This window comes from Paraburkholderia unamae (genome assembly GCF_003268775.1).
GTDB lineage: Bacteria > Pseudomonadota > Gammaproteobacteria > Burkholderiales > Burkholderiaceae > Paraburkholderia > Paraburkholderia unamae.
In genome coordinates, this window is record NZ_QLSU01000040.1 from 1 (window position 1) to 56,288 (window position 56,288).

Sequence of the window (56,288 nt, forward strand, 5' to 3'; positions counted from 1 at the left end):
TTATGTCGGCGTGGAAGCGAAGTTCGGCTGGTGATGAAAGGTATCGACAAGGGGAACGTGATGAGCACGCATCTGCATGAACTGGAACTCGCGCGTTTGCGTGCCGCCGTGCGTGCGAATCTCGACGACGCGCGCGTGTGGCGCTGGTACGCGGACCTGATGGAAGACGAGCGTGTGAGCACCACACGCTCGCGCGACGGCTGGCAGATCACCATCGACGGGCGCTGCACCGTGGAAGATGAATCGTTCGATCGCGCGGTGCGGCTTGCGGCGCGTACGTGGCTCGATATTCCGCGCGCGCCGCTCACATTGCGCCGCCGTCGCAAGCGCGCAGTGAAGGCGGCAGTGGCGCTGTTTCCGCAGATTATCTAATACGTCTGCCAGCCACAGACAAAGCATCGACGCCTTGTGCTTCGATCCGCTGCGGCTCGCCTTCGACCGGCGCATCGGAAAAGAGCGTGAGGAGGATCGTGCGCAGCCATGCCGATCCCGTGTCCGACGAAAAACGGCTATGCCAGTAAATCTTCACCGATATCTTCGGCATTTCGATCGGCAGGCTGTATAGCCGGTACTTGCCGCCGCGAGCATGGCGCTCGGCAATGCTGCGCGGAACGATCAGCGCAAGATCGCTCGTGGCGATGATATCCACCGCCACGGTGAAATGCGGCAATCGAAGCGCGATATCCCACGCGATTCCGGCTTTGCGAAACGCGCTGTCCACCAGCCCGTGCCCGGTGGAATTCGTCTGCACGTAGACGTAGCGCAGCGTCTGAAGATCGTCGGTCGTCATGGCGTCCGTGTCGAACGGATGCGCGGCGCGCACCATGCAAACGAATTCATCGGACAGAAAAGGCATGTTTTCGCATTCGTCGCTCAGGCCTGGCAAATAACCGAGCGCGAAATCGATCTCACCGCTGCGCATGGCCGAGTTCAGTTCGTCGATCGACAACTGGCGCACATCCAGATTGATATGGGGCGCACGCGTGGTCAGCGCGCCCATCAGGATCGGCAGCACGTGCTGCTCTGCGATGTCCGACATCGCGAGGCGAAACGTGCGCGAGGCTTCGGCCGGATCGAAGCGCGAATGCCGTTGCAGCGCACCATAAATGATCGCCAGCGCGTCGTCTATTGGTGCATGCAGGCGCGAGGCCGCATCCGTCGGCACCATCACGCCCGCGTTGCGCACGAACAGCGGGTCGTCGAATATTTCGCGCAAACGCCTGAGCGCGTGGCTGACCGCGGGCTGGCTCAGATGCAGCCTGTCGCCCGCCACGGTGAGGCTGCGATGCTCCCAGATCGCCACAAAAGTCTTCAAGAGATTCAGATCGACAGTGGCGAGATTGACGTGCTTCATGCTTCGTAGAGTAGGGGATGGCGGTGCGCGGGCCGCGGCAACGTTGAAGAACCGGCCGGCGGCAAAACATTCAGCGCATTTGGCGTGAAGCAACGACCGTGCCTGACCAAGTGAGCCAGTGCTGCCCGAGCCAGTCCGCTCCATTCTAGAAAGCCTCGCGCGCGTGCGCTATTCGCGTGAGTCCTGATTCCGTTTCTCATTCCTTCTCCTTCGCGCCCCTGAAAGCGATGATCAGCGCGCGCCATGCGCCGTTGTCCACCGGCATTCGAATTACGGATGGAGCGCATCAACGATACGAATTTGACCCGTCAGTTTTGGGCACCTATCGTCATCCGCAGTTTCAGACGACTTTCCGTGCGGGGCGTCCGGCCGGGCCTCACGCTTTCAACTCACTTCACGAATGGTTTCCTCAATGGACGCGAACACCGACACGGCTATGCCGATGGCCATCGAACGGACCGACGCCAAACATGGCGTGCGAAGGGCCGTCATGACATCGCTCATCGGTCAGATTCTCGAGTGGTACGACTTTTTTCTCTACGGTACGGCGGCGGCGCTCGTCTTCGGCACCGTGTTCTTTCCGGTTGGCAAGGACCCGCTCACGGGCACGATCGCGGCGTTCGGCGGCTTCGCGGTGGGCTTCGTCGCGCGTCCGATCGGCGGCGTGCTGTGCGGCCACCTCGGCGATCGATACGGCCGCAAGTTCGTGATGACGCTCACGCTCGGCGCGATGGGCTTCGCCACCTTCGCCATGGGGCTGCTGCCGGGCTATGCGGAGATCGGCATTGCGGCGCCCGTGATGCTCGTGCTGCTGCGCGTGGTCCAGGGGCTCGCGGCCGGTGGGGAGTGGAGCGGCAGCATTCTGTTCATCAGCGAGAACGCGCCGCAGCACAAGCGCGGGCGGCTTTCCGCGTGGAGCCCGTGCGGCGCCACGATCGGCTTCGTCTTGTCGAGCGGCGCCTTCATGCTGATGCAACAGATCTCGGGCGACGCCTTCGCGAACTGGGGCTGGCGCGTGCCTTTCCTCTTCAGCGCGGTGCTGATCGGGCTCGGCCTCTGGCTGCGCACGCATATGGCCGAGAGCCGCGAGTTCACCGAAGCGAGCACGGCCCATGAAGTCTCGCACCGGCCGCTCGTGGAAGTGCTGCGCACGTGTTCGCGGCAGGTCCTCATGGTGTTCGGACTGCGATTGGGCGAAGGCGGCGCGTCGTGGATCTTTTTCGCCTTTTCGATTGCTTATGGAAAATTCCTCGGCCTTTCGAATGCGTTCGTCCTTGGCTCCCTGACTTTCTCCATGATCCTGATGATTCCCGTGTCGCTGCTCTCGGGCTACGTGTGCGACCGGATAGGCCGCAAACCGGTCTATCTCGCGGGTGCATTGGGCATTGTGATCTTTGCCTGGCCGTTCTTTGCGCTGCTCGATACGCGGGATCCCGTGCTCGTGGTCCTCTCGCTCTCGATTGCCAACGGCGTCGTGCTCGGCATGCTCGAAGGCGCGCAGCCCGCGTTCATCAGCGAGTTGCTGCCCGCGCGTCTGCGCTATTCGGGCCTGGGCATTGGCCGCGAAGTCGCCTCGGTGCTGGGCGGCGGTCTCGCGCCGGTCATCGCCACGGCGCTGCTGGCGCATTACCGCAGTGCGGTGCCCATTGCGATCTACCTCGGCTGTCTCGGCATGGTCACGGTGATCACGACGCTGCTGACGCCGGAAACGTATCCCGCGCACGCACGTGCGCGTGACAGGGGCCTTGCGTAAGCAGTCGGATGCGCGCAATCGCCCTGCGTGGATTTACGCAGTGAATACACCGCATCGCAACAACGAATTGGATGGGCCTCGCGGCCCTGTCTAGAATCGCTTTGTGGATGGCGTGGCCCCATCTCCCCATATTGATACGTACTACCTATGAAAAAACAGAGGATCGAGATCGCTCGCGCGAAGCGCGGAGATCGAGAATGAAACTGCCGCACACAGGTGAAGCCGATCGCTATCGCGCGTTTGCCTTGGAGGTAGGGCTTGGCGGGCAAGGCCCCTCGGTTGCCATCAAGGACTGCATCGATATTGCCGGGTTTCCCACCCGCGCGGGCAGCGCAGCGCTTGCAGAAGCCGAACCCGCAAGCGAGCACGCTGACGTGGTCCGGCAACTCCTCGCCGCAGGGTGGCGGGTCGTTGCAAAGGCGAACATGCACGAGCTGGCCTACGGCATGACAGGTATCAACGACTGGGCGGGCACGCCGGTCAACCCGCGCGACGCGCTGCGCATTCCCGGCGGTTCGTCGAGCGGTTCGGCCGTCGCGGTGGGCGCGGGGCTCGTCGATGTCGCCATCGGCAGCGACACGGGCGGATCGATCCGCGTGCCCGCGGCGTGCTGCGGCGTGATCGGCATGAAGCCGACCTTCGGCCGTGTGAGCCGCAAGGGCGCCTGGCCGCGCGCCAGCACGCTCGACTGCATCGGCCCGTTCGCGCGGGACATGGCCTTGCTGAATGCCGCCATGAGCGTGATCGCGGCTGACTTTGACCTGGCGCGTGCGAGCCGCCCGCAAGACGCCGCCCGCGTGCGCGTGCTGGACGTCGAGGCTGAACCCGTTGTGCAAATAGCCATGCGCTCGGCCCTGGACGCCAGCGGCTGGCGCACGATCGAGGGCACCTTGCCGCTCATGCAGGCGGGGTTCGACGCGGGCCTCACGCTGATCAATGCAGAGACCTATACCGCGTTCGCGCATCTGGCCGCTGACGACCGACTAGGCGCGGACGTGGCGCAGCGCCTCGCGCTGGCGAGCACGACGACGGCGGCGGCGCGCGAGGAAGCGGAGCGTGTGCGCATCGCGCTCACGGCGGAAGTGGACCGTCAACTCGAAGACGTCGATGCGCTGGTGCTGCCGACGCTGCCGCACCTGCCGCCAACACTCCAGGCCGTGCGCGAAGGTTTTTCCGTGGTGGGCATGAGCACGTTCGTGCGGCCCTTCAATCTGAGCGGCCATCCGGCGCTCAGTCTTCCGCTGCCGGCCGAGCCGGGGCGGCCCGCCGCCAGCATTCAACTGGTCGGTCGCAAGGGCGACGACGAACGCGTCTGCGCGCTCGCCCTGCACCTGCAACGCGCGCTCGACGGCCGGCGTACCGATTTTCGAAGCAATTGAACACGACAGGGAGCGTTCAATGAGTCAACCCTTGCATTTTCAACCTCGAACGGCGGAGACGGCGTATGCCGATCTCTATCGCAACGCCATGCTCGATCCGTCGCTCTATACGGATCCGGCGATCTTCGAAGCTGAGCTCGAAAAGATTTTCTACAAGACATGGATCTGGGTCGCGCATGAAAGCGAGGTGCGCGAGCCGGGCGACTTCAAGACCGCGATGATCGGACGGCAGCCCGTCATCGTCGTGCGCGATCGCACGGGCACGATACGCGTGCTCGAAAACCGTTGCCGCCATCGCGGCGCGACGGTGTGCGACAAGCGCCAGGGCAACGCCAACGGTTTCACCTGCCCGTACCATAGCTGGTCGTACGGCCTGGACGGAAAACTGCGCGGACTGCCTTACTCCGACGGTTATGAGGACGTGCTGGAAAAGGGCGATCTGCCGCTGCGCTCGCTGCGTGTCGGCGTGTATGCGGGGATGATCTTCGCGAGCTTCAACCAGGACATCGGTTCGCTCGACGATTTCCTCGGCAACGCGCGGCCGTGGATCGACCTGTTCATGAAGCAGGGCGCGGGCTATCCGATCAAGACGCAGGGCGAGCACAAATTCCGCTTCAAGGGGAACTGGAAGATTCAACTGGAAAACACCACGGACGGCTATCACTTTCCCGTGGTCCACAAGAGCTTCCTGGAGTCGGTGGACAATGAAACGTCGGAGATGCTTTCGTTCATGACCGACGAAGCCTCCGTCACGCGCGCGCTCGGCAACGGGCATAGCGTGATGGTGATGGTTCCGGAGCACGTCGATCTCGAAGCGGACGACGGCACCGAGGTCCTGCAAGCGCGTTTCAATCATGTGATCGAGGCACTCTCCGCCGAAATGCCGATGCAGAAGGTGCGCCGCATCGTGCGCTCGCTGCACGGCGCGGGCTTCAACCTCAACCTCTTTCCCAACGTTTCGATGTCGATGTCGTTCTTCCGGGTGCTGCACCCGGTGTCGGTGAGCGAGACGCAGATTCGCCACGTCGCGCTCGGCATGGACGGCGGCCCCGAGATCGCCAACCTCGAACGCCTGCGTATTCACGAGCACTTTCAAGGCCCGTTCGGATTTGGCAGTCCTGACGATGCCGAAGCGTGGGAGCGGGTGCAGGCGGGCGCGTATACGGGTGTCGATGCGCCGCTGCTGGTCAATCGCGGCCTCAACCGTGAAAAGGTGGGCGCCGACGGCGTGCGGATCTCGCACTCGACCGACGAAACCGGCATGCGCGAAGCGTATGACATGTGGAAACGAATGATGGAGCAACAATGAACGTGACGGATCATCTCGGCGGCGACCTGGGCGAGGCAATCGTATTCATCTGGAAAGAGGCGGAACTGCTCGACCGCAAGCGCTACGAAGCATGGGCGGCGCTGTGGACCGAAGAAGGCATTTACGTGGTGCCGACCGACGCTGAAGCGACCGACTTCACCCGCACGCTGAACTACGCCTTCGACGACGCGCGCATGCGCAAGATGCGCCTCGCACGCATGACGTCGGGCGCCGCGATTTCGGCGGACAGCGCGGCGGCGACGGTGCGAACGGTCTCGCGCTTCACGTTGGGCGCCGTGCAGGACGACAGCTTCGAGGTCGATGCCGCGCAGATCGTCACGGCCTACAAGCGCGAGTCGTACACGACGTTCATCGCCAACGTGACCTATCGGCTGTGTCGCCGCGATGGCGCGCTGAAGCTCGAACGCAAGATCGTTCGCCTGATCAACGCCGCCGACAGCCTCGACGCGCTGGGTTTCCTGCTTTGATGCGGAGGTGACGATGAAACTGATCGTCGAGCGGGTGGACAATGCAACGCCCGAGATCCGCGTGTTCCGGCTCGTGCGCGCCGACGGCGCGCCGCTGCCGCCGTACGAACCCGGCGCCCATGTCGACGTGACCGGTCCCACCGGCGTCACGCGGCAATATTCCCTGTGCGGCGCGCCCGACGACGCGTCTGGCTATACCATCGCAGTCAAGCGCGAGAGCGCCTCGCGTGGAGGATCGGCCGCGCTGCACGAGCGCGTGGCGCCGGGCGCCGAGCTTGAAGTCGGCGCGCCGCGCAACCTGTTCCGGCTCGTGGAAGCCGCGAGCGAACACATACTCGTGGGCGCGGGCATTGGCATTACGCCGCTGATGAGCTTCGCTTATCGTCTGTGCGCGCAGCGTGCGCCGTTCACGCTGCATTACTTCGCGCGCTCGCGCGAGGCAGCCGCCTTCGTGCCGCTGCTGGAGTCCGGCGACTTCGCCGCCAACGTGCGCTTTCACTACGGCGTGGCGCCGGATTGCATGGCGGACGTCTTGTCTGGATGCATCGCGCACGCAAGGCAGGCGGCGCAGGTCTACACCTGCGGCCCCGCCCCGTTCATGCAGGCCGTGGTGGATCAGGTGGAGGCTACGCGGGCCGACTGCGCCGTGCATCTGGAGCATTTCGGCGCGACGCAAGCCGCCGCGCAGGATGGCGACGATCGACCCTTCACGGTCGAGATCGCGAGTTCGGGTGACGTGCTTTGCGTGCCCGCGAACGAGCGGCTGGTCGATGTTCTGCTGCGTGCGGGCATAGCCGTCGATACGTCGTGCAGGGAGGGCATTTGCGGCACCTGTGTCGTCCCGGTGCTGGACGGCGTGCCGGATCATCGCGATCATTGCCTTTCGAAGAAGGAAAAAGCCGCCAACGACCAGATCTGCGCCTGTGTGTCCCGTGCGAGATCAGAAAGGTTGTTGCTGGACCTCTAACCCATCGCACGCCCCTTGCGGGCGTGCATCGTCACTCGAATCCTGTCGCCCTCGCAAGCCGGTCAAGCAACCCGCTTGCGATTTTTTGCGTGCAGCGATAGGGGAAAATCGCAGAAGAAAGCGAAAACGGCCGACGCCGCGTAGCGCGGCAGTCGGCCTTGTGGGATGTTGAGGGGTGTTGGGGGTTACGCGGCTTGCGAACCGGAGGTTTGCGGGGCACGCCCAATACCGCGCCCCAGCGAAGCGGCGGTGTCGCCGCCAATGCCGAAGTCGGTATTGGGAATGTCCAGGATCATGACGCGCACGTGCTCGCGCGCAATCGCAAGGGCACCGGCCGCCGACGCGGTGAGCCCCTCGATGAGCCGCGCCTTTTGAGCGTCGCTGCGGCCCGCGATCAGAACCGCCTGGACAATCGCACCGGCCGCCGCCTGGGGACGCGCGCCGCCCGCGCACGCCATCCCCCCAACGGCGAAGTCCCGCGCGGCGATCTCGCACAGCCAGATGCGAACGGATTCGCGAGGGGCGTCGAGCGCGGCGACCGTCGCCCCGGTTGCGTCGGCGATCAAACGTGTTTTACACGCGTCGTCGAAGCCTTCGCAAACGGTGACCTGAATATTGGGCATGAATGGTCCTCAGTTAGCCTAAGCATCGATCAAGGGTACGGCATGCCCGGTTCGATGCCCGCAAAGAGCGCGCCTGCGCCGTCGTAAGTCGCTTCGTTGAGCGCGGCGTGCTGCGTGACCACCATCGCGTCGCGCACCAGCCATTGCAGACGGTTTTCCTTGAAGATCGCCGTGGTGCCGCCCAGCTTGTACGCGTCGATGACGACTTCGAGGCCGACGTGCGCGGCATGCGTCGCGCTCAGGCGCAGCAGGTTGGCTTGCTCGGCGGGCACCGGGTCGCCCGCGAGGATCGTCTCCCACGCGGCTTCGGCGGCTTCGTAGTAGAACGCGCGTGCGCTGCGATACGCGGCTTCGGCCTTGGCGATGTCGATGCGGTAGTAGGCGCGGTCGCCCAGCCTCGGCGCACCCATCAACGTTTTGGTGCCGCCCGCCATCTCCGTGACGATATCTAGCGCGGCGCGCGCGAGCCCAAGGTTCACGGCGGCATGGACTTCGGCCTGGTAGGCGACGGTGGGGTAGCGGTACAGCGGCTCGTCGATCGTGGCCGATGCCCCGCGCACGAAGGTCCATTCGTGCGCGATGAACTTGTTGTGCACGCGCAGATCGTGGCTGCCGGTGCCCTGCATGCCGACCACGTTCCAGTTGTCGATGATCTCGATCTGCGCGGCGGGGAACACGGCGCTCAAGGGCTTGCCCGCGGCGGCGCCGCCGCTCGCAGGCGTCCCGCCGATGCCGACGCTCAGCCAGTCGGCCGCCTTGCAGCCGCTCGCGAAACGCCACTGGCCGTTGACTTCCCAGCCGCCGTCCACCGCCTTCGCGGGCTGCAACGGATACAGTCCGCCGCCCGAAACCTGATCGGGGCCGTTCGCGTAGATCAATGCCTGCGTATCGGGCGGCAGCGCCGCGAGATACGTGTTGGCGGAACCGAATGCGGCGACCCAGCCGGCCGAGCCATCGGCCGTCGAAATGCGCTCCACGATACGCAGAAAGTCGGCGGGCGCCATGGGCTCGCCGCCAAACCGTTTCGGCGTGCTGGAGCGGAAGATGCCTACCTGCTTCATCTTCTCCACCACGTCGCGCGGGACGTGCGACAGACGATTGAACTCTTCGCGGCGCGCGGCGATTTCCGCCACGAGCGCATCGACGCTCAGGCGCTCGTGCGGCGCGCCGGCATCCGGGGGCGGTTGAAGGGTGGCAGTGCTTTCGAGTTTCACAAGACGATCTCCATGTTGGCGGACGCGGAGCCAGCAAGCTCCGCACACAGGAGACAAGGATGAGAGAGCGGCGCGAGCGCCGTCAAATTCGCATTTCTAATGTCGCTCATCGGCCGTGCGAATCGGAATGCGCTGCCCCTGCGAGGCGAGGAAAGACGATCGCGCCGATTCTCGTGACGAATGCGCGGGATTATTGATCCGAATTGGCTATGGCCATTTCGCCTGACTATGATCCGTCGAACCCATGATTTGCCTTGGAGGCTCGCAACATGATTCAGGCATGCACTCAGGCCGATTTTCGCGAGGCCATGTCGCGCTTGCTCGCTGCGGTCAATGTCATCACGACCGATGGACCCGCCGGGCGATTCGGCATGACCGCCAGCGCCATTTGTTCCGTGACCGATACGCCGCCCACGGTTCTCGCGTGCGTCAACCAGAAAAGCGGAGCGCACGAAGCGCTCGTGCGCAACGGCATGGTCTGCGTGAACATCCTGCGCAGCGATCACGAAGCGCTGGCGCGCGATTTTGCGGGCATGACCGCGCTCTCGCACGACGATCGATTCCAGAGCGGCGAATGGGAGCAGGGCGAGCAGGGTCTGCCGCGCCTCACGGCCGCGCTCGCCAGCCTTGAGGGGCGTATCGCCGATCTGCAAACGGTTGGATCGCACTCCGTACTGTTTATTGAAGTGCAATCGATCCAGTTGAGCGAGCACGGCGACGGCCTGGCCTGGTTTGGCCGGACGTTTCACCGCCTTGGCCGCGCCAACGGCGAAGCCGCGAAGCACGTCTAGTGCTTGCCGGTTCGACTACTGCTGCGACGTGGCATATCGATTCCCCCTTTGATTTGAGCCATTTTCCGTCTGGAGAGACTTCTCGATGAGTGTGTGCCTTTTTCTGAGCGCAAGCCGGGACCGGGGCTTGAGCGCGGCCGAAGCGGCGGATCTGCTGGCGTGCGTGCAGCAGTTGGCGCGAGGCGTCGTACCGTTGCGCAAGCTCGTCGCGCACGTGCCCGCCGCGCCTGGCGGTCGCGATCCCTTTCTGGAGCCGGAAAGCCCGCCCGTGTGCGTCATGCAGTTCTACTTCGACGACATCGGCCATCTGGAAGCGGCAGCCGGGGAAGGCAGCCCGCTGGCGCGCCTGCTCGACGCCGAGGCATTCCCCATGCTCGCCGGTTGCGACTGGACGCAACAGGCCATGCTGGCTCGTCCGTATGCCGTCGCGCAACCGCTGCAAGCAGAGGGCGCGCAAGACGCGTTCTGCACCTACCTGGTGGCCTACGAGGGACCGGCGGACGATCTGCACGCGTGGCTTGCGCATTACCTGCGCCACCATCCACCGATCATGGCGCGTTTGCCCGATGTGCGCGAAGTCGAAATCTACACGCGCATCGACTATTGCAGCGACCTGCGTGCACGGCGTTCCAACGCCATGCAACGCAACAAGGTGGTGTTCGACAACGCCGCCGCTCTGGCGCGCTCGCTGAACTCGCCGGTCCGGCAGGAATTGCGCGCGGACTTCGAAGCGTTTCCGCCGTTTCGCGGGGCGTCGCCTCACTACCCCATGCAGAGCTTCATCGCCTTCGCATGATCCCAATTCGATTCAGGAGACATTCCCTTGGCTGAACCCATCACGATCATTGCGACCCAGTGCGCGAAGCCGGAGCGGCGCGACGAACTTCAGGCGCAGATCCGCCTGCTCGCCGCCGCCGCGCGGGCCGAAGCGGGTTGCCTCGAATACCGGGTGGCCGTTGCGCAGGACAGCGAGGACACGTTCGTCTTCGTCGAGCGCTGGGCCACGCGCGAAGCCCTGGATGCGCATTTTCACACCGAGGCCTTCCAGGCGTTCTGGAACGCACGCATGCAGTACCTCACGCAAGACGTGGACATCGTCATAGCCTCGGATTTCGTTTAACCCGTACAGGAGCATTCCGGATGGATCTCGAACTGTTGAACAAGGAGTTTGCCTCGATCAAGGCAGAACTGCGCGTGCTGCGCGCGGAGTCGGACATTCGCCGCATCATGGCGCGCTATATGCTGCTTTGCGACGTGCCCTTGCCCGAGCACGGTCTCGACGGCCAGGGCCGCCTGCGCGAAATCGTCAACCTGTTTTCCGCCGACGCGAGTTGGGAAGGCGTGGGGTCCTATTACGACAACCAGTTCGGCGCAAGCGTCGGCCATGAGCAGTTGTACGAGCATTTCGAGCGCTTTTTCAAGCCGAGCTCGCCGCAGATGATCCTGAACTGCCACTACCTCACCTGCGAGCAGATTCACGTGCGCGGCGAGGAGGCCGAGGGCCAGTGGGTCCACTTCCAGCCGTGGATTTTCGACGACGGCTCGTCGGTGCTGCGCTCCAGCCGCCTCAACAACGCGTTTCGTTGTGTGGATGGCGTATGGAAGATGTCGCGCTATCGCACCGAGAACGTATTCATCGCGCCTTTGCCCAATGGTTGGGCCACCAACGTGCCCGACCGTTCGGTGCTCATGACCCCCGGCCTGAAGGTCGCCGCCCGAGCCTGAAGCGTACCGCAAGCCTGCCGCGCCGCCGCCCTCGCGCAGCGCCGCGCGGCGGCGGGAGCCCACGGGCTCGGGCGCACGCGCCCGTTCATGACTTCGCTCGCGGACCACCATCGCCCGTCACGCCGACGGGCATCATTCGTCCGTCGATCACGCTGCGCCGCGCCCCGCGACCGGGGCGGCGCTGTTTCGGCGAGACCTGCCTTTTCCCAACGCAAGGAGATCTCGTGAAGCCGTACTGTGCAATTCTATTAGGATGCCTGATTTTACCCGTTGGTGCGCGCGCGCAAAGCAGCGTCGCACTGTACGGCATACTCGACAATGGCGTGACGTGGTCGAGCAACCAGGGCGGTCATTCTGCGTGGCAGATGCAAGGCAGTATCTCCCAAGGAAACCGCTGGGGCGTGCGCGGCCAGGAAGACCTGGGCGGCGACTGGGCGGCGCTGTTCAGGCTGGAGGGCGGCTTCAACGGCAATACGGGCGCGCTGAGCCAGGGCGGGCGTCTGTTTGGGCGGCTTGCCTTCGTCGGTCTGTCCAGCACGCGTTACGGCACCTTGACGCTCGGGCGTCAGGGCGAAGCGATCGGCGACTATATCGGCTTGCTCTCGGCAAACGGCCAGTTGCCCGGCGGCATTCTGTTTCCGCACCCCGGCGACCTCGACAACAACGGCGTCGACTTCCACCTCAACAACGCTGTGAAATACGTCTCGCCCACGTACGGCGGCCTCACGGGCGTGGCGATCTACAGCTTTGGCGGCGTGGCGGGAGACTTCGCCCGCCAGAGCGCGAAATCGTTCGCCTTGCAGTATGCGTCGGGCGGCCTCCAGGTGGTGGGCGCCTACACCCAGATCGATCACCCGGCCGAAGCGGTTCCCGAAGGCGTATGGACGGCGTCGAACACGGTGGACGGCAATTACGGGCTCGCGGCCGGCAGCTACAAGGTGCTGGGCTTCGGCGCGGGCTACACGTTTGGCGCGGCGCGCATCAGCGCGGACTGGACGCATACGCAGTTCGGCGATCTGGACCCGACCCTCGGCGCGAAGATCGGCGGCCATGTCACGTTCAACATCGGCGAAGTCGTCGCCAGCTATATGGTCAGGCCCACGCTTCAGCTAGGGGTGGCCTTCAGCTACACGGCGGGCAGCGTGTCGGAAACCGGTCAGACGCCGCGCTATCAGGAAACGGATGCCAGCGTCGATTACTACCTGTCGAAGAGCACGGACCTTTACGCGAGCGCGACGTGGATGCATGCGAGCGGCGGCGCGGTTGCCGACCTCGCGCCGGTGCTGGCGGCGTCGAGCGGTTCTGACCAGGTGGCGCTGCGGGTGGGCTTGCGCAAGAAGTTCTGACGCGCGGGCGATTGACGCAATCCAATGACAATCCGATGGAGGGGACATGCGTAACCTGAACGAAGTGACGATAACGCAGGCGGTGACCGCATCGCTCGCGGGCTGCGAGGATGCGCGGCTACGCAGCGTCGTCACGAAGCTCATCGAGCATTTGCACGCATTCGCTCGCGAAACGAAGCTGACCGAGGCGGAATGGGCGAAGGCCATCGCTTTCCTCACCGCCGTCGGCCATATCACCGACGACAAGCGTCAGGAGTTCATTCTCCTTTCCGACGTGCTGGGCTTGTCGACGCTCGTTGTCGCGCAAAGCCACGCGAAGCCCGAGGGATGCACGGAAGCCACCGTGTTCGGGCCGTTTTACGTGGCGGACAGCCCGCAATACGCGCAGTTCGACGATATCGCCAATGGCGCGCGCGGCGAACCGTGCTTTGTCGGTGGGCAGGTGCGCTCGCTGGACGGCGAACCCGTTGCGCACGCATCGATCGAGGTCTGGCAGGCCGACGAGGAAGGGCATTACGACGTGCAGGTGCCCGAGGCGGACGGCACGGTGACGCATCGCGCGCGCGGCCGGCTGCACACCGACGCCGATGGCCGTTTCGCGTTCCGCTCGATCCTCGCCGAGCCGTATCCCATTCCGCACGACGGGCCGGTAGGCAAGCTGCTCGAAGCGCTTGGACGGCACCCGTGGCGGCCCGCGCATCTGCATTTCATGATTGAGGCGCCGGGTTTCGAAACGCTCATCACGCATGTGTTCCGCGACGGCGACCGCTATCTCGACTCCGACGTGGTGTTCGGCGTGCGCTCGACGCTGGTTGCGCAGTGGGTTCGCCACGAGCCGGGCACCGCGCCCGACGGCTCGCCTGTCGATGTGCCGTTCTACACGCTCGACTACGACTTCGTCCTCAATCGGGCGGCAGCGGCGGTACCGGCATGAACGCGTTCATTTACGAGGCGCGGCCGTCGCGCGTGATCTTCGGCGCGGGCAGCCTGTGTCATCTGGAGCGCGAGGTGCTCGCGCTGGGCGCGCGCCGCGCGATCGTGCTCTGCACGCCGGGGCAGCACGCGCTCGCGCAGTCGGCGCTGGAGCGGCTGGGTTCACGCGCGGCGGGACTGTATGACCGCGCCACCATGCACGTGCCGCTGGAAGTCGCGCGCGACGCCCGCGAATTCGCACGCGCCCGCCACGCCGATTGCGCCGTCGCCATGGGCGGCGGCTCGGTGATCGGACTCGGCAAGGCGATCGCGCTCGACAGCGGCCTGCCGATCCTAGCCATTCCCACGACCTACGCGGGCAGCGAGATGACGCCCATCTACGGGTTGACGGAGCGAGGCTACAAGCGCACCGGCACGGATGCGCGCGTTCTGCCGAAGACGGTGATCTACGATCCCGAACTCACGGTGTCCTTGCCGGTCGATCTTTCGGTCACGAGCGGCATCAACGCGATCGCGCATGCGGCGGAGGGGCTCTACGCGCACAACGCGAACCCGGTGATGAGCCTGATGGCCGAGGAGGGCATACGCGCGCTCGCGCAGGCGTTGCCGCGCGTGCGGGCGAACGCGGCCGACGTGGCGGCTCGCGGCGACGCGCTTTACGGCGCGTGGCTATGCGGCTTCGTGCTGGGCAGCGTGGGCATGGCGCTGCATCACAAGCTCTGCCACACGCTGGGCGGCAGTTTCAATCTGCCGCACGCGCCAACGCATACGGCCGTGTTGCCTCACGTGCTGGCCTACAACGCGGCGCATGCGCCGGAGGCGATGCGGCGCATGGCGCGCGCGCTCGGCGCGAGCGACGCCGCAAGCGGTATCCATGCGCTCGCGCGCGATAACGGCGCGCTCACTTCGCTCAAGGCACTCGGGATGCAACACGCGGATCTCGACCGCGCGGCCGATATCGCCGTCGAGAATCCCTACTGGAACCCCCGGCCGGTGGAGCGCGGCGCATTGCGCGCGCTGTTGCAGGACGCGTTCGACGGCACGCCGCCGCGCTCGACGATGTCGTGAGGCGCGGTGAGCGCCCACGCGCTCACCACACCGCCTGGCTCGTGATCGCGAACTGCTTGAATGCCGAATCCACACGCAGGGGCTCGCCGCGCTCCGTCTTCTCGATGTGATCGACGATCGGCAGGCCCACGCCTTCGAGCCAGTCGGAAAGACCCAGATCGTCAGGCGTATCGATGCGCACGAACATGCCCGCGTTGGAGGCGAGCCAATGGCTGATCAGCGCCTTGGCGCGGCACGCGTCGGGCGAATCGGGGGCGATCACGGGGCCGATCACATGCCCGTCGCCAAAGCGGCGAAAGAGCGCGAAGCCGATCAGTTCGCCGTCGCGGTCGAGCGCGATGCCGCTTGCCTGATCGAGCAGTTTCGGCAGCATCTCCGAGCGGTCGAGGCCGCTTGCGCGCGTGGCCAGTTCGATCAGGCGCGGCCGGTCGCTCGCGCCGATCGGGCGCAGCCGCTCGCCCGCGGGCAGCGAGACGAGCGGCGGCTGGAACGCCGCGCCCTGGTGTTGCTGGATGCGCCCGATGCGCGTGAAGCCGAGCCGCTCGACGAGCGGCCAGCCCGTGTCGCTCGCATGCAGCAGCAGCGTGCGCGAGGCGAGCGCTTCCATCCAGTGCTCGATCATGGCGCGGCCAATGCCGCGGCGTTGATGACTGGGCCTGACGATCAGCATGCCGAGCGTCGCCGCGTTGGGGCCGAACAGCCAGGAAAAGGCCGTGCCGACGAGCGTGCCGCTTTCATCCACGGCCACGATGCCCTCGCCGATGCGGGCGGCGAAGCGCCAGTCTTCGGGACGGTGCCGCCAGCGCACCGCCATCGACAATGCGTGGGCGGCGGGCAGGTCATCAGCGGTAAAAGCGCGATAGGTAATGACGCTGTTCAGGTTTGGGTCGGACACGCCGGCCTCCAGATTCTGTATACGCGTACCGTGACTATCGCATCGCCCGCTGTGGCTGACTAGGACGATCTTCCTGTTTGTGCACGCGAGCGGCCCGCGCCCGTGATGCAATGCAAAACGCGGGGTTGGACCGACAATAACGCGTCGATTCTGCTGATTGCGCCTTTTTGTCGGCGAAAAATGCGGTGGCAGTGGACCTACGATATTTCCCATCGAGACCAAGTCGAGGGAAGCCAGTCATGGACCAGTTCGATCCCGCCGCAGCCGCTGCCAGCATCGCTGAAAGAAGCGGCCATTTCATTGGCGGCGAGTATGTTGCCGGGGGCGCGGCGCGCATCGAGGTCGCGCGGCCGTCGGACGGCGTGGTCTATGCCTCGGTGCCGCTCGGCGATGCGCAACTGGTGGAGCGCGCCGTCGAGAACGCAAGGCGCGCGTTTCGCGAGAGCGGCTGGGCGCGCATGGCGCCGCGCGAGCGCGCCCGCATCCTGCGCCGCTTCGCGGACCTGATCGCCGCCGACACCGCCACGCTCGCGCCGCTCGAAGCGCTCGGCTCGACGCGTCCCGTGCGCGACGTGTGCGCGTGGGACGTGCCGTTCACGGCGGAAGGCATCCGCTTCTATGCCGAGTTCGCCGACAAGGTCGGCGGCGAGGTCGTGGCCACCGACCACGATCACCTGGGCATGACGATCGCCGAGCCTTATGGCGTGGTTGGTGCGATCGCGCCGTGGAATTTCCCGCTTGTGATGGCCTCGTGGAAGATCGGCCCGGCGCTCGCGGCGGGCAATGCGGTGGTGCTCAAGCCTTCGGAAATGACGCCGTTCTCCGTGCTGCGCCTGGCCGAACTCGCGATCGAGGCGGGCATTCCGCCTGGCATCTTCAACGTCGTGCAAGGCGACGGCGTGACGACGGGCGATGCGCTCGTGCGCCATCCGGATGTCGCGAAGGTCACGTTCACGGGCTCGACGCGCGCGGGCGCCGCGATCATGGCGGCCTGCGCGCAAAGCGGCACGAAGCCGCTCACGCTGGAGCTGGGCGGCAAGAGCCCGCAACTCGTGTTCGCCGACGCGCCGAAGCTCGATGAAGTCGCTCGCCGCATCGCCGGTGCGATTGCCGGCAACGCGGGGCAAGTGTGCGTGGCCGGCTCGCGGCTGCTGGTCGAGCGCGGCGTCGCGGACCAACTGGTGTCGCGCATCGAGCAGTCGTTCGCGACCCTGCGCGCCGGGGCGACATGGGCTTCGGGCACGACGCTGCCGCCCATCATTTCGCAGGCGCAGGCGGCGCGCATCGAAGCCATTGTCGAGCGCAGCGTGGCAGAAGGCGCCACGCTATCGTGCGGCGGCCGCCGCGCGGACGCGCCCGTGCCCGGCGCGTTCTATCTGCCCACCATCCTCACGGGCGTCACGCCGCACACCGAGGCCGTGCGCGCCGAGGTGTTCGGCCCCGTGCTCACGGTGCAAACCTTCGAGACGGAGGAGGAAGCGCTCGCGCTCGCCTCGCATCCCGAATACGGCCTCGCGGCGGGCGTGCATACGGCGGACATCGGCCGCGCGCTGCGCCTCGTGCGCGCGCTGGAGGCGGGCACCGTGTGGGTGAACCGCTACGGGCGCAGCAACGACTTCATGATCCCCACGGGCGGATACAAGCGCTCGGGCATGGGCAAGGATCTCGGCCGCCAGGGCTATGAAGCGCACCTGCGCTTCAAGAGCGTGCTGATCGATACGCGGACCTGACGACATGCCGACTGCAATGCTGACAAATCGCATGGGAAAACGCACGGCCATGCCGTTATCGCGCGCTCGATGGCGCCGCCGCAGAATCTGCTGCGGCGAGCCCTCCAAACGCGTGATTTATACCGCGCAGGCCCCACGATTCGACGCCAACCCCCAATTTTGTGCTGTTTAAATTTTCCACAGGGACGTACTTCCTCCTGTTTTCGCCACTGAGCCCGCAGCGGGTTCATCACACGAAAGGATTGCCATCATGATCGATTTCGAGCCGAAGTACATCACGTTCGACTGCTACGGCACGCTGACGAAGTTCCGCATGGCCGACATGGCGCGCGAGATGTACGGCGAGCGCCTCAAGGGCGCGGAACTCGAGAAGTTCGTTGCGTTCTTCGCGGGTTATCGCCGCGACGAAGTGCTCGGCGCATGGAAGCCGTACCGCGACGTGGTCGTCAATGCGGTGCGCCGCACCTGCAAGCGCATGAACGTCGAGTTCATCGAGTCGGAAGCCGAAAAGTTCTACACCGCCGTGCCGACCTGGGGCCCGCACCCGGACGTGCCCGAAGGCCTCTCGCGTCTCGCGAAGAAGTACAAGCTCGTGATTCTCTCGAACGCGTCGGACGACCAGATCCAGAGCAACGTGGACAAACTCGGCGCGCCGTTCCACCGCGTGTTCACGGCGCAGCAGGCGCAGTCGTACAAGCCGCGCATGCAGGGCTTCGAGTACATGTTCGACCAGTTGAACTGCAACCCCGGCGACGTGCTGCACGTCTCGTCGAGCCTGCGCTACGACCTCATGACGGCGCACGACCTGGGCATCAAGCACAAGGCGTTCGTCAAGCGCGGCCACGAGCCGGGCACGCCGTACTACGAGTACTACGAAGTCGACACGATCGGCGACCTCGCCACGCAACTGGGTCTCTGATAACCGATCACGCCAAGGCCGCCCGATGAAGCTCGATTCCTACTGGCTGGATACCGCCCCCGGCGGCCTGCTCGCAAGCGAGGGGCCGGTGGAGGGCCGCGTGGACGTCGCCGTGGTCGGCGGCGGTTTCACGGGGCTTTCCGCGGCGCTCGCCTTCGGCCACCGCGGCGCGAGCGTCGCGGTGCTCGACGCGGGCCGCATGGGCGGCGGCGCTTCGGGGCGCAACGGTGGCCAGTGCAACACGGGCGTGGCGCAGGACTATGCGGCGCTGCGCGCGCAACTGGGCGTGGAGCGCGCGCAAGGCTGCTACCGCGCGTATGCGGCGGCGGTCGAGACCGTCGAGCGGTTGATACGCGAAGAGGGCATCGACTGCGACTACCTCGCCTCGGGCAAGCTCAAGCTCGCTGCGAAGCCGCATCACCTGGCGCATATCGAACGCACGGCCGAACTGATTCGCCGCGAGGTCGATCCCGACATCGAGGTCCTGGGCCGCGAGCAGATTCGCAGCGAAGTGGATTCGGACAGCTTCTACGGCGGCCTGCTCCAGAAGCATGGCGGCCAGATGCACATGGGCCGCTTCGCGGTGGGGCTCGCAAACGCCGCCGTGCGGCGCGGCGCGCGGCTCTACGAGCATGCGGCCGTGACGTCCATCGCGAAGGAAGGCGGTGGCTACCGCGTGGAATCGTCGCGCGGCACGTTGCGCGCGCAACAGGTTCTGATCGCGACGGGGCCTTCGCGGCACGGCCCGTTCGCGTGGTACCGGCGGCGTCTCGCGCCGGTCGGCTCGTTCATCGTCGTGACCGAGCCGCTGCCGCCCGCGCAGCTCACGCGCCTTTTGCCCAACCGCCGCTCGTACACGACGAGCCGCCTCATGCACAACTATTTCCGCGTGACGCCGGATTCGCGCCTGCTGTTCGGCGGCCGTGCACGCTTCACCGCCTCCGAGCAGCCGTCCGATGCAAAGAGCGGCCGCATTCTTCAGCGCAATCTCGCGCAGCTCTTTCCGGCGCTCGCGAACGTGCGCATCGATTACTGCTGGGGCGGGCTCGTCGACATCACGGCGGACCGCCTGCCGCGCGCGGGCCAGCACGAAGGCGTGTGGTTCTCCATGGGCTACAGCGGCCACGGCACGCAGATGTCCACGCACATGGGCCAGGTGATGGCCGAGGTGATGAGCGGCAACGCTGCGGCGAACCCGTGGCGCGATTTCACGTGGCCCGCCATTCCCGGCCACACGGGCAAACCGTGGTTTTTGCCGCTCGTCGGCGCGTACTACCAGATCAAAGACGCTTTTTACTGACCCTGCTTTTTCACCTGCTTTTCCATAACACACAGCCTCGATACGTCGGGCTGCGGCCCCCCACATCAGACGCGGAGAAGTTTCATGAGCATCGACAAATCGCCTGAAGACATCGCCCACGCGGGCGTGCGGCTCGAGGAATTGACGAAGCGCGGCGCCTCGCGCCGCGACCTCCTTCGCGCGATGGTCGCGGGGGGCATGATGTCGATGACGGGCGCGGGCCTCCTCACCGCGAGCGGCGCCGCCTTCGCGCAGGAAAAGCCGAAGCAGGGCGGCAAGATCCGCGTGGCGACGCAGTCCTCGTCGGCCTCCGACACGCTCGATCCCGCGAAGGAGTCGGTGTCCACCGACTATGTGCGCGCCTACATGGTGTACAACGGGCTGACGGAGTACGACGCGCACCTCGGCGCGCAGATGGCGCTGGCGCAGTCGCTCGAAACGAAGGACGCGACGGTGTGGGTCGTGAAGCTGCGCAGCGGTGTGCAGTTCCACGACGGCAAGACGCTCGCGCCCGCCGACGTGGTCTACTCGCTCATGCGCCACAAGGACCCCGCGGTGGCCTCGAAGGTCAAGACGCTCGCCGACCAGTTCCAGGACGTGAAGGCCACGGGTCCGAACGAAGTGACGATCACGCTCACGGGGGCGAACGCCGACCTGCCCGTGATCCTCGCCGACTCGCACTTCATGATCATCAAGGACGGCACGACCGACTTCAAGACGGCCGTGGGCACCGGCCCGTTCAAGCTCAAGGACTTCTCGCCGGGCGTGCGCACGGTGGTCGTGCGCAACGAGCGCTACTGGAAGCCGGGCCTGCCGCATCTGGACGAGATCGAACTGGTCGGCATCGGCGACGAATCGGCGCGCGTGAACGCGCTGCTCTCGGGCGACGTGCAGCTCATCAACCAGGTGAGCCCGCGCTCGACCTCGCGCATCAAGGGCACGCAGGGCTTCGCCGTGAAGGAAACGAAGACGGGCCAGTACACCGACCTCATCATGCGCGACGAAGGCGGCATCACGGGCAACGCCGATTTCCGCCGCGGCATGATGCACCTGTTCGACCGCGAGCAGATCCGCAACGCCGTGTTCCTCGGCTACGGCGCGATCGGCAACGACCAGCCGATCGACCCGACCAATAAATACTATTTCGCAGGGTTGCCCGAGCGCACCTACGATCCGCAGAAGGCGAAGTTCTACTTCCAGAAGGCGAAACTCGGCAGCACGCCGCTACAGATCTACGCGTCCCCGGCGGCGGACGGCTCGGTCGAAATGGCGATGCTGCTCCAGCAGGTCGCCCCGCAGGCGGGCCTGAACCTCCAGGTGGTGCGCACGCCGGGCGACGGCTACTGGTCGAACCACTGGATGAAGCACCCGCTGACCTTCGGCAACATCAACGCGCGCCCGAGCGCCGACGTGATCTTCACGCAGTTCTTCAAGTCGGACGCGCCGTGGAACGAGGCGAACTGGAAGGACCCGAAGTTCGACCAGATGCTGCTGGCCGCGCGCGGCGAACCCGACGACGCCAAGCGCAAGAAGATCTACGGCGACATGCAGGTGCTCGTGCACAGCGACGGCGGCATCGGCATTCCGCTGTTCCTGAGCTCGCTCGACGCGCACACCACGAAGCTCAAGGGCCTCGGCTCGATTCCGATTGCGGGCCTCATGGGCTTCAAGTTCGCCGAGAACGTCTGGCTCGAAGCGTGATTGAAGCGTGATGGATGCTTGATGATTGCGGCCGGGCGCGCCTGAGTTGGCAAGTTCGGCCACCGATTTCCCGCTTCACCAGGATGAGGAGGCGACACCCGATGAAAGCTCACGCGCAACGACTCATTGCCGCGCGTCTCGGTCTCGCGCTGCTCACGTTGCTGATCGTCTCGGCAATCGTGTTCGGCCTCACGGGCCTCTTGCCCGGCGACGCCGCGCAGCAGGCGCTCGGCCAGGCGGCCACGCCCGAGCAGGTGGCCGCGCTGCGTCACCAGTTCGGCCTCGACCAGCCCGCGCTCACGCGCTACCTGCACTGGCTCCTGCATGCCGCGACGGGCAACTTCGGCACGTCGGTGTCGAATAATCAGCCGGTGAGCGAATTGATCGCCACGCGCCTGCCCAACTCGCTCGTGCTGGCGGGGCTCACCACGCTTGTTTCGGTGCCGCTCGCGCTCGCCATCGGCATCTTTTCCGCCGTGTTCCGCGGCTCGCTGCTCGATCGCGCGCTCAACGTCCTCACGCTTTCCGCCGTGGCCGTGCCCGAGTTCCTCGTCGCCACCATCGCCGTGCTGATCTTCGCGGTGAAGCTGCGCTGGCTGCCCGCGCTCTCGTACCTCTCGGAGGTGGATTCGTTCGGCACGCTGCTGCGCATCTACGCCATGCCGGTCATGACGCTGTGCTGCGTGATCGTCGCGCAGATGGCGCGCATGACGCGCGCGGCCGTGCTCGACCAGCTCGGTGCGCCGTATGTGGAAATGGCGCGCCTGAAGGGCGCGTCGCCCGCCCGCATCGTGCTGCGCCATGTGCTGCCCAACACGATCGGCCCAATCGCCAACGCCGTCGCGCTGAGCCTCTCTTACCTCTTTGGCGGCGTGGTGATCGTGGAGTCGATCTTCAACTATCCGGGCCTCGCGAGCCTCATGGTCGACGCCGTGACGAACCGCGACCTGCCGCTCGTGCAGGGCTGCGTGATGGTGTTCTGCGCCGCGTATCTGGTGCTCGTGCTGATCGCGGACCTGTGTCAAATCGTATCCAACCCGAGGCTGCGTCAACGATGAACCGACCCGCCACATCTCACGCCACGACCGTGCTCTACGCAACCAGCGAGAGCGAGGAACGGCCCGCCGCCGAAGCCGCGAAGGAAGCGCCGAACGACATTCCCACGCCGCCGCGCTCGCCGCTGCGCCGTCTCGCCGGCCGCCTTTCGGTGCTCGGCCTGATCGGTCTTGCGATTGTCGTGTTCTGGCTCGGCGTGGCCTTCATCGGGCCGCTCGTCGCGCCCTACAAGGGCGGCGCGATCACCTCCACGGAAATCTTCGGCTCGTACAGCGCGGCGCATCTGCTCGGCACCGATTTCCTCGGCCGCGACATGCTGAGCCGCGTGCTCTACGGCACGCAGTACACCGTGGGCCTCGCGCTCGCCGCCACGCTGCTCGCAAGCGGCATCGGCATATTCTTCGGACTGCTTGCCGCTGTCGCGCCGCGCTGGATCGACGAGGTGTTGAGCCGCATTTTCGACGCGCTGATCTCCATTCCGAGCAAGGTGCTCGCGCTCGTGGTGATCGCGGCGTTCGGCTCCTCGGTGCCGATGCTGATTACGGTGGCGGCGCTCGCCTATATTCCGGGCGCGTTCCGCATTTCGCGCTCGCTCGCCGTGAATCTGATGACGCTCGAATACGTGCAGGTCGCCAGAGCCCGCGGCGAAGGGCTGTTCTACATTGCCCGCGTGGAAGTGCTGCCGAACATGATCCACCCCATGCTTGCCGACTTCGGCCTGCGCTTCGTGTTCATCGTGCTGCTGCTGAGCGGCCTGTCGTTCCTGGGTCTGGGCGTCCAGCCGCCGGATGCGGACTGGGGCTCGCTCGTGCGCGAGAACATCGGCGGCCTCGCGGAAGGCGCGCCCGCTGTGCTGATGCCGGCCGTGGCCATCGCGACGCTCACGGTCGGCGTGAACCTGCTCATCGACAGCCTGCGTCGCCACGGCGGCCGCGCGCATGGAGGCGGAAAATGAACATGATCGAAGTGACGGACCTGCGCGTGGTCGCGGGCGCGGCGCCCGATCCGGTCGTCGAGATCGTCAAGGGCGTCGACTTCACCGTGAAGAAGGGCGAAGTGCTCGCGCTGATCGGCGAGTCGGGCTCGGGCAAGACCACCATCGCGCTCTCGCTGCTCGGCCATGCGCGCGACGGTTGCGCCATTGCGGGCGGCAGCGTGAAGATCGGCGGCACCGACGTGCTCGCGCTTGACGAACGCGGCCGCCGCGCGTTGCGCGCGCGCACCGTGGCCTATGTCGCGCAGAGCGCCTCGGCGGGCTTCAACCCCGCGCGCACGATCATGGACCAGGTGACCGAGCCCGCGCTGCTGCACAAGCTCATGTCGCCCGCGGCGGCGCGCGAGAAGGCGGTGAGCCTGTTCCGCGCGCTCGCGCTGCCCGCGCCGGAGACGATCGGCGCGCGCTATCCGCACCAGGTGTCGGGCGGCCAGTTGCAGCGCCTCATGGCCGCGATGGCGCTCATCACCGACCCCGCCGTGGTCGTGTTCGACGAACCTACCACGGCGCTCGACGTGACCACGCAGATCGAAGTGCTGGCGGCCTTCCGCAAGGTCGTGCGCGAACTGGGCACGACAGCCGTGTACGTGTCGCACGATCTCGCGGTGGTCGCGCAGATGGCCGATCGTATCGTCGTCCTGAACAATGGCACGGTGCGCGAGAACGGCACGACGCTCCAGGTGCTCGACGCGCCTGAGGACGACTACACGCGCGCGCTGCTGGCGGCGCGCCGCCACCCCGACCCCGGTCCGCCCGCCGCGCCCCCGGCCGCCGAAGTGCCGCTGCTCGAAGTGCGCAACCTGATCGCGGGCTACGGCCGCGTGGATGCGAACGGCGTGCCCGCCGCGCGCGTGCTGGAGGACGTGAGCCTGCGCATTGCGCGCGGCAGCGCGCTGGGCGTGATCGGCGAATCGGGTTCGGGCAAGACGACGCTCGCGCGCGTGGTGGCGGGGCTCGTGGAACGCGCGCGCGGCGAAGTGCTGCTCGACGGCGTGCCGCTGCCCGCCACGCTATCGGCGCGCACGCCCGACCAGTACCGCCGCATCCAGATCGTGTTCCAGAACGCCGACACGGCGCTCAACCCGAGCCGCACGATCGCCGACATCCTCGCGCGGCCCATGTGCTTCTATCACGGCCTGCGCGGCGCGGCGGCGAAAAAGCGCATGCTCGAACTGCTCGATCTCGTGAAGCTGCCCGCCTCGATTGCGAAGCGTCAGCCGGGCGGTCTCTCGGGCGGCCAGAAGCAGCGCGTGAACCTGGCCCGCGCACTCGCGGCGGAACCGGCGTTGATTCTGTGCGACGAGGTGACGTCCGCGCTCGACACCGTGGTCGGCGCGGCGATTCTCGACCTGCTCGGCGAATTGCGCCGCGAGCTGGGCATCTCGTACATGTTCATCAGCCACGATATTTCCACGGTGCGCGCGATTTGCGACGACGTGGTCGTGCTGTACGGCGGCCAGTGCGTCGAGGCGGGCCAGCGCGACGTGCTGGAGGCGCCGCCTTATCACCCCTACACGGGCCTGCTGGTCGATTCGGTTCCGGCGTTGCAGCCGGGCTGGCTCGACGCGCGGCGCGCCGTGGCGGGCGCGGCGCTGCCGCCGCTCGGGGCGTCGGCCGAGGTGCGCGAGCTGTGCGCGTTTCGCGCGCGTTGCCCCGTGCGTATCGATGGCGCGTGCAACGTGAGCGCGCCCGCGATGAAGCGCCTGCCGGGCGGTGCGCAGATTCTTTGCCATCACACGACGGCGGAACTGGAGCGCTTGCAGACGGCACAGGCTGCTCAGGTCGCTCAGGTCGCGCAAGCCACTCAATCGACTCAATCGACGAAGAGGGCCGCCGCATGAACGCGCGCTTCGTGAGAGTCGCGGAAGCGGGCCGCCCGACCTTCGACATCGAGATCGATGGCCGCGTGGCCCAGGCCGCCGAAGGCGACACGCTGATGGTCGCGCTGCTCGCCACCCAGGACGCGCTGCGCGACTGCGAGTTCGACGAAGGGCGGCGCGCCGGTTTCTGCCTGATGGGCGCTTGCCAGGACTGCTGGGTGTGGACCGCGCAGGGCGAGCGGCTGCGCGCCTGCACGACGCCCGCCGCGCCCGGCATGTCGATCGTCACGCGCAACGCGCTTGCCGGGGAGGGCGTATGGCCGCGCGCGCGCAACTGAAGGTGGTCGTGATCGGCGCGGGGCCCGCGGGCGTGCGCGCGGCGCAGGCGCTGGTGAGCGCCGGGCTGCGCCCGGTCGTCGTCGACGAAGGCCGGCGCGACGGCGGGCAAATCTACCGCCGCCAGCCTGAAGGGTTCAAGCGCGGCTACGAAACGCTCTACGGCACCGAGGCCGCGCGTGCGGCGGCCCTGCACCGCGACTTCGACGCGCTGCGCCCGCAGATCGACTACCGGCCCGACACGCTGGTCTGGAACGTCGGGCCGCAGTCCGTGCATCTGGCGAGCGGCGCGCGCTACGAGGAAGTGGCCTTCGACGCGCTGATCGTTTGTAGCGGCGCGACCGACCGGCTCATGCCCGTGCCCGGCTGGCAGCTGGCGGGCGCGTACAGCCTGGGCGGCGCGCAGGTGGCGCTGAAGTCGCAGGGCTGCGCCATTGGCGCGCGCACCGTCATGATGGGCACGGGCCCGCTGCTGTACCTCGTCGCCGCGCAATACGTGAAGGCGGGCGCGACGGTGAGCGCGGTGCTCGACACCTCCACGTTCGGCCAGCGCGTGCGCGCGCTGCCCGATCTGCTGCAAGTGCCCGCCGCGTTGCGCAAGGGCATGGCGCTTTTGCGCACGCTGCGCCGCGCGGGCGTGCCGGTGCATCGCGGCGTCACGCCGCTCGCCATCGAAGGCACGCCGGAGCACGGCGTGGACGCGGTGCGGGTGACGCTCGCCGACGGCCGCGAGCAGCGCGTGGCGTGCGATGCGGTCGCACTGGGCTACCACCTGCGCTCCGAAACGCAAATCGCCGATCTCGCGGGCTGTGCGTTTCGCTTCGACGCCGCCGCGCGGCAATGGCTGCCCGACGTCGATCACGACGGCCGCAGCGGCGTGGCGGGCGTGTATCTGGCCGGCGACGGCGTGCGCGTGCGCGGCGCCGACGCCGCCGAGCGCGCGGGGCGTCTCGCCGCGCTGGCCGCGTTGCAGGACGCGGGCGTGGTTTTGTCATCGGCGACGCTCGCCGAAGCGGCGAGACTGCGCGTCGAACTCGCGCGCTACACGCGCTTCGCCCAAGGCTTGCGCAAGGCGTTTCCGTGGCCTGCGCATTTTGCGGCGGCGCTGCCCGACGACACCGTGGTGTGCCGCTGCGAGTCCATCACGGCGGGCGAATTGCGCCGCGTGGTGCGCGAAACGGGCGCAACCGAAGCGAACCGCGCGAAGGCATTTTCACGCGTGGGCATGGGGCGCTGCCAGGGCCGCTTCTGTGCGCATGCAGGCGCCGAAGTGATCGCCGCCGAGGCGCGCGTGCCGCTCGAAGCCGTGGGCCGCCTGCGCGGGCAAGCGCCGGTGAAGCCGCTCACGATGACCTTGAGCGCCGCCGCGAACGGGATCGACGAAGCGCATGCGGCCCTCGCCGCGCAAACGCAGCACGGCGCGTGCTGCGCCAAGGAGTTCAGCGAATGACGGATCGCGCCGATGTGATCGTGATTGGAGGCGGCATCATCGGAACGTCGACGGCGTTCTTCCTGCGCCGCCGCCAGCGCTCAGTTATCCTGATCGAACGCGGGCTCACGGGCCAGCAGGCGAGCGGCGTGAACTTCGGCGGCGTGCGCCGCCAGGGCCGCGCGCTTTCGCAGCTCGCCATGTCCAATCGCGCGCTCGATATCTGGTATCGCGCGCAGTCGCTGCTGGGCGAGGACGTGGAGTTCCTGCCTTCGGGCCATACGCGTGTGTGCTATCACGCGCACGACGCCGAATACTTTCATCGCTACGCCGGGCAGGCGCGCGAGCACGGGCTCGATCTCGAAGTGCTCGAAGGCGCGGCGATGTTCAAGCGCTTTCCGTTCCTTGGCCGCGATGTGCTGGCCGCCTCGATCTCGCCGCGCGACGGGCACGCCAATCCGCGTCTCGCAGCACCGGCTTTCGGGCGCGCGGCCGCGCGGCTCGGCGCGCATCTCGTGGAGAACACCGAGATCGTGCGCGTGGAAAAGGAAGCGGGTGGTTTTCGCGTGGAGAGCGCCACAGGTGAGGTGTGGCGCGCGGAGCAACTGCTCATCTGCGCGGGCGCCTGGGCGGGCGCGCTTTCCGGGCAATTCGGCGAGCCGGTGCCGCTCGTCGCGCGCGGGCCGCAAATGGCCGTGACCGAGCCCGTGCCTTACCGCTTCATGCATTCCATGGGCGTCTATACGTCGGTGAAGGAAGAGAGCGTGTACTTCCGGCAGATTCCGCGCGGCAACCTCGTGCTGGGCGGCGGCCCCGCGGGCCCCGCCGATGCGCAAACGCGCCGCGCCGGCGTGCTGCCCGGCAACACCGTGCAGCAGATCGCGCAGTTCCGCCGCCTCGTCCCCGCGCTCGCGCCGTTGCATGTGATCCGCGTATGGAGCGGCGTGGAGAGCTACTTGCCGGACTCGGAGCCGGTGATCGGTCCCAGTTCGACGACGGACGGCCTCTTCTACGCGTTCGGCTTCAGCGGCTCGGGCTTCCAGATCGGGCCGGGCGTGGGCGAGACGCTCGCGGAACTGCTCGACTCGGGCGCCACCGACATGCCGCTCGACCCGTTTTCGATCGCGCGTTTCGCACACGCGGCGCGCGCCGGTTCCGAGCTTTGCGCGAGCGTATCGACGGCATCGACCGCCAGCGAGGCTTGACGATGCAGACCTTCAACGCCCCGGTCACACCGCTGCGCGACGCGCTGGCCTATATCGAAGAGAACTTCGACAAGTCCGTGAGCCTCGCCGAACTCGCCGAGGTGTCGGCGCTCAGCGTCTCGCGGTTCGCCACCGTGTTTCGTCAGCAGGTGGGTCTCTCGCCGTACAAGTACCTGTGCGAAGTGCGCGTGCGCCGCGCGCAACTCTTGCTGCTGGCGGGCGTGCCGGGCGCCGTGGTCGCGACCCAGGTGGGCTTTTTCGATCAGAGCCATCTGGCGCGTCATTTCAAGCGCTTTTGCGGCGTGACGCCGAGCGCCTTTCTTCAGCAGGCGAGGGCGCTCGAAGCCGCTTGAGCGCTCCCCGCTTGCGTCTTGCGTTACAGAATGACGTAGACCTTGCGCATGGTTTCGTCGACTTCCCACGTGCCTTCCGTGTTCGCCGCGAAAAAGAGCGTGTCGCCGCCGCGAAAATGCACGGTTGCCTCGCCGTCGGGCGTGAAGCGCCCGCAGCCGCTCAGGATGTGCATGACTTCCGCTTCCTTCACCGAACGGCGATAGGTGCCGCTGGTGCATTCGAAGAGGCCGGTATCGACGGACTCCGTGCCCGGAATCACCTTTTGCACGCCGAAAACGCGTATCGTCTGCGCGCCGGGTGTGCCCGCCGTGCCCCAGTCTTCCAGTGCCTGCACGTTGGCGCTTTGCGCGATCTGCTGAACTTTCATGATTCGTTAGCTAACCTGATTAAAGGGGGTGGGGCTCAACCCGGTTGCACAATGCGCTGCTCGATCTTGCCGAGACGGACCACGGTCACGCCGGGACGCAACTGGCGCAGCGAAGGCATCACGAGAATGCAGTCGTCGTAGGGCGTGAGAACCGGCTCGCCGTCGGACCAGCCGATCACCGCGCCCGCTTTGGGGAACACTTCGAGTCCCGTGTAGTCGCCCGCGAAGCGGAAGTCCATGCTCTTCGCCACGACAGGTTCCGTGACGCGCACCACGCGCATTTCAGCCGGCAGCGGTTGCAGCCAGTCCGCAGGCAGATCCGCTGCGTCCACCACGCCCGAGAGCCGCAAAAAGCGCGCGCTCACATCGCGCGCCACGGTCACGGCGCTCGCTTCCCAGTGCTGTCCGCACTCGATCAACAAGGCGTTCTTCGCGCTCGCCGCGTCGCCGAAGCCTTCGTAATCGCGCATGCGCCGCCCTTCGGGATGGCCTTCGTCGCAGATCACGGTGGCGGGCGCGCCGAGCCGCGCGGAGAGTTCGACGCCCTTGGCAAGCGGTCCCGCGACAATGAGCGGCATGCACTTCTCATGCATCGAATGCAGGTCGAGCAGCAGATCGACGTCGTCGATCACAGGGCGCATCGCGCGGGCGCGGCGCAGCTCGCTCGAATCGCGCACGAGGTCGTCGAGCGCCTGCGCGGTCCATACGCGGTTGAAGTCCTGATCGACGAAACGCGCGGCGTCGGGGTGCTGCGGGTCGAAGCGGCGATACGCCTCGACGTTGGCGAACGCGAGCGTGAGCTTGCCGCGCCGCGGCCGCAGCCGCGCGCGCAACAGCGCATCCACGACGATCGCGCCGCACACCTCGTTGCCGTGCGTGAGCGCGTTGATCATCACATGCGGGCCCGCTACGCCCGAATCGAACGTATGAACATAGGGGATGCCCGTTTCGCTGCGCTCGTGCGCGGCGATGTCGGGAAACGCGACTTCGATCGGATAGGTGCTCATGCGAGCCCTCCCTGGCAGAGGTATTTGATGGAGAGGTAATCGTCGAGCCCGTACTTCGAGCCTTCGCGGCCATAGCCCGATTCCTTCACGCCGCCGAAGGGCGCCGCCTCGCTGGCGAGCGCGCCTTCGTTGATGCCGACGATGCCCGCTTCTAGCTGCCGCGCCACGCGGTCGATGCGGCGCACGTCCTGGCTGTAGAAGTACGAGGCGAGGCCGTAGGGCGTGTCGTTGGCGGCGTGAATCGCCTCGGCTTCGTCGTCGAAGCGGAACAGCGGCACCACGGGGCCGAAGGTCTCTTCGCAGCTTAGCTGCATGTCGGCAGTCGCGCCCGCGAGCACGGTGGGCGCGTACCAGTTCGGGCCGAGTTCGGCGAGGCGCTTGCCGCCCGTGAGCACGCGTGCGCCACGGGTCACGGCGTCGTCCACGTGGCGCGCGATCTTTTCCACCGCGCGCGCGTTGATCATCGGGCCGATCTGCGCGGCGGGGTCGGTCGCGGGCGCGACTTTCAGGGCCGCCACGCGCGTGGCGAGCTTGTCGGCGAAGCGCTCGAACACGCCCGACTGCACGTACACGCGATTCGGGCACACGCAGGTCTGCCCGCCGTTGCGGAACTTCGCGGCCATGAGGCCTTCCACGGCGGCGTCGAGATCGGCGTCGTCGAACACGATGAACGGTGCGTTGCCGCCCAGTTCGAGCGAGAGCTTCTTCAACGTGCCGGCCGATTCCCTCGCGAGATGCTTGCCCACCGGCGTCGAGCCGGTGAACGTGATCTTGCGCACGCGGCTGTCGGCGAGCCAGTCGGCGACGGCGCTCACGCCACGCTCGCGCGACGCGCAGATGAGGTTCAGCACGCCGGGCGGCACGCCCGCTTCGTGCGCGAGCATGACGAGCGCAAGCGCCGTGAGCGGCGTGTCCTCGGCGGGCTTGCCGACCACGGTGCAACCGGCGGCCAGCGCCGGTGCGATCTTGCGCGCGATCATCGCGAGCGGGAAGTTCCAGGGCGTGATCGCCGCGACCACGCCAACGGGCTCCTTCACCGCGCTCATGCGCTTGCCGCGCTGCTGCTGCGGGATGAGGTCGCCGTAGATGCGCGTGGCTTCATCGGCGAACCAGGCGACGTACGACGCGCCATACATCGCTTCGCCGCGTCCTTCGTGCAGGGGCTTGCCTTGTTCGAGCGAGATCAGTTGACCGAGTTCGTCGGCGTTCGCGACGATCAGCGCGTGCCAGCGGCGCAGCACCGCGGCGCGTTCGGCGGGCAGCGTGTCGCGCCACGCGGGAAACGCGCGGGCGGCCGCGTCGGTGGCGGCGCGTGCGTCGTGCGCGTCGCTGTCGGCGACTTCGGCAATCGTGTTGCCGGTGGCGGGATCGGTCACGGCGAAGCGCGCGCCCGAGGCGGCGCTCATCCATTGCCCGTCGATGAAATTGTCGCTGCGCATCAATGCGCTCAAGGGATAACGCGTAGTCATATGCCGATTCCTTTCCGCCCGTGCGGAAGACGTTGGATCGATGCGAGGGAGTGAGCGCGCACGACGACTGCGCCGAAACCGGAAGGAGGTTTCAGCGCGAAGCGTGGGCGAGAAAATGGAGGCGGGACGCAGGCGCGCGAGGCACGTGCCTCACGTCCGTCGCCCATGCTCAGGAATGCAGGTTCTGCGAGAACAGCGTTTCGAGCGGATAGTGCGTCTTGACGAACGCTGTCTTGATGATGACGTAGCTGAAGTACTTCTCGATGCCGATGTCGCGCTCCAGCAGCCCTTCCACGATGCTCTGATAGTGGCTCACGCTGCGCGCGACGAACTTCAGCAGATAGTCGTAGCCGCCGCTCGCGAGATGGCACTCGACCACCTCGTCCACCTCGCGTATCGCTTTCTCGAACTTGATGAAGTCCTCGCGGCGATGGTCGGCGAGCGTGACCTCGGTGAACACCATCTGCACGTCGCCCAGCTTTTCGAGCTGAATCTGCGCGCCGTAGCCGACGATGAACCCCGCCTTCTCCAGACGTTTCACGCGGATCAGGCAGGGGCTGGGCGACAGCCCGACTGCGTCGGCCAGTTCGACATTCGTGATGCGCCCCCGCTTCTGGAGTTGCGAGAGGATGCGCAGGTCGATTCGGTCCAGCTTGCAGTCGTTGCTCATCGTGATGGGGGCGGCCCTGCATGTCGAAGGTTCGAGTGATGTTATCACGCGGCGACACGGGCGCTGACCCCATTGCCGGCCTTTAATGCCGCGCGGACCTCGGGCTGCGCGAGCACGTCGTCGAGCGTTTTTTCGAGGCGTTCGAACAGCAGGTCGAACTCGCTTTCGGTGAACGAGAGCGCGGGCGCGAAGCCGAGAATGTTGTCGCCGAACGCGCGGAAAACAAGGCCGTTGCCGTATGCGGCGGCCGCGATGCGATCGGGCAGGCCGAGCGAGGTATCGAAGCGCTGCTTGCTGTCCTTGTCGGCGACGAGTTCGAGCGCGCCGAGCAGGCCGCGATGACGCGAATCGCCCACGAGCGGGTGATCGAGCAGCGCATCGAGCCCCTGCGCGAAGCGCGGCGCGCGCGCCACGCCGTTCGCGAGCAGGCCGCCTTCGTGATAGAGACGCATGACTTCGAGGCCGATGGCCGCGCTCACCGGATGCGCCGAATACGTATGACCGTGGCCGACCACGGCGGCGGCGTCGCCATCGGCAATGCCTTGATAGACGGCGTCCGACATCAGCACGGCGCCCATCGGCGCGTAGCCCGCCGTGAGGCCCTTGGCGACGGTCATCAGGTCCGGCTCGACGTCTTCCGCCTGGCATGCGAACAGCGGTCCCGTGCGGCCGAAGCCCGTGATGACTTCGTCGGCGACGAACAGGATGTCGAGCTTGCGGCACGCTTCGCGCATGGCTTTCAGCCAACCGACGGGCGGCACGATCACGCCGCCCGAACCCTGGATCGGCTCGCAGAAAAACGCGGCGACATGATCGGCGCCCAGTGCGGCGACCTTCGCTTCGAGCGCGGCGACCGAGGCGGCGATGAGCGCGGCATCGTCCGCATGCTCGCTGCGATAGGCGTAAGGCGAGGGAATGTGATGCTGCGTGGCGAGCGGCAAGTCGAAGTGTCGATGAAACGCGGGCAAGGCCGTGAGGCCCGCACCGACCGCCGACGAGCCGTGATAGCCGCGCTCCTGCGCGATCACATGCTTCTTCGCGGGGCGGCCCGTTGCGTTGTAGTAGTGCGTAATGAAGCGCAGCGCCGAATCCACGGCGTCCGAACCGCCCAGCGTGAAGTACACGTGTTGCAGCGAAGCGGGCGCGCGTTCCACGAGTTGCGCGGCCAGTTCGATGGCGGGCTCCGAGCCGAAGTGGAAATAGCCCGTTGCGTAGGGCAGGCGCGACATCTGGCGCGTGGCGGCTTCGACGATGCTTTGATGGCCGTAGCCCGTGTTCACGCACCACAGGCCCGAGAATGCGTCGAGCAGTTCGCGGCCATCGGCGTCGCGCAGGAACACGCCCTGGGCGGATTCGAGCACGGTCACGCCGCGCTTCTCGTGCGCGCGGTAGTTCACGACGGGGTGGATCAGATGCTTGCGGTCGGCTTCGATGAGATGGCGGTTCGGCATGGTTCGGTTCCCGGCTGAAAAGTCAGAGGAGTGCGGCGCTTGGCGGTTGGCTGGCGGTTGCTTGTCCGTCGCTTGTCCGTCGCTTGTTCGTCGTTACGCCGTTGATTCACCGTTCCATGCTACCGGGCCGCCGCCGGTGGACGCTTCGCCAAATAATTCGCGAAATAGCGTGTTTGTGGCGTTTTGATCGGCGCGCGCAGCATATTCTGCTGCGCCCCGGTCACGCTCAATAACCGCGCGTGCGGTCGATGAGGCCGAGCATCGGCATGCCCGCGCGGTGGCGGCGAATGTTGTCGAGCACGACGTCGACGGCGGTTTCGGGCCGCGTGGCGCTGGCGATATGCGGCGTCAAGCGCACGCACGGATGGGTCCAGAACGCGTGTTCGGGCGGCAGCGGCTCGGGGTCCGCGACGTCGAGAATCGCATGGCGCAAGTGGCCGCTGTCGAGCGCGTCGATGAGCGCCTGCTGGTCCAGTTGCGGCCCGCGCCCGACGTTGATGAACGACGCGCCCGGCGGCAGCTTCGCGAACAGCGCGGCGTCGAGCAGGCCGCGCGTCGCCTCGGTGAGCGGCAGCAGGCAGATGAGGATATCGGTGCGCGCGAGGAAGGCGTCCAGCGCTTGCGCGCCCGCGTAGCACTCCACACCCGGCAAGGTGCGTGGCGAGCGGCTCCAGCCCGCGCAGGCAAAGCCGAAAAGGCGCAAGCGTTCGAGCACCGCGCCGCCCAGCATGCCGAGGCCGAGCACACCAACGCGGCGCGACGCGGCGGCGCGCACGGGCAGCGCGCGCCACACGCGCTGCCGCTGCTGCCCGGCATATTCGAACAGATCGCGGTGAATGGTCAGGACCGCCTGGGTCACATACTCGACCATGCCTTCGACAATGCCCGGCTCGATCATGCGCACGACCGCCACGTGCTCCGGCACGCCGGAAAGATCGAACTGATCGATGCCCGCGCCCACCGAGAAGATCACTTCGAGATTGGGCAGCGTGCGCGCGGGGTCCTCGGGGGGCTGCCAGGCCGCGAGGTAGCGCACGGCCGCGAGGTCGCCGGTATCGGGCCAGAGGCGAAAGCCGATCTCGGGGGCCTTGTGCGCGAAGAGCTGCGCCCATTGCTTGCCGCGCTCGGGGTCGGCCTTGTAGAGGAGCGTCATGATGGCGTGCCTTTGATTGGCGAGGCGGAGGAGCCCGGCGGCTTAGCCGAGCGCCTGCGTGACGATGGCGTATTGCAGCGTGGCGGGGTCGCGCGCGGGCTCGCCGTTGCGCGCCATCTTCACGACCGTGTCGACGCGCGCGAGTCCGACCGATTCGAGCCAGGGGCCGAGGCCCTGCTCGTCGGGCGTGTCGAGGCGCGTGAAAGCGCCCGCGTTGGCCGCGAGGCGGTTGGCGATCAGCGCCTGCGCGCGCTGCCTGTGCAGGCCGTCGTCGGCGACCACGGGCACCGGACCGATCGCATGACCCCGGCCGAACGGGCGCAGGAGCGCAAAGCCGACCACGGTATCTCCTTTGACCAGCGCCACGCCTTGCGACATATCGAGCAGCGGCGGCAGCAACGCGCTGCGATCGAGCCCGCTTGCGCGTGTCGCGAGTTCGATCAGGCGCGGCGTGTCGCCCGCTTCGAGCGGACGCAGGCGCTCGCCTGGCGGCGGCTCGACGAACGGCGCGGCAAAGCCTGTGGCTTGATACTGGTGCAGCAGGCCGACCTTGCGGAAGCCGAGCTTTTCATAGAGCGGCTGGCCGGCCTGCGTGGCGTGCAGCACGGTCATGCGCGGGCCGAGCGCGTCGAGCAGGCGCTCCATGAGCATGCGGCCGATGCCGCGCCCCTGCTGGCTGGCCGCGACGACGACGAGCCCGAGCGTGGCGCCGCCCTCGCCCCAGGGCCAGCACAGCGCCGTACCGATGACCGTGCCGCTTTCGCGAACCACGAAGCCGCGCCCCGTTGCGGCGGCGAAGCGCCAATCCTCGCGGGTATGCGGCCAGCCGAATTGCAGCGAAAGCGCGTGCGCGCCCTCAACGTCGGATTCGGAAAAGGTCTCGCAGACAAGACTCGGGAACGCGGGCTGACCGGACACGGCGGGCTCCTTGATCGGGATTGGATGCCCACTTTGACAGGATCGCAGCCGCGCGAATAGGACGATCCTCTCGCGCGAGCGCAGCCTGCGTATTCGATTCGCTACTGGCGCCGGAGGCTGAAAAGCCGCAACAACTCGTCGCGCAGGCCGGAGATATCGAGGACATGCTGCGCACGCGTGAGCGCGACGTAGAGCAGGCGCAGTTCGTCGTCTTCGGGCATGGGGTTGCCGTCGGGGCCGCGCAGCCGGAAATCGTCGGCGACCTTGACGCGCTTCCATTCGAGGCCCTTGGCGCGGTGGACGGTCGAGATCACGTAATCGGCGGCGTCCGCTTGCGCCGAGCGCTGCGCGAGCGCCCGCAGATAGCCGGTGCCCAGCTCGTCGACGATGCGCACGAGCGGCAGAAGGTCCTGGCCAAACGCGCTGCGCGCGAACGCCTGGGCGTCGCTCCACGTTTCGAACAGCGAAAACGCGGCCGGGCGGAAGGCGCGCTGGCCGGCCAGCAGGCGTTCCGCGCCTTCGGCGTAGGCCAGGATCTCGGCAGGGCTCATGCGGATCGCGGGCCGCTCTCCCGCCTCCAGTCCCGCCGCGAACTGCCAGATCGCCGTGACGTTCTTGCGGCACAGGATCGCGTCCACCGGGGGCGCGAGCGCGGGATCTTCCACCATGATCGAGCCGATCGCATCCTGTCCCCGTATGGGCGTGCGCTCCCCCAGCAGCGCGAGCAGGCGGCTCGCGAGCGCCGCGAAGGTCGCGCCAAAGCGGAACGACTCCGTGAGCGCGCGCTCGGGCGCGTGGATCTGCTCCATCGCATTGACCGCGCCTCGCCACTCGTAAATTTGCTGGTAAGGGTCGCCCACGTAGATGATCTGCGCGTGGCGCTGGCGGCCGAGGACCGAGAGCATCACGCCGTCGCTGTCCTGGGCTTCGTCGAACAGGATGAAATCCGCCTCGACGCGCGGCTCCGAGAGCGCCCAGCGCTTCAGCAGCACGTCCGGCGAGATGGCGCCGCTCGCGCTACTCGTGCGGGTAGCCGCGCCTTCTTCCCACATGCGCCCGACATAGGGCAGCAGCCACGCGCGCAGTTGCGCGGCCACCGCCTCGTCGATCTTGTCGTCGACGACGATATGCGGCAACGCGGGCCGCAGATCGGCGGAGCGGCAGAACCTGTCGCGCGCCTCGGCAATCATGCGCCCGATCTCGAACGGCGCGATCTCGACGGCCTTGCCCGTCACCGTGCGCACTTCCAGCGCGCCCAGTCCGTAGCGCGCGGCAAGTTCGTGCGGCGGCTCGCCCTGGAGGCTCATGCGGTTTCTGAGCGAGGCATCGACGCCGGCCCACGCCAGCGAATGCATCGTGCGTGAATCGACGTGAGCGGGAAAGCGCCGCGCCGCGCTGGCCGCGATTTCGCGGTTGAACGCGAGGTACATGCCGCGCCGCTCGCCGAATTGCTCGGCCACGAGCTGGAGCGTGGAGGTTTTGCCCGCGCCCGCGAACGCCTTGATCTTGAGGTCGCCCGCGCCACGCGCCGCCTCGATCACGGCCTCTTGCTCCGCCGTTGGAATGAAGCCCCTTTTCACGCGATTCCCGACCTCATGTGCGCTCGCTCCTGGCGACGTTGAGTCGCTGATTTTCGCATGGACCGGCGCGGCGCATGCCCGGAACACGCCCACGCATGCTTAGAGCACGCCCACGCGCGCCTGCTTGCCCAGCACCTCGCCGCACAAGGCGAGCCAGGCGCGCGCGGCATGCGACATGTAACGATCCGGCGACCAGATGTGCGTGAGCGTCCAGTCGAGCGCGGGCTCCGTCACGCGCGCCAGCGCGAGATTGCTGACATCGAGGTGCGCGAGAAACGGTTCGGGCAGGAACGTGGTGCCGAGCCCCGCCGCCGCCATCGCCGCAAGAAAGTCCCAGTGCCCGCTTCTGGCCACGACGTGCGGCTCGATCCCGGCGTCCTGAAATGCCGCACGCAGGCGGCGGGTCAGGGCAAAGGCGTCGTCCAGCAGGATCAGCGGCTGGTCCTTGAGCGCGGCGAGCTTCACGGTGCGCCGTCCCGCCCACGGCGCCTCGCGCGGCCCCACGGCCCAGATCGTGTAGCGCGCGATCACGCGGGTCGCGAGCTTCTCTTGGCTCGCGCCCGGCAACAGCACGGTGGCGCCGACTTCCAGTTCGCCGTCGATGACTTTCTGTTCGAGCAATTGCCCGCCATGTTCGGCGAGCCGCAGTTCGAGCTTGGGGTAACGCTGCTGAAAGGCGCGAACGGCGGCCGGGAAGAACAGGTTGCCCATTGGCGGCATGCCCACCGTGAGCTGGCCCCGGCCGAGCTGCGCGACGTCGGCGACTTCCGTTTGCAGTTCGCGGATCACCGAAAGCGCCTGCAAGCCGCGCTCATAGACCACGCGCCCGACGTCGGTGAGCTGCACCTGGCGGCCGTCGCGGATCAGCAGCGGTTGCCCGACTTCGTCTTCGAGCTGCCGCACCATCTTGCTGATTGTCGACTGGGTGACAAACACGGCGGCCGCGGCCTGGGTGAAGCTGCCCAGTTGAACGGTTTCGACAAAGTAGCGCAGCGCGCGGACATCGATGGGCATCGTCGTAAGGAGAAAGAGACGGCGGAAGGCATGAAAAAAACGACTGGATTTCATGACATTAAATCACGTTATGCATCGAAGAATCTTCATTAAACTTGATGACATCTGGAGTCGGATAGGCGTCATTCATCGTACGGATGGGCGGCAAACCGGCGGACAGTGGCATACCAAAGGAGACAGAAGTGCTTGAGGAGCGGATTCGCCTGGCGCCGTTGCGCGACAGGATCGTGACGGCGGACGAGGCCGCGTCGCTGATTCATGACGGCATGACCGTCGGCATGAGCGGCTTTGGCGCCGCCGGTGACTGCAAGGCGGTTCCGCTGGCGCTGGCCGAGCGCGCCCGCAAGCACTCCTTACGGATTACGCTGATGACGGGCGCGTCGGTGGGCCACGAAGTGGACGGCGTGCTCGCCGAAGCGGGCGCCATCGAGCGGCGCATGCCGTTTCAGTCGGACCGCACCCTGCGCAAGCAGATCAACGCGGGCGAGGCGATGTTCATCGACCTCCATCTTTCCGAAATGGCGGAGCAGTTGCGCGACGGCCACCTCGGCGCGGTCGACGTGGCCGTGATCGAAGCGGTGGCGGTGGGCGAGGCCGGTATCGTGCCGACGATGTCGGTCGGCAATTCGGCCGTGTTCGCGGCGCTCGCGAAGCAGGTGATCGTCGAGATCAACCTGGAGATGCCGCTCGGGCTCGAAGGGCTGCACGACGTTTATGTGCCGCGCGCGCGTCCCGATCGCGAGCCGCTTGCGCTGACCAGCGCCGCGCAGCGCATCGGTCTTCCCTTTATTCCGCTGGACCCGCAAAAGATTGCGGCGATCGTCGTCACGCGCAAGGGCGACAGCCCCAACAAGGTGCTGCCGCCGGATTCGGACACCACGCAGATCGCCGGGCACCTGAGCGGCTTTCTCGCCAACGAAGTGCGCGCGGGCCGGCTCGGCCCCTCGTTGCGGCCGCTTCAGGCGGGCGTGGGCTCCATCGCCAACGCGGTGCTGCACGGGCTCGTCGATTCGGACTTTCGCGGTTTGCGCATGTATTCGGAGGTGCTTCAGGACGGCGCCATCGAACTCATCGACACGGGCTGTGTCGATTTCGCCTGTGCCTCCGCGATCATGCTGTCGAGTGAATATCAGAAGCGCTTTTTCGAGGGCCTGGAGCGCTACCGCTCGCGCGTCCTGCTGCGGCCGCAAGAGGTCAGCAACCATCCCGAGGTCATTCGGCGGCTGGGCGTCATTGCGGTGAACACCGCGCTCGAATGCGACATTTACGGCAACGTGAACTCGACGCACGTGGGCGGCACGCACATGATGAACGGCATCGGCGGCTCGGGCGATTTCGCGCGCAATGCGTATCTGTCCGTGTTCGTGACGAAGTCGCTGGCGAAGGACGGCGACATTTCGAGCATCGTCCCGATGGTGTCGCACGTCGATCATATCGGCCAGGATGTGGACGTCATCGTCACCGAGCACGGGCTGGCGGACCTGCGCGGCCTCGCGCCGCGCGAGCGCGCGCAGCAGATCATCGCGCATTGCGCGGACCCGTCGTACCGTGACGTGCTGCGTGACTACGTGACGAAGGCGGCCGCGCGCGGCGGCCACACGCCTCATCTGATCGAGGAAGCGCTCGCGTGGCACGCGCGCTATCGCGAGCGCGGCAGCATGCGCGCCGATCAGACCGTGCGCGCGCCTTCGCAAGCGCTTACCGAGCCTGCCTGACTTTGCCTGATCTTGCACGATGGATACGTTACAAAACATGCGGGTGTTCGTCCGCATCGTCGAGGCCGGCAGTTTCACCGCCGCGGCCCACTCGCTCGATTCGACCACGGGCGCCATGTCGCGCGCGCTCTCCGAACTGGAGGCGCATCTGCGCACGCGCCTGCTCAACCGCTCCACGCGGCGCCTCGCGCTCACGCCCGCCGGCGAGCTTTATCTGAAGCGCTGCAAGCAGATTCTCGCGGATCTCGGCAGCGCCGAGGAGGAAGCCAGCGGCGCGCATGAACGTCCGGCGGGCGCGTTGCGTCTGCACAGCTTCGCGAGCATCGGGCAACAGTACGTGCTGCCCGCGATCTCGAAGTACCGCGCGTTGCATCCCGAGGTGACGATCGAGCTCACGCTCTCGCAGCGCATGGCCGATTTGTTCGAGGGCAGCAGCGATGTGTCGGTGGTGACGGCCACTTCGCTGCCGAACTCAGATCTCGTATCGCATCAACTGGGGGCGTCGTGCAGCGTCCTGTGCGCGTCGCCGGGCTATGTGCGTACCCACGGCGCGCCGCACACGCCCGCCGATCTCGCGCATCACGACTGCCTGATCCTCAAGACGCCGACCTCGCCCGTGCACGAATGGACGCTCGAAGGCCCGGAGGGCAGCGTGGCCATGCACGTGGACGGCCCGGTGCAGGTGAATATCGCGGAATCGCTCGCGGTGGCGATTCGCGAGGGCATGGGCATCGGCATGCTGCCCGTTTATGCGGCCATCGACGGGCTGCGCAACGGCACGCTCGTGCGCGTGCTGCCGCAGCACATTCTCCAGAAGGTCAACGTGTATGCGCTGTATCCGTCGCGCAAGTTCGTCGATGCGAAGACGAAGACCTGGGTGGAGTTCTTGCGCGCCCATCTGCCCGAGGTGATCGCTCGCGACATGGCGCTGCTGGAAAAACTGACACGCGAGCCGCTCGCGCATACGCCCTTGATCGAGCCGCATGAAGCGTCGGCGGACGTGTCGTGAATTTTTCCCATGCAGCCCCCGTGCCGCTAGAAACGATGCCGCAGGCCCACGGCCGCGACGAGCTGGTTCGCGCCTGACGCACGCGAGAAGTTCGAGATCTGTGCGCCTTGAATGCCGGTGCCTTCGAGCTGGTTCGCGCGTTGATAGATCGTCTCGACATAGACGTCGGTGCGCGGCGAGAGGAAATACGTGGACACGATGCCCGCCTGGTGCCATTTCGGATAGCGCACGCCGGTTGGCGTGGCGAAGCGGCCTAGCGTGAAGGTGTAGCCCGCGGAGAGGTTCCAGTTCGGCGTCACGTAATAGCGGATATTCACTTCGACGTTGTCGAAGCGCACGTCATCGCCCGGCAGGCTGATGGCGGTGTCGGCCACGTTGTTGATCGAGGTGGCGTTGTCGAGCCGCGTTTCGCTGAAGATGAGGCCTGCCGCGCCGGAGCCGAAATGGTAAAGGCCGCCTGCGGCCCACGTGCGCTGCCGCTCGGCATTGAAGGGCGCGCCGGCGGGCACGGCGCCATCGGTGTTGGCCGTTGCGAGGTTCGAGGCGCGGTCCAGCTGGAAGTAGCCCGCGCCGGTGTCGAGATTGCCGTACTGATACGAGAAGCCGAAGCTGTACGCGCGGTTGTTCGCGAAGCCGCCCGCTGCGTTCGAGAACCCGTACAGCGCGCCGAGTTTCAGGTTGCCCAGCACCGGCGTGACGTATTTGACCGAATTGTTGATGCGGGTGTAGTTGTCGAGATTGTCGTTGTCGTAGACGTGCGCGAAGCCCGCGCCGCCATACGAGGTTCCGCCGAGCGAGAACGGTTCGACGAACTGCACGACTTCGTCGAACTGGCGTCCCATCGTGAGCGTGCCCGCGCGCTGCGACGATAGCCCCATCCACGCCTGGAAGCCGAACAGGCGCCCTTGTTGCGCCGCGTTGCCGTTCATCACGGAAAAGCCGTTGGTGAGCGTGAAGATCGCGCTGAGATCGCTGCTGAGCGGCTCGTTGCCGGTCAAGGCCCAGCGGCTGATGTTGATGTCGCCGTTTTTCGCCTGCCAGGCGCTTTGATGGCCGTTCGTGTTGCCCGCGTCGCTCACGTACGCGATACCGGCGTCGACGGAGCCGGACAGGCGGACGGACTGGGCATGGCTCGCGGAACTCGCGAAGGCGATCGCGACGCTCGCGAGACCCATGTCGAGTTTGATTCTACGGACCTGCATTGGCTTTCCCCTTATTTTCAGTAATGCTTATGAATTTATCGAAGCGTTTTCCGCTGCTATACGTTGTTCGTGCGGTTTGCGCGTCGGTATGGTCGATGGGGAGCGGCGGCGGAAAAATCGCGGCGAACGCAAGAGAGTGTTCCAGATCGCTCAACGAAGCCGGTGGCAGGCGAGGGCGGGCGCTGCGAGGGGTATCGATCGATTTGCGAAATGGAAATCGCCATATCTTGCTTGACGCGCCTGCGTGAGCCGGTACGGCCATGTTTCATCTGTAACCTTGCGGTTGCCCGCCTGGCATCCACAGGCAACCGTGCTCCCGTAAACTAACGGCGCTGGCTCGTTTTCCGGGCCGGCGCCCAGCGGCCGGGTCCGTGGCCGGGAGCAGGCGCGGCCATGTCCCATTCGATTCTTGTGCTGGAAGACGATGCCGGCACGCGCGAGCTGATCGTGGCGACGCTGCGCGAAGCGGGCTTCCTCGCCCACGCCCACGCCGACACGCTCGAACGCCTGCCCGATGTGCGCGCCCAAAGCGTCGGCGTGATCGTTGTTGCGCTGGGCGAGCCGAAATGCGATGGCGCCGCGCAATTGCGCCGCCTGCGCGAGCGATATCCGCACGCGCGCATCGTCGCGATCTCGGGCCGCTTCCGCTTCAACGTGGGGACGGCCGCTTCCGTGGCGCGCCAACTGGGCGCGGACCGCGTGATCGCCAAGCCGCTCGATTGCGCCGCGCTGCTCGCCAACGTCCGGCAATTGATGGCATCGCTTGCATCATGAAGCGGCCCGCCTGGTTCGCCCGCCCGCACGACGCCGATGAAAACGCGCGCCCCGCGAGCCATCGCACGACGCTCGCGGGCGGTCTGCTGGTCGTGCTCGTGCTGTGCGCGGCGGCCTTCGTGAACGTCTGGCAAAGCCGCGGCGCTACGCTCGCCGAAGGGCAGCGCGCGTTGCAGCTCGTCGCGCAGGTGTGGGCCGGGCAGGTCGGGCAGACGCTCGACCGGATGCCGGGCACGCCCCCCGTCTACGCGCGCGGCGAGTGCGAAGCGCTGCTCGCCGGGCTCGCACAGGTTGCGCGCGACGAACAGCTGTCGCTTGCGATCGAGGGCACCGGCGAGGCTCGCGCGTTCGCCTGTGAAATCGCCACCGAACGCGCAACGCAGGCCGCTGCCGCCCCGTTGACCGCGCGCGTGGCCGTGCCGGGCCATCCGCTCGTCGTCGAAGTCGGCCGTTCGCGCGCGCAGGTGCTAGGCGGCTGGCGCAGCACCACGCGCGCCACGCTCGCGCGCACGTTCGCGATCTCGGCGTTCGTGCTCGTGCTGCTTTATCTGCTGATGCGCCAGGTGCGCCGCCAGGACCGCGCGCATGCCGGTTTGCGCGCGGGCGAGCAGCGGTGGCGCGCCGTGTTCGACAACGCGCCGGTCGGCATCGTCATGCTCTTGCCCAATCAGCCGTACATGGTCGCGAATCCGGCTTTCTGCCGCATGGTCGGCTATACGCTGGAGGCGCTGCACGGGCTCGCGCCCGACGACATCACGCACCCCGACGACGTCGCGCTCACGCGCGCCAAGGTGGCGGAACTGGAGCGCGGCGCGCGCTCGCACGTGACGTTCGGCAAGCGCTACGTGCACCGCGACGGCACGGTGATCTGGACGGAAATGAGCATTTCGCGGCTGTCCGCTTCGGGCGAACTCGACGGCATGCTGGTGGCCGTCATCGACGACGTGAGCGCGCGCCGCGCCGCCGAAGCCGAGCGGCTGCGTCTCGAAGCGCAACTGCGCCAGGCGCAGAAGCTCGAAGCGCTCGGGACGTTCGCGGGCGGCATCGCGCACGACTTCAACAATATTCTCAGCGCGATTCTGGGCTATGGCGAACGCGTTTTCGCCGCGCTGCCCGCCGATTCGCCCGCGCGCCGCGACGCGCAGCAGGTGCTCAACGCGGGCACGCGCGCGAGCCAGCTGGTCGAGCGCATTCTCGCGTTCAGCCGCAGCGGCATGGCGGCGCGGCTGCCGGTCCATGTCGCCTCGGTGGTGGAGGAAACCGTCGATCTGTTCAAGGCGCAGGTGCCGCGCGGCGTGCGCATCGCATTGCGCATCGACGCGCCCGACGCCGTCGTGCAGGGCGATCCCACGCATCTGCATCAGGTCGTCATGAATTTGTGCAGCAACGCGCTGCACGCGCTGGAGGGGCCAGGCGCGATCACGGTTTCGGTCGATGAGAGCGACATGAGCGATGTGAGCGGCGCCGTTGCCGCGCCGCCAGCGTCGCGTTACGTGCGCATCGGCGTGGCCGACACCGGCGCGGGCATCGCGCCCGAGGTGCGCGAGCGGATCTTCGATCCGTTCTTCACGACGCGCCGGCGCGGCGCGGGCACCGGACTCGGGCTCTCGCTCGTCGACGGCATCGTGAAGGAGTATGGCGGGGTGATCGACGTGCAGAGCGCGCCCGGCGAGGGCGCGTGCTTTTTCATCTATCTGCCGATCGCGCAGGCGTTCTCCCGCGACGCGCGCGCCGCCGCAGGCGACGAGCGTGAGGCGGCCGCGCGTGCGCCGCAAGGCAACGGCGAAACGATCCTGCTGGTGGACGACGAGCGCACGCTCGTCGAACTCGGCGAGGAATGGCTGGCGGAACTCGGTTACGAGCCGGTGGGCTTCGCTTCGCCGCAGGCGGCGCTCGACGCCTTTCTCAGCGAGCCGCAGCGCTTCGACCTCGTGCTCACCGACCAGACCATGCCGGAGATGAGCGGCATCGAACTGATCGAGCGGCTGCACGCGCTGCGCCCCGAGCTGCCCGCGTTGCTCGTGAGCGGTTATGGCACGGCGCTGCTCGACGAGGCGGCGCGCGCGGCGGGCGTGCACGCGGTGCTGAAAAAGCCCGTGAATCGCGAGGCGCTCGGGCGCGCGATCCGCGCGGCGCTGCCGCTATAATTTTCAGTCGTCATTGCGCGACCCTACGCAAAAAATCAGGCCGAAACCCGTGCTGTCATGAACGAGCCCAACCTGCCCCATATTCTCGTGGTCGACGACGACCCGGCCATTCGCGAACTCATCGCCGCCTATCTCGTCGAGAACGGCATGCGCGTGAGCGCGGCGGCCAGCGGCAAGGAGATGTCCGTCGCGCTGGCCGAGGAGGCGATCGACCTGGTGATACTCGATCTGCGCATGCCGGGCGAGGACGGCATCGAAATCGCCCGGCGCATCCGCGTGCAGTCGGCGTTGCCGATCATCGTGGTGTCCGGTTTGCGCGAGGAGGCCGATCGCGTGATGGCGCTCGAACTGGGCGCCGACGACTATCTCACCAAGCCCTTCAGCTCGCGCGAATTGCTTGCGCGCGTGCGGGCGCTGCTGCGCCGCGCGAGCGTCACGGCGGCCGGCTCGGCGCCCGCCACGGGGCGGCAGATCGATGCGCGCGCGTACCGCTTCGCCGGTTGGGAACTGAATATCGGCACGCGCAAGCTCACGTCGCCTCGCGGCGAAGTCGTGCCGCTCACCAACGGCGAATTCAGCCTGCTCAATGCGTTTCTGGCCGCGCCGGGCTGCGTGCTCGCGCGCGAGCAGTTGCTGGAGGCGAGCCGCATGTACGACGACGTGTACGACCGCTCGATCGACGTGCAGATCCTGCGGCTGCGCCGCAAGATCGAGGCGGTGCCCGCGCGGCCCGAGTTCATCAAGACGGCGCGCGGCGCCGGGTATGTGTTCGCGGCGCCGGTGGAGAAGCTCAGCAACGCCGCGGGCTGGAGCGGCGTGCGCTAAGGCCGCGCGCGGGCCAGGGCGGGCTCAGTCGAGCACGTCGGGCAACACCATCGACACGGCCAGCGCGCCCTCGATCACCTCATGTTCGATATGACGCGCGAAGAACGAGCGGGCGCTGCCGGTGGGCTCGGCTTCGGCCTCGGCTTGCAGATGCGCGCGCAGGCTGGCGCGTTCCTCGCGCGTCGCGCGCAGCAGCGCGCTCACCGACTGCGCGAGCGCGGCGAGACGCGCGCGGTCGGCGGCGTCGAGCGCGGCATCGGCGCCTTCCAGCGGCGACACCACGCCCACGAGCTTGCGCAGACGCAGCATCAGCACGCTCGCGTGCGCCGCGCGGTGATTCGAACTCAGCGATTCGAGCCGCGTGGCGGCGATCACGGCTTCGAGCGCATCCACCGCGAGGCAGGCCTGCCTGCGCAGCGCGGCGATCGCACGCGTGTCGCTGTCGCTCGCTTCGGACTTTTCCGCTTTTTCGATGGCTTCCTGCGCTTGCGCCTCGTGGTCCGGCGCGTGCCCGCGCAGCACCGCCTGCACATAGTCGCTCACGCACGCAAGGGCGCGTGATGCGGCGGGCGCGAGCTTGTGCTGCTCCCACTCGGGCCAGGCGAGAAAGCTCGCCGCCACGCCCACCGCCACGCCCGCGAGGCTGTTGAGCACGCGCGAGACCGCGAGATCCCACGGCTCGCCAACCGGCGTGCCCAGGTGCGCGACCAGCACGAAGTGCGAGGTGAGAAAGAGGATGTACGAGACATAGCTCACCGCGCGCGCGGCGAGCGTGCCGGTGGCGAGCGGCAGGATCGCGAGCGCGAGCAGGATCGGGCTGTGGATCAGGAGCGCGAGCGCCGAGGCGAGCACCGCGCCGAGCATCGTGCCGCCGATGCGCAGGCTCGACACCCTGACCGTTTGCGAGAAGGTCGGCTGCACGATGAACATGGTCGTGAGCGCGAGCCAGTAACCTTGCTCCGCGCTGCGCCAGCGCGCGAGCGTGACGGCCACCATGGCCGCGAGCGCGAGGCGCGCGGCGTAGCGCGCGAACACGCCTTGCGTGCGCACTTGCGCGATCACGGCCGCGAAGGCGTCGCGCCACGGCCGGCTCGTGCGCGTGGCGCTCGCCGGGGCGCCGTGCGTCGCGCCGCGCGTCTCGCTGTCCGCTTCGGCGACCAGGGTGGCGAGGCGCGCGCTCAACGTCATGAACGCGTCGCGCCACGCGCGCGCATCGCGCGGCGCGTCGGCTGCCAGGGCTTCGGCCTCGACCTGCGAGCGCGCGAGTTCGGCATGTCCGGCATGTTCAACGTGGGCGGCATAGTCGGCGAAAGGACGCAGGCGCGCGGCGGTCGTGGCGGGGTCGGGCGGCGTGGCGCGGCGCACGTCCAGCGCGCAGGCGTCGATGCCTTCCGCCAGCCGCTTGAGCGTGGCGGCGATCAGGTCGAGCGTGGCGCGCTCCACGGCCGGTTGCGGCGCGCGCCGCCTGCTGTGCAACAGGCTTTCGATCCCGGCGAGCAACGCCATGGCCTGTTCGGCGTCGGCCAGCCAGCGGCGGCAGCCAGGCGCGACTTCGCCGGGCGCGGCCGTGATCGCGGCGCTCATGGCGTCGAGCGCGGTGCGCAGTTCCGCACGGCTCGCCGCCGCGCCGTGGCGAAGATCGGGCGTTTGCGCGAGCTTGCTCACATAGGAGCCCAACGCGTAGAGCCAGGCAAATGTCGCGGCGCGTACACGCGTATCGGCGCTGTATTGCCAGAGCGCGAGATTGCAGGCGATGGCCCAGAGCCCGCCGCCAAGAAAGAAAACGGCATAGTCGAGCGCGGCTTGGGCGCCATGCACCGGGAACGCCGCGCACACCGCGAAGGCGGTCGCGGCGAGCAAGCCGCGCAGCCCCGGCAGCGCGCCCCGGCAGCGCACCAGCGCGCCGAGCCACGCGCTCACGCCCGCGAGCGCGACGGCTAAGCCGGGCACCGCGCCCGCCGCGATCGCGCAGCCCGCGGCGAGCGCACCGAGCACCGCGAACACGAGCCCCTGCGTCATACGCTGGCGCGGCCGCGTGCCCGAGTCGTCGCACAGGCAGGTCCAGAATGCGGCGATCGCCGACCAGCAGAGCAGCGGCTCGTGCCAGGCCGCCGCGAGCACGGCGGGCGCGGCGCAGATCAACCCGCCGCGTACCGATTCGGCGAACGGCAGCCGGTGACGGCCGTGCGAAATGGAGCGCAGGAGGGCGGCGCGGGCGTCCATCGAGAAGATCATGCGCGGCCTCGTGAGACTAGCTTGCCGCGCGCGGCTGGCGCACGGGCACGATGGTCAGCGAGCGGATGCCCTGTGCGCCGCGAATCAGCACGCCTTCGATGTCGGCGGTGGCCGACGGCCCGCTCATGAGCACCGCATAGCGGGACTCGAAGAACTCGCGCCGCCGGTAGGCGTGATGCAGATTGCTCACGATCTGATCGGGATCGAGCAGCGCGACCAGGTGCTGCGGGAGATAGCCGAGCGCATTCACGCGATACTCGTGCTCGCTCAGCCAGATCGAGCCGGTTTCCGCGACCGCGAATGCGGGCCGCACCACGCCCACGTCCACGTCTTCGAGATCGTGCGGGCGGGCGATCGTTGCCAGGTCGCGCGTGCCGCGCACTTCGGGCGTGGCCGAGCAGATCACGCGCGCGGACGCAAAGCGCGTGCGAATGAAGGCGTCGAGATCGCCGTCGGCGGGCGGCTCGCACCATACGCCGCCCAGTCGCGCGAGCGAGGTCTTGAAGGTGTCGAGCACGGCCTCGGGCGGTATGTCGTACAGAGGGACGGCGGGCAGCGGACGCGCGGCGCGCTCCACCTCGCGCAAACGGGAAAGAATGGCTTCGCGGCTACTCATGGCTTGTTCCTCTTGTTGTGCTTCAGATACCAGTCGCGGAAGGTTTCCTTCGGCGCCTCGGGTAGCTCGCGCTGCTTGCCCCATGCGTTGAGCGGATTGTAGAGCACCGCGCGCGGCAACGTCGCCACCGCTTTGCCCGCGCCCTTGATCGCCGCGCGATACAGCTTCGGATGCGCGAGCACTTTGCCCGCGACCTTCATGGCTTCGCGCTTGACGAAGGGCAGTTCGTGCTGTTCGGCGATGATCTGCCGCCATTTGTAGATCTGTTCGTGAATATTGATCTTCACGGGGCAGACGTTGGTGCAACTGCCGTTGAGCGTCGAGGCGAACGGCAGCGAGCTGTACTTCTTCAGGTCGAAGGTGGGATTGATGATCGCGCCGATCGGCCCGGAATACACGCCGCCATAGCTCAGGCCGCTGCTGCGCCGGTACACCGGGCAGGTGTTCATGCAGGCGCCGCAGCGAATGCATTTGAGCGAGTACCAGAAGTCGTCCATCGCGAGGCGCGCCGAGCGGCCGTTGTCGACCAGCACGAAGTGCATCTCGCCGCCGTCGCGCGGGCCGCGAAAATGCGAGGTGTATTGCGTGATGGGCGAGCCGAGCGCATTGCGCGAGAGCATGCGGATAAATACGCCGAGATGTTCGAGCTTGGGAATGAGCTTCTCGATGCCGATCGAGGCGATATGCAGCGGCGGCACGTTGGCGCTCAGGTCGGCATTGCCTTCGTTGGTGCAGACGGTGATGCCGCCCGTTTCCGCGACCGCGAAATTGCAGCCCGTCATGCCCGCGTCGGCGCGCAGAATGCGCGGGCGCGTGGCCTGGCGCTGCGCTTCGGCCAGCTTCGGAATGTCGCTTTCGTTCGGGTCGGTGCCGTAGTTCTGCGCGAAGGTTTTCGCCACGTCGGTCGCGAGCTTGTGCACGGCGGGCACGACGATATGCGAGGGCATCTGGTCGTCGAGCTGCTGGATCTGCTCGCCGAGATCGGTCTCCACCACGGCAATGCCGCGCGCCTCCAGATACGGGCGCATTTCGCATTCCTCAGTGAGCATCGACTTGCTTTTCACGAGCAGCCGCGCGCCGCGCGCGCTGAGAATCTCGTGGACGATGCGGTTGTGTTCCTCCGCGTCCTTCGCCCAGTGCACGACGACGCCGTTGGCCGTGGCGTTGCGCTCGAATTCCTCCAGATAGTCGGGCAAATGGGTCAGCGTGTGCTCCTTGATCGCGGACGCGAGCGAGCGCAGTTCCTCCCATTCGGCAATGCCGTGCACCTCGACGTCGCGCGCGGAGCGCAAATCCCACAGGCGCTTGTCGTGAAACGCAATGTGCTTTTCGTCGGCGATGAACTGCTTCGAATACCCCGCATGATCGACGCGCTTCATGCCGTTGCTCCGTTGAGAATCTGTGCGATGTGGATGAACTTCAGACCGAGGCCCAGGCGCTCCGAGCAGCCTTTCTGATGCATCAGGCACGACGAATCCGCCGAGACGATGTATTCGGCGCCGTTGCGCTTGTGGTCGCGCACCTTGTCGCCGCCCATGCGCGCGGAAACGGGTTCCTCCGACACGCAGAACGTGCCGCCGAAGCCGCAGCATTCGTCGGGGCGATCGGGGTGAATGAATTCGATGCCCTTGACGTTTTGCAGCAGCGCAAGCGGCTTGGAGAAGAACGGCTCGTCGATTTCCGACGTGCTGGCGGTGTGAAGACCGCGCAGCGTGCCGCAACTGTTGTGCAGCCCGACCTTGTGCGGAAACGACGCCCACGGGAATGCGCGCACGTTGAGCACGTCGTGGATGAATTCCACCAGCTCGAACGTACGGCGGCGCACCGCGAGGGTGTCGCGCGACTGGTCGGCCGCGGTCAAGTGGTCGCGCACGTGATGCACGCAACTGCCGCTTGGCGAAACGATGTAATCGTAGCCCGTGAAATTGCGCACGAAGAGATTCTCCGTGGCGGCGGCCTCTTTTTCGCAGCCGCTGTTGCCCATCGGCTGGCCGCAGCAGGTCTGATCCAACGGATAGTCCACCGTGCAGCCCAGACGCTCCAGCAGTTGCAAGGTGGCGACGCCCACTTCGGGGAAGAAGGCGTCGATGAAACACGGAATAAACAGCGCGACTTTCATTGCATCGGCTCCTCGAACAAAGCCTGCGCATGCGGGCGGCGCGGCCCGGCGCAGGCGTGATCGAGAGTGTGCAAGCGCGCGATTGCGCCCGCATTTCGAGGCGGGCCGCGCGCATTACATCTGTAACGCGGCATGTAACCGGGTGGCCGCGCGAGTGTCGCCGGCCCATGACCGCTAGTTCCGATCGGACAATTACGGTCTCCTTGCGCATGGAAGACCGGATAGCGCGGGTTGGCGTGGTAGTTTGGATGCTCTCTCGCTGACGGGCTTCGGCTACCGGTTGCCGCCCGTCAGTCCCCTCGCCGCACCGCCGTTGGCGACGGTGCGGCGCCTTTTTTTCGGCTGCGCAAATTCGACGGACGCCCCGGCAGAGGAAAGCACTATGGACGACCACGGCATCGTGAAGAACGCGCATCTGCGCAATGCAATCGATCATGCCCGGCGGCAGATCGATGCGCTCGACCCCAAAGATCCGCAGCAGGGGCTTTGGCGGCGCTCCTGGGAAGAGAAGGTCGAACAGTGGACCGAATGGCAGAACGGCGAGCCCGCGCCTTTCGAAGAGGAAATCTCGCGCGTGCTCGACGTCAATGCGAACGCCGAGGCCGAGATTCAGCAGCGGCGCGCGCGCATGGCCGCGCTGGAGACACTGCTCGCAACCGAGACGAACCCGCGCCACCGCCTGATGGCGGAGCAGGAAATGCAGATGCATGCGCGCAACATCGCGGAACTCGCGGCGTTGAACGAGCGCTTCAAGCAAGCGCTCGATCTTTAGGCCCTAGTTCCGATCGGACAAAGCCGTTCACATTCCGGCAGAAGGCTGGACCGCGCCGCACCGCATGTTAGCCTCGAAGCTCTCCCAGTTGATGGGTATCAGGAGCGAGAGTCCCGCCCGTCAGCTTGTTGGCCGCACCGGGGCAAGTCCGGTGCGGCGTTTTTTCGTGTGGTGGCCGTGCGTTATTCACCATCGTGCTGACTCGCCATCGATCGATCCCCGCCGCCGCACGCTGGCGTCATGTTCCGCGCCGCCAATACCGGCGCAGGACCTGGCTGCGCCGGTATTGGCTGCCGTGAAGCCGGGCACGTCCCGCCTCACGCTCGCCCTTACGCGGCTGGCGCGACCGACGCGCCCACGATCCCATGCCGCGCGAGCGCCTCGGCGACGAAGCCGGATGCCTTGGCCTCTTCGACGAACGCATGCAGCGCCTGCGCCGCCGCTGCGCCACGGCTTTTCGGCACGCCCATCGCCTGGCGGATCACCATGAAACGCTCGTCGAGCAGGCGCAGGCCGTGGGCCTCGCGCGCATCGGCTTCGAGTTGCTGCTTCACGCCCGCCGCGACTTCCAGGTTTTGGTCGAGGAAGGTCTGCACGACGCTCGGCGAGGTCGGCGCGCGCACGATCTGCGCGTGCTTCAATTCGCGCGTGAGGAACAGATCGTAGGCGCTGCCTTTGCCCACGGTCACGCGGTGTTGCGGCTGGTCGACCTCCTCGTTGCGGCGAATCGGCGAGGCGTCTCGCACGAGGTAGTAGCCTTCGATCAGCACGTATGGCGCGGTAAACGCGATGGTTTCGCCGCGCAGCGGGTCCACGGCGAAGAAGCCGAAGTCCGCGCGCTCCTCGCTCACCGCCTGCACGGACTTGCCGGCCGCATCGAACACCACGAGTTCCAGTTCCACGCCGAGCGTGGCGGCAAAGGCGCGCGCGAGATCGACCGACACGCCGGCCGGCGTGCCGCTTGCGTCCGTGCCCGCGAGAATGGGGTTGCCCAGATTGATCGATGCCCGCAGCTTGCCCGTGGGCGTGAAGGCGCGAATGATGGACGGATCGGGTTTCATGTTGGTGGAATGGAATTGAGGTTAGGGATGCGTTCAGCCGCAGATGCGCGCTTCGCTTGACTCGCGCCGCGCGCTTGCTCGCGGTCGCAGCAGGATCGCCACGGCCAGCACGCTGGCGAGCGCGATGCCGCCCGCCAGCACGAACGCGCTGAAGAACGTGTGGCTTTGCTGGACGAGAAAGCCCGTGACCGCCGGGCCGACGATACCCGCGCAGTTCGCGATCGCATGCACGCAGCCGCCGACGCTGCCGAGCTTCGGGCCGGGAATCGTGTCCTGAATCAGCGCCCAGTACGTGCTGCCGCTCAAGTACAGCGCGAACACGGCAACGGCCATCAGCAGCAGCGCGCCGGCCGTGGTCGTCACGGCGCCCGCGAGCGTCACGCAAACGCCCGCGGCGCCCAGGCATACGATCAACACCCACTTGCGCGCGCGCAGCGCGTTGCCCGTGCGGCGGAAGATCAGGTCGGAGAGCACGCCGCTCAGGCCGTAGCCGATAAAGCCCAGCAGCCATGGCAGCACCGTCGCGAGGCTCATGCTTTTCAGGCTCAGATGGCGGTCCATTGTCAGGAAGCTCGGGAACCACGTGAGGAAGAAGAACAGGATGTAGCTATAGCCGAAGTACGAGATCATCGCCGCGAGAATGGCAGGCTGCTTGAGGTAGAAGCCGAGGGGCTTCACGTCGGCGGGATCGTCGGACACGCTGCGGTCGGATTCGATCAGGCGGCGCTCGTCGGCCGAGACGCGCGGATGCTGATGCGGTTTGTCGGTGGCCATGAAGTGCCAGAAGATCAGCCAGAGCAGCCCGAAGCACGCGACGCCCGCGAATGCGACGCGCCAGCCGTACGCGGCCGTCAGCAGCCCGACCACCGGACCCGCCACCGCGCCGCCCAGCGGCAGGCCGCAATTGGCGAAGCCGAACGCGGTGGCCGATTCCTTGTGAGGGAACCAGTTGTTCACGATCTTGTTGATCGTCGTGGCGAGCGGTCCCTCGGCCATGCCGAAGAAGGTGCGGACCGCCAGCAGCGAGCCGAAGCCGGTGACGAGTCCGGTGGCGCCGCACAGCAGCGACCACGCGAGGATCGCGCCGGAGAACACGCGCTTGCCGCCCCAGCGGTCGGCCGCCCAGCCGCCGATGAAATTGAATGCCGCATAGCCGATGAAGAAGGTCGAGAATACGAGGCCCAGACTCGCCGGGGAAATGCGCAGTTCCTGCGCCACGGCGGGCGCGGCGACGGAAAGCGCCGAGCGGTCGAGATAATTGATGAAGCCTGCGATGAACAGCAGCAGGACGATGCGCCATCGAATGTTTGTCACCTGTCGCTCCCTGGAGCTTGTTATGGGCTTGGCGGACCGTGCGCCCGGATGCGCCGCACGGTCGGCCGCCTGTGTTTGACTGTGTTTGCCTGTCTTTGCCGCCTTCAGCGTTGCGGCCGCGCGGTCGCTTCCAGCATTGCGAGCTGGGCCGCGCCGATGTCGATGCCTTCGGCCATCTGCCGCTCCAGGCGCCCGAGTTCGATCTCGCCTGGCACGATCACGGGCGCATCCGGATTGGCGGGTGCGGAGCCGTGCAGGATCGCCGCATAGTCGGCCATGCGCGCGGCGAGCCAGGCGGTGCTGCCGAGCCTGTTCGTATCGATCAGGATAAAGAAGTGGCCGAGGTTCTGCGGCTGTTCCGGGTCGTCTTCCCACGACTTTACGTGCGTCAGGTAGGCCGCGCCGGAAAGCAGCCCCGCGAGCAGGTCGACGACCAGCGCGAGCCCGTAGCCCTTGTGGCCGCCAATCGGCAGCAGGAAGCCGTCTAGCGCCGCTTTCGGGTCGGTGGTCGGCTTGCCTTGCGCGTCGGTCGCCCAGTCGCCGGGAATCGCTTCGCCGCGCTTGAGCGCGTTGCGGATCTTGGCCCGCGCCGCGACGCTGATCGCCATGTCCAGGAGGAACGGGTGGCCTTGCGGGTTCGGCACGCCGAAGCCTACCGGGCTGTTGCCCAGGCGCGCGTCGGTGCCGCCCCACGGCGCGATGGTCGTTGTCGCGTTGCTGCCGATGATGCTGGCGAAGCCTTGCTTGGCGGCCAGGTACGAGTACGGCGACACCGGGCCGAAGTGATTGCTGCCGCGCACGAACACGCATGCGATGCCGTTTTCGCGCGCGGCAGCCATCGCCAGATCGAGCGCGCGATAGCCCACGAGCGGGCCTACGCCGTTGTCGCCGTCGAGGCGGTGAAGCGCCGGGCCGACCTGCTCGGCGGTGATCGACGGCGTGGGATTGATGCCGCCGATGCGCAGGCGGGCGCCGTACGATTCGATCCGGCTCGTGCCGTGCGTGCGCAAACCGAACAGGTCGGCGAGCACGAGAACGGTGGCGGTGTCGGTGGCGTCGGCGCGATTCAGGCCGAGTGTGCACAGCGCTTCGATGGTCAGTTCGGTCAGTTGAGCCTGGCTGACGATGCCTTGTGGGGTGGAGGTGGGCTGGGTCATGGAACGGGTCGTCTCCTTCGATCTGAAAACCGTGGGTCAAGCGGCTGCTGCGTCACAGCGCTTGCGTTTCGCAGATGATCGGATAGAAGCGGTGCCCGGAACAAACGCATATTTTCGTGCGATTGGTGCGCTTGACGCACGAATCGCACTGAGCGCACGACATCAAGGGAGGGTCGCTTACGCGGGCGCGCTGGCGGGAAGCGCGTCGGGCGCGCGCATTTCCGTCAACAACTGAAGGAAGAAGCGCGCGGCGGAAGACAAACCGCGTCCGCGCCGCTGGAGGACGCCCAGCGTGCGCCGGATCGGCGGATCGACCAGCGCGACGCTCGTGAGCGCTTTGTGCGGACCGCGCGGCATGGCGAGCCGGGGCACGACGCCCACGCCCAGTCCCGCTTCGATCAGGCTCACCAGCGCGGGCACATGGCGCACCTCGCAAAACCATTTCGGGCGGCCGGCCACACCGGCCAGCGCTTCGTCGATGACCGCGCGATTGCCGCTGCCCTGCGCGATCGCCAGATAGTCGAGGTTGACGAGTTCCGCCCACGCCACGGATTTGCGTTTCGCGAGCGGGTGGCTGCGCGGGCAGGCGAGCACGAACGGGTCGTCCAGCAGCGGCGTGAATTCGATGTCCGGCTCCTGGGTGCCGACGTAGGTGAGGCCGAAATCGGCTTCGCCGCGCGCGACAGCGAGAAACACCATCGACGAAGGCTCGTCGATCAGGCGCAGGCGAATGCCGGGGTAACGCTGGTGATAGACCGCAATGGCTTCCGGCAGGAAATAGCGCACCGCCGAGGGCACGCACGCGATCGTGAGTTCGCCTGTCATCTTGCGCGCGAGATCGTCGAACTCCAGCATCGAGTTGTCGACCTCGTTGAGGATTCGGTGCGCGCGCTCCAGAAAGCCCCGACCGACGATGGTCAGGTCCATCTTGCGCGTGGTGCGCTCGAAAAGCCGCACGCCCAACGCCTCCTCAAGCTTCTCGATGCGACGCGACAACGCCGATGGCGACAGATGCAGCGTGTCG

General features: G+C 67.0%; 52 protein-coding genes (1 of these 52 running past the window's edge). 30 read left to right on the top strand and 22 right to left on the bottom strand.

Features of this window, described 5'->3' with window-relative positions; translation table 11 throughout:
- Window positions 1-60 precede the first annotated feature (60 nt).
- Window positions 61-372, top strand: coding sequence for a hypothetical protein (locus tag C7401_RS39080; RefSeq protein ID WP_112177472.1), 312 nt, complete (start codon window positions 61-63; stop codon window positions 370-372).
- On the opposite strand, the gene C7401_RS39085 is transcribed toward C7401_RS39080, so the two are convergent.
- A complete protein-coding gene (locus C7401_RS39085; RefSeq protein ID WP_112177406.1) occupies window positions 365-1,354 on the bottom strand; it encodes a LysR family transcriptional regulator in 990 nt (329 codons plus the stop codon). The genes C7401_RS39080 and C7401_RS39085 overlap by 8 nt on opposite strands.
- Window positions 1,355-1,766: 412 nt before the next feature.
- Here C7401_RS39085 and C7401_RS39090 point away from each other — a divergent pair, with 412 nt between their 5' ends.
- The 5 genes from C7401_RS39090 to C7401_RS39110 all read left to right on the top strand — a co-directional run bounded on the left by C7401_RS39090 (window position 1,767) and on the right by C7401_RS39110 (window position 7,250).
- Entirely contained in the window at window positions 1,767-3,107 is a 1,341-nt protein-coding gene (locus C7401_RS39090; RefSeq protein ID WP_112177407.1) for an MFS transporter, read from the top strand.
- A 197-nt stretch (window positions 3,108-3,304) separates the two neighbouring features.
- Window positions 3,305-4,486, top strand: a complete 1,182-nt coding sequence (locus tag C7401_RS39095; protein WP_112177408.1) for an amidase — start codon at window positions 3,305-3,307, stop codon at window positions 4,484-4,486.
- Between the two features lie 19 nt (window positions 4,487-4,505).
- Window positions 4,506-5,795 (top strand): aromatic ring-hydroxylating oxygenase subunit alpha, encoded by a 1,290-nt coding sequence (locus C7401_RS39100; RefSeq protein WP_112177409.1) that lies wholly within the window; start codon window positions 4,506-4,508, stop codon window positions 5,793-5,795.
- Complete coding sequence (locus tag C7401_RS39105; protein WP_112177410.1) at window positions 5,792-6,283, top strand: aromatic-ring-hydroxylating dioxygenase subunit beta; 492 nt, start codon at window positions 5,792-5,794, stop codon at window positions 6,281-6,283. Before C7401_RS39100 ends, C7401_RS39105 begins: the two co-directional genes overlap by 4 nt.
- A 13-nt stretch (window positions 6,284-6,296) precedes the next feature.
- Entirely contained in the window at window positions 6,297-7,250 is a 954-nt protein-coding gene (locus C7401_RS39110; RefSeq protein ID WP_112177411.1) for a PDR/VanB family oxidoreductase, read from the top strand.
- Window positions 7,251-7,435: 185 nt separating this feature from the next.
- Here the strand turns inward: C7401_RS39110 and C7401_RS39115 are convergent, their stop codons facing one another.
- Both C7401_RS39115 and C7401_RS39120 read right to left on the bottom strand, forming a co-directional pair.
- On the bottom strand, window positions 7,436-7,873 hold the full coding sequence (locus C7401_RS39115) for a tautomerase family protein (protein ID WP_112177412.1): 438 nt from the start codon (window positions 7,871-7,873) through the stop codon (window positions 7,436-7,438).
- Window positions 7,874-7,902: 29 nt separating this feature from the next.
- A complete protein-coding gene (locus tag C7401_RS39120) occupies window positions 7,903-9,087 on the bottom strand; it encodes an acyl-CoA dehydrogenase family protein (RefSeq protein WP_112177413.1) in 1,185 nt (394 codons plus the stop codon).
- Between the two features lie 269 nt (window positions 9,088-9,356).
- Between C7401_RS39120 and C7401_RS39125 the strand changes: the two genes are divergently transcribed.
- The 7 genes from C7401_RS39125 (at window position 9,357) to C7401_RS39155 (ending at window position 14,950) form a co-directional block, all read left to right on the top strand.
- Window positions 9,357-9,878, top strand: a complete 522-nt coding sequence (locus C7401_RS39125; protein WP_112177414.1) for a flavin reductase — start codon at window positions 9,357-9,359, stop codon at window positions 9,876-9,878.
- Between the two features lie 85 nt (window positions 9,879-9,963).
- Window positions 9,964-10,674 (top strand): ethyl tert-butyl ether degradation protein EthD, encoded by a 711-nt coding sequence (locus C7401_RS39130; protein ID WP_112177415.1) that lies wholly within the window; start codon window positions 9,964-9,966, stop codon window positions 10,672-10,674.
- A gap of 27 nt (window positions 10,675-10,701) precedes the next feature.
- Window positions 10,702-10,998, top strand: coding sequence for a putative quinol monooxygenase (locus tag C7401_RS39135; RefSeq protein ID WP_181565811.1), 297 nt, complete (start codon window positions 10,702-10,704; stop codon window positions 10,996-10,998).
- A gap of 20 nt (window positions 10,999-11,018) precedes the next feature.
- Window positions 11,019-11,603, top strand: coding sequence for a nuclear transport factor 2 family protein (locus C7401_RS39140; protein WP_112177417.1), 585 nt, complete (start codon window positions 11,019-11,021; stop codon window positions 11,601-11,603).
- Between the two features lie 224 nt (window positions 11,604-11,827).
- Window positions 11,828-12,949, top strand: coding sequence for a porin (locus C7401_RS39145; protein ID WP_258397399.1), 1,122 nt, complete (start codon window positions 11,828-11,830; stop codon window positions 12,947-12,949).
- Window positions 12,950-12,995: 46 nt separating this feature from the next.
- Window positions 12,996-13,883: an intradiol ring-cleavage dioxygenase gene (locus C7401_RS39150; RefSeq protein WP_112177418.1), complete on the top strand. Its 888-nt coding sequence runs from the start codon at window positions 12,996-12,998 to the stop codon at window positions 13,881-13,883.
- Complete coding sequence (locus tag C7401_RS39155; protein WP_112177419.1) at window positions 13,880-14,950, top strand: maleylacetate reductase; 1,071 nt, start codon at window positions 13,880-13,882, stop codon at window positions 14,948-14,950. The genes C7401_RS39150 and C7401_RS39155 overlap by 4 nt, the downstream gene beginning before the upstream one ends.
- A gap of 22 nt (window positions 14,951-14,972) precedes the next feature.
- Here the strand turns inward: C7401_RS39155 and C7401_RS39160 are convergent, their stop codons facing one another.
- A complete protein-coding gene (locus C7401_RS39160; RefSeq protein ID WP_258397400.1) occupies window positions 14,973-15,845 on the bottom strand; it encodes a GNAT family N-acetyltransferase in 873 nt (290 codons plus the stop codon).
- Window positions 15,846-16,084: 239 nt separating this feature from the next.
- Between C7401_RS39160 and C7401_RS39165 the strand changes: the two genes are divergently transcribed.
- The 11 genes from C7401_RS39165 to C7401_RS39215 all read left to right on the top strand — a co-directional run bounded on the left by C7401_RS39165 (window position 16,085) and on the right by C7401_RS39215 (window position 28,688).
- Entirely contained in the window at window positions 16,085-17,575 is a 1,491-nt protein-coding gene (locus C7401_RS39165) for an aldehyde dehydrogenase family protein (protein WP_112177420.1), read from the top strand.
- A gap of 250 nt (window positions 17,576-17,825) precedes the next feature.
- Window positions 17,826-18,494 (top strand): haloacid dehalogenase type II, encoded by a 669-nt coding sequence (locus C7401_RS39170; protein WP_112177421.1) that lies wholly within the window; start codon window positions 17,826-17,828, stop codon window positions 18,492-18,494.
- Window positions 18,495-18,519: 25 nt separating this feature from the next.
- A complete protein-coding gene (locus C7401_RS39175) occupies window positions 18,520-19,794 on the top strand; it encodes an NAD(P)/FAD-dependent oxidoreductase (RefSeq protein WP_112177422.1) in 1,275 nt (424 codons plus the stop codon).
- Window positions 19,795-19,878: 84 nt separating this feature from the next.
- Entirely contained in the window at window positions 19,879-21,495 is a 1,617-nt protein-coding gene (locus C7401_RS39180) for an ABC transporter substrate-binding protein (RefSeq protein ID WP_112177423.1), read from the top strand.
- A gap of 101 nt (window positions 21,496-21,596) precedes the next feature.
- Window positions 21,597-22,553 (top strand): ABC transporter permease, encoded by a 957-nt coding sequence (locus C7401_RS39185; protein ID WP_112177424.1) that lies wholly within the window; start codon window positions 21,597-21,599, stop codon window positions 22,551-22,553.
- Window positions 22,550-23,506, top strand: a complete 957-nt coding sequence (locus tag C7401_RS39190) for an ABC transporter permease (protein ID WP_112177425.1) — start codon at window positions 22,550-22,552, stop codon at window positions 23,504-23,506. The genes C7401_RS39185 and C7401_RS39190 overlap by 4 nt, the downstream gene beginning before the upstream one ends.
- A complete protein-coding gene (locus tag C7401_RS39195) occupies window positions 23,503-25,386 on the top strand; it encodes an ABC transporter ATP-binding protein (RefSeq protein WP_112177426.1) in 1,884 nt (627 codons plus the stop codon). Before C7401_RS39190 ends, C7401_RS39195 begins: the two co-directional genes overlap by 4 nt.
- A complete protein-coding gene (locus tag C7401_RS39200) occupies window positions 25,383-25,703 on the top strand; it encodes a (2Fe-2S)-binding protein (RefSeq protein ID WP_112177427.1) in 321 nt (106 codons plus the stop codon). Before C7401_RS39195 ends, C7401_RS39200 begins: the two co-directional genes overlap by 4 nt.
- Entirely contained in the window at window positions 25,682-27,151 is a 1,470-nt protein-coding gene (locus C7401_RS39205) for an FAD/NAD(P)-dependent oxidoreductase (RefSeq protein WP_112177428.1), read from the top strand. The genes C7401_RS39200 and C7401_RS39205 overlap by 22 nt, the downstream gene beginning before the upstream one ends.
- A complete protein-coding gene (locus C7401_RS39210) occupies window positions 27,148-28,335 on the top strand; it encodes an NAD(P)/FAD-dependent oxidoreductase (RefSeq protein WP_112177429.1) in 1,188 nt (395 codons plus the stop codon). The genes C7401_RS39205 and C7401_RS39210 overlap by 4 nt, the downstream gene beginning before the upstream one ends.
- A gap of 2 nt (window positions 28,336-28,337) precedes the next feature.
- Window positions 28,338-28,688, top strand: coding sequence for a helix-turn-helix domain-containing protein (locus C7401_RS39215; protein WP_112177430.1), 351 nt, complete (start codon window positions 28,338-28,340; stop codon window positions 28,686-28,688).
- A 23-nt stretch (window positions 28,689-28,711) separates the two neighbouring features.
- Here the strand turns inward: C7401_RS39215 and C7401_RS39220 are convergent, their stop codons facing one another.
- From C7401_RS39220 to C7401_RS39260, 9 genes are all read right to left on the bottom strand, one after another.
- Complete coding sequence (locus C7401_RS39220; RefSeq protein ID WP_112177431.1) at window positions 28,712-29,056, bottom strand: cupin domain-containing protein; 345 nt, start codon at window positions 29,054-29,056, stop codon at window positions 28,712-28,714.
- Between the two features lie 35 nt (window positions 29,057-29,091).
- A complete protein-coding gene (locus C7401_RS39225) occupies window positions 29,092-30,063 on the bottom strand; it encodes a M14 family metallopeptidase (RefSeq protein ID WP_112177432.1) in 972 nt (323 codons plus the stop codon).
- Window positions 30,060-31,532, bottom strand: coding sequence for an NAD-dependent succinate-semialdehyde dehydrogenase (locus C7401_RS39230; protein WP_112177433.1), 1,473 nt, complete (start codon window positions 31,530-31,532; stop codon window positions 30,060-30,062). Before C7401_RS39230 ends, C7401_RS39225 begins: the two co-directional genes overlap by 4 nt.
- Window positions 31,533-31,701: 169 nt before the next feature.
- A complete protein-coding gene (locus C7401_RS39235) occupies window positions 31,702-32,202 on the bottom strand; it encodes an Lrp/AsnC family transcriptional regulator (RefSeq protein WP_042269347.1) in 501 nt (166 codons plus the stop codon).
- 44 nt (window positions 32,203-32,246) lie between these two features.
- Entirely contained in the window at window positions 32,247-33,653 is a 1,407-nt protein-coding gene (locus tag C7401_RS39240) for an aspartate aminotransferase family protein (RefSeq protein WP_112177434.1), read from the bottom strand.
- A 226-nt stretch (window positions 33,654-33,879) separates the two neighbouring features.
- Window positions 33,880-34,806 carry a 2-hydroxyacid dehydrogenase gene (locus tag C7401_RS39245; RefSeq protein ID WP_112177435.1) on the bottom strand — a complete coding sequence of 309 codons (927 nt, stop codon included), beginning with the start codon at window positions 34,804-34,806 and terminating at the stop codon, window positions 33,880-33,882.
- 42 nt (window positions 34,807-34,848) lie between these two features.
- On the bottom strand, window positions 34,849-35,724 hold the full coding sequence (locus C7401_RS39250; protein WP_181565812.1) for a GNAT family N-acetyltransferase: 876 nt from the start codon (window positions 35,722-35,724) through the stop codon (window positions 34,849-34,851).
- A gap of 101 nt (window positions 35,725-35,825) precedes the next feature.
- Complete coding sequence (locus tag C7401_RS39255) at window positions 35,826-37,304, bottom strand: UvrD-helicase domain-containing protein (protein WP_112177436.1); 1,479 nt, start codon at window positions 37,302-37,304, stop codon at window positions 35,826-35,828.
- A gap of 99 nt (window positions 37,305-37,403) precedes the next feature.
- On the bottom strand, window positions 37,404-38,318 hold the full coding sequence (locus C7401_RS39260; protein WP_112177476.1) for a LysR family transcriptional regulator: 915 nt from the start codon (window positions 38,316-38,318) through the stop codon (window positions 37,404-37,406).
- Window positions 38,319-38,500: 182 nt separating this feature from the next.
- On the opposite strand from C7401_RS39260, the gene scpC reads away from it, so the two are divergent.
- Window positions 38,501-40,033, top strand: coding sequence for a succinyl-CoA:acetate CoA-transferase ScpC (gene scpC / locus C7401_RS39265; protein ID WP_112177437.1), 1,533 nt, complete (start codon window positions 38,501-38,503; stop codon window positions 40,031-40,033).
- 19 nt (window positions 40,034-40,052) lie between these two features.
- The gene (locus C7401_RS39270; RefSeq protein ID WP_112177438.1) at window positions 40,053-41,042 is read left to right on the top strand and encodes a LysR family transcriptional regulator; all 990 of its coding nucleotides are present in this window, start codon (window positions 40,053-40,055) and stop codon (window positions 41,040-41,042) included.
- A 26-nt stretch (window positions 41,043-41,068) separates the two neighbouring features.
- Here the strand turns inward: C7401_RS39270 and C7401_RS39275 are convergent, their stop codons facing one another.
- Complete coding sequence (locus C7401_RS39275) at window positions 41,069-42,217, bottom strand: porin (RefSeq protein ID WP_373864483.1); 1,149 nt, start codon at window positions 42,215-42,217, stop codon at window positions 41,069-41,071.
- Between the two features lie 420 nt (window positions 42,218-42,637).
- On the opposite strand from C7401_RS39275, the gene C7401_RS39280 reads away from it, so the two are divergent.
- The 3 genes from C7401_RS39280 to C7401_RS39290 are packed head-to-tail and all read left to right on the top strand — an operon-like array spanning window position 42,638 to window position 45,990.
- Entirely contained in the window at window positions 42,638-43,018 is a 381-nt protein-coding gene (locus C7401_RS39280) for a response regulator (RefSeq protein ID WP_112177440.1), read from the top strand.
- Window positions 43,015-45,165 (top strand): ATP-binding protein, encoded by a 2,151-nt coding sequence (locus C7401_RS39285; RefSeq protein WP_112177441.1) that lies wholly within the window; start codon window positions 43,015-43,017, stop codon window positions 45,163-45,165. Before C7401_RS39280 ends, C7401_RS39285 begins: the two co-directional genes overlap by 4 nt.
- 57 nt (window positions 45,166-45,222) lie before the next feature.
- Window positions 45,223-45,990 (top strand): response regulator, encoded by a 768-nt coding sequence (locus tag C7401_RS39290; protein ID WP_112177442.1) that lies wholly within the window; start codon window positions 45,223-45,225, stop codon window positions 45,988-45,990.
- 24 nt (window positions 45,991-46,014) lie between these two features.
- On the opposite strand, the gene C7401_RS39295 is transcribed toward C7401_RS39290, so the two are convergent.
- Genes C7401_RS39295 through C7401_RS39310 form a run of 4 tightly spaced genes read right to left on the bottom strand, consistent with a single transcriptional unit; the run spans window position 46,015 to window position 50,960 of the window.
- Entirely contained in the window at window positions 46,015-48,225 is a 2,211-nt protein-coding gene (locus tag C7401_RS39295; RefSeq protein WP_112177443.1) for an FUSC family protein, read from the bottom strand.
- Window positions 48,226-48,241: 16 nt separating this feature from the next.
- Window positions 48,242-48,841 (bottom strand): LutC/YkgG family protein, encoded by a 600-nt coding sequence (locus C7401_RS39300; protein ID WP_112177444.1) that lies wholly within the window; start codon window positions 48,839-48,841, stop codon window positions 48,242-48,244.
- On the bottom strand, window positions 48,838-50,220 hold the full coding sequence (locus C7401_RS39305; protein ID WP_112177445.1) for a lactate utilization protein B: 1,383 nt from the start codon (window positions 50,218-50,220) through the stop codon (window positions 48,838-48,840). The genes C7401_RS39300 and C7401_RS39305 overlap by 4 nt, the downstream gene beginning before the upstream one ends.
- Window positions 50,217-50,960 (bottom strand): (Fe-S)-binding protein, encoded by a 744-nt coding sequence (locus C7401_RS39310; RefSeq protein ID WP_112177446.1) that lies wholly within the window; start codon window positions 50,958-50,960, stop codon window positions 50,217-50,219. Before C7401_RS39310 ends, C7401_RS39305 begins: the two co-directional genes overlap by 4 nt.
- 382 nt (window positions 50,961-51,342) lie before the next feature.
- Here C7401_RS39310 and C7401_RS39315 point away from each other — a divergent pair, with 382 nt between their 5' ends.
- Window positions 51,343-51,732: a hypothetical protein gene (locus tag C7401_RS39315; protein ID WP_112177447.1), complete on the top strand. Its 390-nt coding sequence runs from the start codon at window positions 51,343-51,345 to the stop codon at window positions 51,730-51,732.
- A 329-nt stretch (window positions 51,733-52,061) separates the two neighbouring features.
- On the opposite strand, the gene C7401_RS39320 is transcribed toward C7401_RS39315, so the two are convergent.
- The 4 genes from C7401_RS39320 to C7401_RS39335 form a co-directional block, all read right to left on the bottom strand.
- Window positions 52,062-52,793, bottom strand: coding sequence for an ABC transporter substrate-binding protein (locus C7401_RS39320; protein ID WP_112177448.1), 732 nt, complete (start codon window positions 52,791-52,793; stop codon window positions 52,062-52,064).
- Between the two features lie 33 nt (window positions 52,794-52,826).
- Entirely contained in the window at window positions 52,827-54,107 is a 1,281-nt protein-coding gene (locus C7401_RS39325) for an MFS transporter (protein ID WP_112177449.1), read from the bottom strand.
- Window positions 54,108-54,211: 104 nt separating this feature from the next.
- Window positions 54,212-55,264, bottom strand: a complete 1,053-nt coding sequence (locus tag C7401_RS39330) for an Ldh family oxidoreductase (protein WP_112177450.1) — start codon at window positions 55,262-55,264, stop codon at window positions 54,212-54,214.
- Between the two features lie 177 nt (window positions 55,265-55,441).
- On the bottom strand, window positions 55,442-56,288 hold the 3' portion of the coding sequence (locus C7401_RS39335; RefSeq protein ID WP_112177451.1) for a LysR family transcriptional regulator. 71 nt of this gene lie beyond the right edge of the window; only the last 847 of its 918 coding nucleotides appear in the window; the start codon falls outside the window, past its right edge; it ends in the stop codon at window positions 55,442-55,444.

Excerpts from the sequence above, each read along its gene's own strand:
- C7401_RS39305 (WP_112177445.1), bottom strand. The coding sequence starts at position 50,220 with ATGAAGCGCGTCGATCATGCGGGGTATTCGAAGCAGTTCATCGCCGAC.
- C7401_RS39165 (WP_112177420.1), top strand. The coding sequence starts at position 16,085 with ATGGACCAGTTCGATCCCGCCGCAGCCGCTGCCAGCATCGCTGAAAGA.
- C7401_RS39200 (WP_112177427.1), top strand. The coding sequence starts at position 25,383 with ATGAACGCGCGCTTCGTGAGAGTCGCGGAAGCGGGCCGCCCGACCTTC.
- C7401_RS39315 (WP_112177447.1), top strand. The coding sequence starts at position 51,343 with ATGGACGACCACGGCATCGTGAAGAACGCGCATCTGCGCAATGCAATC.
- C7401_RS39175 (WP_112177422.1), top strand. The coding sequence starts at position 18,520 with ATGAAGCTCGATTCCTACTGGCTGGATACCGCCCCCGGCGGCCTGCTC.
- C7401_RS39100 (WP_112177409.1), top strand. The coding sequence starts at position 4,506 with ATGAGTCAACCCTTGCATTTTCAACCTCGAACGGCGGAGACGGCGTAT.
- C7401_RS39280 (WP_112177440.1), top strand. The coding sequence starts at position 42,638 with ATGTCCCATTCGATTCTTGTGCTGGAAGACGATGCCGGCACGCGCGAG.
- C7401_RS39115 (WP_112177412.1), bottom strand. The coding sequence starts at position 7,873 with ATGCCCAATATTCAGGTCACCGTTTGCGAAGGCTTCGACGACGCGTGT.
- C7401_RS39260 (WP_112177476.1), bottom strand. The coding sequence starts at position 38,318 with ATGCCCATCGATGTCCGCGCGCTGCGCTACTTTGTCGAAACCGTTCAA.
- C7401_RS39295 (WP_112177443.1), bottom strand. The coding sequence starts at position 48,225 with ATGATCTTCTCGATGGACGCCCGCGCCGCCCTCCTGCGCTCCATTTCG.
- C7401_RS39220 (WP_112177431.1), bottom strand. The coding sequence starts at position 29,056 with ATGAAAGTTCAGCAGATCGCGCAAAGCGCCAACGTGCAGGCACTGGAA.
- C7401_RS39185 (WP_112177424.1), top strand. The coding sequence starts at position 21,597 with ATGAAAGCTCACGCGCAACGACTCATTGCCGCGCGTCTCGGTCTCGCG.
- C7401_RS39330 (WP_112177450.1), bottom strand. The coding sequence starts at position 55,264 with ATGACCCAGCCCACCTCCACCCCACAAGGCATCGTCAGCCAGGCTCAA.
- C7401_RS39105 (WP_112177410.1), top strand. The coding sequence starts at position 5,792 with ATGAACGTGACGGATCATCTCGGCGGCGACCTGGGCGAGGCAATCGTA.
- C7401_RS39180 (WP_112177423.1), top strand. The coding sequence starts at position 19,879 with ATGAGCATCGACAAATCGCCTGAAGACATCGCCCACGCGGGCGTGCGG.
- C7401_RS39130 (WP_112177415.1), top strand. The coding sequence starts at position 9,964 with ATGAGTGTGTGCCTTTTTCTGAGCGCAAGCCGGGACCGGGGCTTGAGC.
- C7401_RS39080 (WP_112177472.1), top strand. The coding sequence starts at position 61 with ATGAGCACGCATCTGCATGAACTGGAACTCGCGCGTTTGCGTGCCGCC.
- C7401_RS39090 (WP_112177407.1), top strand. The coding sequence starts at position 1,767 with ATGGACGCGAACACCGACACGGCTATGCCGATGGCCATCGAACGGACC.
- C7401_RS39290 (WP_112177442.1), top strand. The coding sequence starts at position 45,223 with ATGAACGAGCCCAACCTGCCCCATATTCTCGTGGTCGACGACGACCCG.
- C7401_RS39215 (WP_112177430.1), top strand. The coding sequence starts at position 28,338 with ATGCAGACCTTCAACGCCCCGGTCACACCGCTGCGCGACGCGCTGGCC.
- C7401_RS39240 (WP_112177434.1), bottom strand. The coding sequence starts at position 33,653 with ATGCCGAACCGCCATCTCATCGAAGCCGACCGCAAGCATCTGATCCAC.
- C7401_RS39225 (WP_112177432.1), bottom strand. The coding sequence starts at position 30,063 with ATGAGCACCTATCCGATCGAAGTCGCGTTTCCCGACATCGCCGCGCAC.
- C7401_RS39210 (WP_112177429.1), top strand. The coding sequence starts at position 27,148 with ATGACGGATCGCGCCGATGTGATCGTGATTGGAGGCGGCATCATCGGA.
- C7401_RS39205 (WP_112177428.1), top strand. The coding sequence starts at position 25,682 with ATGGCCGCGCGCGCGCAACTGAAGGTGGTCGTGATCGGCGCGGGGCCC.
- C7401_RS39085 (WP_112177406.1), bottom strand. The coding sequence starts at position 1,354 with ATGAAGCACGTCAATCTCGCCACTGTCGATCTGAATCTCTTGAAGACT.
- C7401_RS39125 (WP_112177414.1), top strand. The coding sequence starts at position 9,357 with ATGATTCAGGCATGCACTCAGGCCGATTTTCGCGAGGCCATGTCGCGC.
- C7401_RS39300 (WP_112177444.1), bottom strand. The coding sequence starts at position 48,841 with ATGAGTAGCCGCGAAGCCATTCTTTCCCGTTTGCGCGAGGTGGAGCGC.
- C7401_RS39150 (WP_112177418.1), top strand. The coding sequence starts at position 12,996 with ATGCGTAACCTGAACGAAGTGACGATAACGCAGGCGGTGACCGCATCG.
- C7401_RS39245 (WP_112177435.1), bottom strand. The coding sequence starts at position 34,806 with ATGACGCTCCTCTACAAGGCCGACCCCGAGCGCGGCAAGCAATGGGCG.
- C7401_RS39170 (WP_112177421.1), top strand. The coding sequence starts at position 17,826 with ATGATCGATTTCGAGCCGAAGTACATCACGTTCGACTGCTACGGCACG.
- C7401_RS39110 (WP_112177411.1), top strand. The coding sequence starts at position 6,297 with ATGAAACTGATCGTCGAGCGGGTGGACAATGCAACGCCCGAGATCCGC.
- C7401_RS39190 (WP_112177425.1), top strand. The coding sequence starts at position 22,550 with ATGAACCGACCCGCCACATCTCACGCCACGACCGTGCTCTACGCAACC.
- C7401_RS39155 (WP_112177419.1), top strand. The coding sequence starts at position 13,880 with ATGAACGCGTTCATTTACGAGGCGCGGCCGTCGCGCGTGATCTTCGGC.
- C7401_RS39235 (WP_042269347.1), bottom strand. The coding sequence starts at position 32,202 with ATGAGCAACGACTGCAAGCTGGACCGAATCGACCTGCGCATCCTCTCG.
- C7401_RS39270 (WP_112177438.1), top strand. The coding sequence starts at position 40,053 with ATGGATACGTTACAAAACATGCGGGTGTTCGTCCGCATCGTCGAGGCC.
- C7401_RS39140 (WP_112177417.1), top strand. The coding sequence starts at position 11,019 with ATGGATCTCGAACTGTTGAACAAGGAGTTTGCCTCGATCAAGGCAGAA.
- C7401_RS39320 (WP_112177448.1), bottom strand. The coding sequence starts at position 52,793 with ATGAAACCCGATCCGTCCATCATTCGCGCCTTCACGCCCACGGGCAAG.
- C7401_RS39310 (WP_112177446.1), bottom strand. The coding sequence starts at position 50,960 with ATGAAAGTCGCGCTGTTTATTCCGTGTTTCATCGACGCCTTCTTCCCC.
- C7401_RS39095 (WP_112177408.1), top strand. The coding sequence starts at position 3,305 with ATGAAACTGCCGCACACAGGTGAAGCCGATCGCTATCGCGCGTTTGCC.
- C7401_RS39195 (WP_112177426.1), top strand. The coding sequence starts at position 23,503 with ATGAACATGATCGAAGTGACGGACCTGCGCGTGGTCGCGGGCGCGGCG.
- C7401_RS39230 (WP_112177433.1), bottom strand. The coding sequence starts at position 31,532 with ATGACTACGCGTTATCCCTTGAGCGCATTGATGCGCAGCGACAATTTC.
- C7401_RS39285 (WP_112177441.1), top strand. The coding sequence starts at position 43,015 with ATGAAGCGGCCCGCCTGGTTCGCCCGCCCGCACGACGCCGATGAAAAC.
- C7401_RS39275 (WP_373864483.1), bottom strand. The coding sequence starts at position 42,217 with ATGGGTCTCGCGAGCGTCGCGATCGCCTTCGCGAGTTCCGCGAGCCAT.